The sequence below is a fragment of the Ferruginibacter sp. genome, assembly GCF_028288465.1.
Taxonomy (GTDB): domain Bacteria; phylum Bacteroidota; class Bacteroidia; order Chitinophagales; family Chitinophagaceae; genus Ferruginibacter.
Genome location: NZ_JAQBNR010000054.1, coordinates 1 through 40,843 on the forward strand (window position 1 = coordinate 1; position 40,843 = coordinate 40,843).

A 40,843-nucleotide genomic window follows, 5' to 3' on the forward strand; every position below is an offset into this window, starting at 1 on the left:
CAATTGTTACCATTAAATCACCCGGAGGGCTGACTTCCAATGTAGGCCTTACAATCAAAAACACCGCAGCAAAAAGATTTTGTACATTAAGCGGCAGTGATGATAAAAAGAATTGGTTTGTCATTAACGATAGCATCTTGCTGAACCCATCCGCTGAGCGGGATTCTGCAGTCAATACCATCCGCATTGATTTCCCTCCAAGCAGTTATCAGTATTTCAGAATTATTATTTTCAATGACAACAAGGATCCTTTTAATATCCGGGATATAGTTCAGGAAAGCCATCCCGGTTCACCAAAAATTCCGGTTAATAAAATATTGCAAAACCCCGTACCAGCGATTGTTCAAAAAGACAGTGGCAAAATTTCTTATGTCAAAATCATCCAGCAAAAAGCATATCATTTCAATAACATTAGTTTTAAACTAAGTGGGCCTAAATACTTTTACAGGCAGGCCAGTTTATATGTGCCGACCGGTGACAGCGGTTCCTTTTCCAACCCTGGTAAATTAATTCAGTCCTTTACGGTTTCAAACAACAGTACATTACAATTTAAACTGCCGCTTATTAATCCCGGTGTTTTTTATTTGCTAATAAACAACGATGATAACTTACCCTTAATAGTAAACAATATAAACACTGCATCAGACTATGGTTACCTGGTAGCTTATCTTGAAAAGGGAGATGGATATAAACTGATAATGGATAACCCGGCAGCGACAAAACCAGCGTATGATTTAAGCCATCTGAATAGTGCCATTTCATCTGACAGCAACCAGACTTTATCAACCCGAGAAATAATTGCAGCCAATGAAAAAATTATTCCCGCAGTTATCCAAAAAAATAACAAGTGGCTGCTTTGGACGGCCATTGCAGTCATACTACTTTTGTTATTGTTCTTTACAAAAAAAATGATTACAGAAGTTGATAAAACCAAACACAATGATAATTTATAACGTGACCACAAAAATAGATGGATCCATAAAAAACGACTGGGTTGAATGGGCTAAAAATGAACATATACCAGAGATAATAGGAACCGGTTGTTTTACCAATGCAACGCTTGCCCAATTGCTGGAAACAGACGATACCGAAGGCCCGACCTATACCATACAATACCATGCAGAAAACAAGGCCTTGTACAATACCTACATTGAAAAATTTGCACCATTAATGCGACAAAAAGCATTTGATAAATGGGGCAATAAATTCATTGCTTTTCGATCACTTATGCAAGTTGTGCACTAATTGTGCAAAATAAAAATAGCGGGTTTATTTAATTAAAATCGTTTGTATATTAACAGCAAAACCGCACGGGTATTGATTTTTAGAATTACATCCTCTGAAACTCTTTACCAATAAGGATTTGGGCGCTTCGCTAAATTTTAACAATGCAATTGTTTATTTGCAGGAATGCGTAAATCCCTTATTCCTTGCGGTTTTCAGCGATTTAATACAATAAAGTTTTACAGAAAATAATTTTGTTGCAATCAAAAAGCTTCTATATTTGTTGCTGTTAAATAAATTTCAAAAATATAATTATGAACAAAGCAGAATTAATTGCAAAAATTGCTGATGATGCAGGCATTACAAAAACACAAGCCAATGCAACTTTAGACTCTTTTGTAGAAGCAGTTACAAAAACATTAAAAGGAAACGGTAAAGTAACTTTAGTTGGTTTCGGTACTTTTTCAGTATCTAAGAGAGCTGCCCGTAATGGCCGCAATCCTCAAACAGGCGCTGTTATTAAAATCAAAGCTAAAAAAGTAGCTAAGTTTAAAGCAGGTAAAGAATTGTCTGGTAAATTGTAATGTTTGCCCAAACACATTAAAAAGCAAGACGTATAACGGTCTTGCTTTTTTAATCTAATTTCAAAACTAAAAATAAATAGTATATGGGACGCGGAGATATTAAAACAAAAAAAGGCAAGATCACCAAAGGATCTTTCGGTAAGTCAAGACCATCTAAGCCTGCAAAAAAAACTGCAGCACCTAAGACTAAAGAATCCTGATAAAAATGATTTTCATAATGGATACTTGTTGCTTTTCCAGCTACGATTATCCATTATTTTTTTATGGTGCAAGCCGTTCAATTTTCCAATTATAATCGCTTTGCAAAGTGTATTGCAGGCGATCGTGAAGCCGGCTTTCTCTTCCCTGCCAAAACTCTATTAATTGCGGTTTTAAGCGATACCCACCCCAATGAGCCGGCCGTTGCAAAGGCTGCGTTTCAAACTGCCGGCTGTATTTTAAAACGTTGGCTTCAATCACTTCTCTTCCTTCAATGATACTGCTTTGGGGCGATGCCCATGCCCCTACCTGGCTGCCTTGCGGCCTTGAAAAAAAATAAGCATCGCTTTCTTCATTGCTTACTTTTTCAACCCTGCCTTCTACCCTTACCTGCCGCTCCAGTTCTTTCCAAAAAAATACCAGGCAGGCGTTTGGATTAGCGGCGAGATCTTTGCCTTTATTACTTTCGTAATTTGTAAAAAAAACAAACCCATCGTCATCGTACCCCTTTAGTAAAACTATGCGGGCAGATGGTATACCATTTGGTGTTGCCGTGGCCAACGTCATAGCATTCACCTCATCTATTTTACTGGCAGTCGCTTCCTCCCACCATTTATCAAACTGTCTTATAGCATTGGTTTCAGCTCCTTTTTCATCTAACGTTTCCAATATGTACTCCTTTCTTATATCAGCTATCGTACTCATATTTTTTATTTGCAAAATTCTGCTAATTAACGCAAACAAAAAAAGCCCCTTTATGCAAAAGATACTTTTTAATAGGTAAAAATTTATCAGTTAGGCGGTATTATTAAGCGCATTTAAATTTGTCCGCATCACCATTCCCAATACTACTCCTACCAATGCGTATAAAATTATCATTACAACTATGGTAACTACCAGATAAATTACCTTTTTGTCCTCTGGTGTTTTTTTCAATAGCCCCAAACCCAGGTACATCAGATAAAAGCCATATAAACCAAACACCCCTCCCAACCATGCCAGGCTTGGAATAATAGAAAGCAGTGTGCCCGCAAAAGCCGGTGTACAACTATAAGCAACCAACTGCGCAGACTTATCTATATTTTTTTCAGAAGAAAACGAAGGTGCAAGCGCATCCAGTATGTAGGTAGTTAAAATTACAACTATTAAGGCTGAAATGAATCGCAGCAATGCCATCTTGATACCCCACTCCATACCCCGCATTCTAAAAAAACCATAGTCCATGCCTATAAAACTATAACCTATAAATATAGCAACTGCACCAGCCAATGCGAGCGGGAGCACATAAGTTGATAGAACTGAAGGTAGTGTTTCTGGTTGCGTATTGATGGTTTGCCATTCCGTTTTTGGAGTAGCGATCATGTTTTTAATTCGTTCAATAAGCTTCATACCTGGACAATTTAGCGGGTAAATAATGAACTGATTTTAAAAATATACAACTGTTTAAGCATTCTTATTTCCGAAGATTATAAAGTGCTTTCCATTCATCCCGTTCCTGTTCGGCATCAGCCAGCAGACTTTCCAGTTCTGCCACACGGGACGATTGCTGTTGCAGTGCCAGATTGCGGTTGCTTAAATCCTGTACCTGCATTTGCAAGTCGCTTAATTTTGACTGCAACTGTACAAATTGCCGCTTCTGTTCCTCCAGCTGATATTTTAAATCATCTTTACCTGACTTTGATTGCAGCCTGCTTCCGGAATCATCCATTACTATTTCGCTGATTAAATTTTTTATTGTTGCAGTCGCAGTAAGTTCTTCATCCAGCCTGCTCTTTACTTCGCTATTTTCACTCAGTTGCAGTTTCTGTTCAAGGATAGTTTTCTGGCGTGTGGCTGCAATCAGTTCGCACTCAGCTAACCTTTCCTTCAGGCTTTCATTTTCTGCCGCGAGGTGTTTTATTTTGTTTATTAAACTATAGTTATCTATTCCTTTCACCGGGTGTTACCAAAGCTTTCAATAGTTAATTATTAATTTCTATCCTGTTAAGTTAACCATATTCTGCAAACGTATTGGTAATACTGTCCTGATTTTTGAACCGTTATACCAATAGTTGGCTGGTAGTTTTAACAATTTCAATATGCGTAAAATAAAAAAGCTTCCGGCATTGCTGCGGAAGCTCTTATAACAATTAAATATTTTTACCCTTTCACCAGTGTACCTACCCTTTCTCCACTCACCACTCTCAGCAGGTTGCCTTCTTTATTCATATCAAAAACTATAATAGGCAATTGGTTTTCCATGCATAATGTAAAAGCCGTCATGTCCATCACCTTTAAATTTTTACTAATGCACTCATTAAAAGTAATATTCTGAAACTTAGTAGCTGTTGCGTCCTTTTCCGGATCTGCGGTGTAAATACCATCAACACGGGTACCTTTTAAAATAACTTCGGCCTTAATTTCGATCGCCCTTAATGAACCGGCTGTATCTGTGGTAAAATAAGGATTGCCTGTACCTGCACCGAAAATTACCACCCGGCCCTTTTCAAGATGTCGCATCGCCCTGCGGCGGATATAAGGTTCGGCTACCTGCTCCATTTTAATAGCACTTTGCAAACGCGTATATACGCCCGCCTTTTCAAGGCCGCTTTGTAAGGCCATACCATTAATCATGGTAGCCAGCATGCCCATATAATCGCCCTGTGCCCTTTCTATGCCTGTTTCAGCCTCGTTCATGCCGCGATAGATGTTACCGCCTCCAATAACAATGGCCACTTGTACACCCAACTCTACAATACTTTTAATGTCCCTTGCATACCTGGCGATCACATCGCTGTCAAGGCCAAAATTTTTATCGCCCATCAAAGATTCACCGGACAATTTTAGTAGAATTCGTTTGTACTTTGGAAGCATAAAGCGTTTTTTTTTGCGCTGCGAAGATAACTGTTTTATGGGCTCGTGATAAAATTTAAAGATGATGAGCATAAAAAAAGCGAAACTTTCGCTTCGCTTTTTTAAAAAATATGCCGGATAATTATCCTAATGCTACTCTCTTAAATTCAGTAATTTTTAAATCAGCATTTACGCCTTTCAGGTAATCAGCAACAGATTTACTGTTGTCTTTTACAAATGCCTGGGCTAATAAAGTATTGTCTTTAAAAAATTTATTTACTTTTCCTACGGCAATTTTTTCAGCCATTTCTGCAGGCTTGCCTTCGGCTTTAATTTGCTCAATAGCAATTTCTCTTTCTCTTGCAATTGTTTCCGGTGCAATAGAGGTTTCATCAATCGCCAGTGGATTCATTGCAGCAATTTGCATTGCCACATCTTTTCCGGCTTCAGCAGCTTCTTTATTAAAACCTACCAATACACCCATACGGTTAGCCCCATGAATGTAAGATGCAACATAAGCCGCATCAACTCTTTCGAATTTGATTGCTATTTTTTCACCGATGGCAGCCAATTTATCATTGATGAGTTCAGATACTTTTGCGCCATTGATTGCTACTTCATTTAACTCTTCTACACTCTTAACATTGCTGGCAATTGCAGCATCCATAATGCTTTGAGCAAAGGCTACAAATTCAGCATTTTTGCTTACAAAATCAGTTTCGCAACTGATGCAAACAATGATACCTGTTGCATTATCAGCACTTGTTTTTGCCAATACCACACCTTCTTTAGCTTCCCTGTCGCTGCGTTTTGCAGCAACTTTTTGTCCCTGTTTGCGTAACCAGTCAATGGCAGCTTCAAAATCACCATTGCTTTCGGTTAATGCTTTACGGCAATCCAGCATGCCGGCTCCTGTTGTCTGGCGCAGCTTATTGATTTCTGCTGCGGTAATTGTTGCACTCATAATAGTATTTTTAACTACAAAAATTCACCTGCTTTTACACAAATGAATTTTGCAGGATTGTAAGATTTTTATTTAAAGAACTAAGATCTCAATTGATTAATTTCAGAGTACCATTGCTGTTACACAAACACTCTGTCATAAATCTTATCTAGGTCCGCTTCCACCAGCTGCTGGTCTTCTGCCGCCTGCTCCAGGTCCGGGTACACGACGTTTAGTTGGTGCAGCACCTCTTGCTCTTTTATTTCTTTCGTCAGCGCTGTCTACTTTTTGTTCAAAACGGGCTGCTTTAGCTTCTGCAGTTTCGTCGCTGTCGTTGCTGTTGTCGTCGTCATCTTTTTCAGCCAAACGCTCTGCCAAACCTTCTGCAATTGCCGCTGTAATGTAGTTAACAATAATAGCGATTGATTTGGTTGCATCGTCATTTGCAGGAATAGCAAATTCAACTTTATTAGGATCACAGTTGGTATCAACCATACCGAAAGTAGTGATGTTTAAACGTCTTGCTTCTGCAAGGGCGATGTGCTCATGGCCAATATCTACCAGGAATAAAGCGGCTGGTACACGACTGATTTGTGCAATACCACCTAAAACTTTTTCCATCTTATCCTTATCACGGGTAAGTGTTAAACGTTCTTTCTTGGTAAGATTGTCGATGCTTCCGTCATTCAGCATTTTTTCGATGCTCTGCATTTTCTTTACGCTCTTACGAACCGTATTGAAATTGGTAAGCATACCACCCAACCAGCGTTCTGTTACATAAGGCATGTTGATGCGTTTTGCGCAATCAGAAACGATTTCTTTTGCCTGCTTTTTGGTAGCGACAAACATGATCTTTTTACCACTCTTTGCAATTGACTTTAAGGCAGCAGCAGTTTCCTGTAAACCTTCTACTGTTTTGTTAAGGTCAATAATGTGGATACCTTTTTTTTCAGCAAAAATGTAAGGCAACATTTTGGGATTCCACTTCTTTTTTAAGTGACCAAAGTGAACACCTGCTTCGAGAAGTTGCTGTTGTAAGGAAGTATTTTCCATCTTAATATTTTGAAAATTTGAAAATTTGAAAATTTGAAACCGTGAAACCATTTTTCCCTTGCAGGAGATAACAGTTTAACGCTTGCTGAACTGGAAGCTCTTTCTTGCCTTTTTGCGACCTGGTTTTTTACGTTCAACAGAACGTGGATCACGTTTAAGCATACCAGCTGCTTTCAATACCGGGCGATAGTCTAAACTAACTTCCAGCAATGCACGGGCAATACCCAATTTAGCTGCTTCGGCCTGGCCCTTGATGCCACCACCCTGTGCGTTGATAACGATGTCAAATTTATCAGCTGATTCAACAGCTTTCAGCGGAGACTCAACCTGGTTTTGCAGGTAAACCAAAGAAAAATAGTTTTTATAGTCTTTACCATTGATTGTTATTTTACCATCTCCCTTGCTTAAGAAAACACGGGTTACAGCTTCTTTACGACGGCCAACTGCGTTTTTTTGCTTTTCCATTTATTTTTATCTTTTAGCAGGCAATTTTGCCAGCTTGTTGGTGATTTAGAATTTTAATTCGGCTGGTTTCTGAGCTGCGTGCTGATGCTCTGCACCTGCGTATACAAATAACTTTTTGTACATCTTGCGACCCAAACGATTTTTAGGCAACATCCCTTTGATTGCTCTTTCGATGATCACTTCTGGTCTGCGCTTCAACAGATCTTTCGCTACTTCTTCCTTGCGGCCACCAGGGTAACCACTAAAGTTGTCATATACTTTTTCATCCATTTTATTGCCGGTCAGTTTAACCTTTTCGCAGTTAATTACAATTACATAATCTCCGCAATCAACGTGTGGAGTGTAATAAGCTTTGTTCTTACCACGAAGAACGGCTGCAATTTTAGAACACATGCGGCCAACGGTTTGATTAGTACCATCTATTACATACCAGTTGTGTGTAACGGTAGCCTCGTTCGCATGTTTGGTGGTGAAATGTAGTTTACTCATTTGTATTTATTTTTTAAGTGATGCCTTCGCTATCCCGAAGGGCTTTTTTTAATGGACGGCGAAGGTAGGATGCAATATTTTAATTTCCTACTAATTATGGATGTATTTTTTATCGAAGCTTTATAACTAACTGATTTACAATAAATATTTTGACCAGTTATTTTAATCATGATAAAGAATGAGGCTAGCTACTGCTGAATTTTGGTAACAGGTATGATCCTCCAGCCTCAGGAAGACATTTTTGACCGGCATCTTACAGGTTAGATGTATCAAAATATGTAGACATATTTTATATAGCTTATAACCCGTAACGGTTTAGTTTCAAAATCAAATGAAAGGTATTTAACCATTGCAAGCGTTGACCGTTAATGCATTTTTTATTTCAGTTACAGGAGGAACTGGTAACCGCTTCCGGCCTTTTGCCGGCGATAAAAAAAGTGGTTACCAATATAAAAGTGTTGCTGTCCGATTTGAAAATTTCATACAACACTTTAAAAAAGCTTAATCATAAAATATGCATCTCAATAAAATTATAAAAGCCAGCTCAAAATTGAGCTGGCTGTAAAATTGTAATGTCTTTAAATTATTGTTTGGTTACAGTGTACGTATTCCGGATAAAGTTTACAACGATTTTGTAATTACCAGCAACTGTTGGCCCTGGCGTATTAGATCCGGGAACTGCATTATCTGCCAGTAAAGCACCTCCGGTAACCGAAGTACCGCCAAACTTGTGGTCCCAGTTACCATTCAATGGCAAGAACAGGTAAGCGCCGCTACCGGTTAAAGGTACTGTAAGTTCAAAGGTTGCATTATCTGTTTGTGTAAATTGCTGTGATGGAGTAGGAACCGGATTAGACCAGGCTCCGGCGGTGGCATCTCCCACTATATATAAATTGTCGGGAACGGCTACGCCGGTATAAGGTGTAACAGTATAGGTGTTTGTTTGAAAGTTCACAATTATCTTGTAAAGTCCGGTTGTTGCAGGAGCGGGGGTATTACTACCGGGAACCGCACCATCTGCCAGCAATGCACCGCCTGTTCCGCTTGTACCACCGAATTTATGATCCCAGTTTCCCGCAACAGGAACAAATACATATCCGTTACCGGCAGTAAGATTAACTATAATGCCATATGAAACAGCATCCAGCCGGGTAAATTGCTGCTTAGGTGCTAAACCAGGAGTATTATTCCAGGCTAATGCGGTAGCATCGCCGACAATATACAAATTAGCAGGAACTGCACCAGCATAAGGTGTAACTGTGTAAGTACCTGTCTGGAAGTTTACCACTATTTGATAAGTACCGCTGGTAGCCGGTGATGGAGTGTTTGAACCCGGAACTGCGTTATCAGCCAGTAAAGTACCGCCGGTAGCGCTGGTGCCACCAAATTTATGATCCCAGTTTCCCGCAACCGGTACAAATACATATCCTTTGCCAGCAGTAAGGTTCACTATAATACCATAAGAAACAGCATCCAGCCTTGTAAATTGTTGCGTTGGTGACAACCCTGCGTCATTGTTCCAGCCCAGTGCTGTAGCATCGCCGACAATATAAAAATTTTCAGGAATGGGAGTAAATGTGGTAATGTTGATTACGACAGGATCTGAATAAACCAATGGGTTATCGTAGTTGGTACCCAAATAGCTAACCACCCTGAATTCAACATTTTTAGTAGACCCTCCAATTGCACCTGCAGCAATTGCTGCCGAATTCAAATCAGTTACTGTAAAGTCTGAAGTTAATGAACTGCCGTATTTTATAAGTTGTGGACTGGTAAAGTTACCGCCCACTGTATCCAGCTGAATTGCATAGTTAATAATATTAGCTCCATATGGACTTGACTTCCAGTTAAACGAAACCGCTTTACTGGTAGCATTGCTAACCAGCAATACCAATGAGCTTGATGAGGATGGAGTTAATTTTAAAGGAACCAGGTACGAGGTAATAGTTACTTTAATTACGTTAGACTTGAGCTGTTCATTATTATTGCCATAAGAAGAAGTAACCCTTATATCAAAACTAAACGCCTTGCCTGCAGCAAATCCAAAATTTGCCAAAATATTATTGAGCTGCTGACCTGTAAAAGAAATACCAGGTTGGCCACTTACAATACTGACTGTTTCTTTAGCAAAATTGCGGCCTGCAGAATCTATTTCAAGAATAAATTTTTGGGTAGCCGAATCAGTTGCATATTTCGGATTCGTCCAGGAAAAAGTGACAACAACTTTACTTGAATCGTTGGCCGTAGGAGCAATGGTTGTGGCAGAGCTGGTAAGTACCGGCGCCGCGCCATTGGCATAAAAAGGCAATGGGTCTACCTTCTTGCAGGATGAATACATTATTAACATACCCGTTGCAAGCAGCAGAAGTTTAAAAATATTTTTCATAATAAAATTATTTTAGAAATTATAAGCCTTGTTGGCTGGTTAGTTTTACAATTTGGTAACAGCATATTTTCCCCGCTGAAAATCAACAGAGATTTTATAGCTGCCTGCTGCCGCTGGTCCTGCAAATCCGGGGTCTGAATCCTTCTTTTCAAAATCGCCGGCATCCCATGTCCCACCTGTTTTCATGTGATATTGCGTATCCCATTTACCTTGTTCCTGTATCAGTTTATAAGCGCCCCCACCTTTCATGGTTACAGTAAGTTCATATAGTGTAGCTGAAACCATCTTAAATTTCTGGCTCATATCATAGGGTGCAAGCAAAGGATTTGCATACCCTGAAGCAGTTGCATCACCGGTAAGCCATAATGTACCATTTGTTGGAGTCTCCACTACAGGCGGGATAGCATAAGGAGTAACCTTGTATTTTAAAACATTGGAGTATAACCCTGCGGAGTTGTTGCCCAAAAAAGATTTTACCCTTAATTCTATGTTGTGTGAAACTCCCGGAGTCAGTACCAGCTGGTTCAACAGGTATCCGTTAAATTCTGATACTAAAAATGATTTACTTAAATCTTTACTTACCGAAACTGTTTGTTTGGAAGCGCTGGTGAAGTTGGCACCAGTAGTGTCTATTTCAACCTGGTAGCTTACATCCTGCGAACTAACGCCGGTGTTAAACATATAATTCGGATTTGTCCAGCTTAAATTCAGCGCTGCATTATCCTTGTTTGCAAAAGAAAGCGGAAGTGTACTTGCAGTAACCGAACTGCTTAATACAGGACTTGTACCGCCTTCAAAATAAACTTTATTTTCATCTTTTTTGCAGGCAGTAAACACCACAGCCAGCATAGAAAAGAGAAAGAATGATTTTACTATTTTTTTCATTTTTTTTGATTTTAGCAGTGAGTGATTAATACCCCGGATTTTGGGTGAGGTTAGAATTAGCTGATAAGACAGTAGCAGGTATTGGGAACAAATTATATTTTGCATCCACCGCGGTACCGGAAGCAACGCCACCTTTCCATGGCCATAAATAAGTACCGGAAGTCAGTAACCCGAACCTGATTAAATCGGTACGGCGATGACCTTCCCAATACAATTCACGTCCCCGCTCATCCAATATTAACTGGGTGGTTAAATCACCTGTGGTCAGTTGACCTGCTGCTGTTCCTCCGTAAGCCCTGGCCCTCAATAAATTCAGATAAGTCAATGCGGCTGTTTTATCGCCACCTGCACCGCCGCGAAGGGTTGCTTCTGCGTAGATCAGGTACATTTCAGGTAAACGGAAAACAGGAAAATCGATGTCTGCAAAATAACCTGTAGGGTCATTCACTTTGGCACCATCTGATCTTTTATTTACAAACTTAACAACATGTGGCCCCTGGTCAAAATTGCTGATATCGGCTATAGCCAGCTGGGCTGAACCGGTGCCATATTTTGAAGTGGTAAACATGGCCCTTGTATCAGAAGCACCTGTTTTATCAGCAAACAAATTTACCAGGCCGGATGTAGCTCTGTAGCCATACCATCCTCCACCTGTAACTCCATAATCAGAAGTAGCTTCATCACCTGATGCGGCGTGTGCTATAAAGGTTGTGTTACCATAACCCTGTGTATGTAAACCATCAATAGGCACCGCAAAAATGAATTCATTTTTTTGCTTGTCATTGTCAGCCATAAATAATTTTGCATAGCTGGATTGTAATGCATATCCGCCGCCAATTACTTTGGATGCATAAAAAATTGCACTGTCATAATGGGGCGTACCAGTATACACTTCTGCATTTAAGTAAACACGGGCAAGTAAAGCCCATGCAGCGCCCTGATCAACTCTGCCGTATTCAATGGTTTTAACAGGAGCCAGGTCAGCATCAATTGCTTTTAATTCACCTGTAATATATTTGAACAAATCAGCTCTTTTTATTTCCGCTGGCAATGGTCCGCCAACAACATCTGCTTCTGTTACAAAAGTAGAGTTGCCAAACAAGTCCATCATCAGCCAGTAATTAAACGCTCTTAAAAATCTAACTTCCGCCCTGGTGCTTTTAATGCTGGTAGCGTCTGCGCCGGTAATGCCATTGGCAGCCACCGCTTCATCGGTGGAGTAGCGCAGGTATTCATTTGCCAAAGTAATATTGTACATCGGCCTGGCGTACATTCCTTTTAAAAACGGGTCAGCGCTGGTGAATGATAAATTGTGATAATCGTGTATGGTCTGGTCATTCCAGGCTACTACGGCTTCATCAGTTGGTAGTTCCTCGCAGTTGAAATATGGACGTATAAAAGCGATTTGTGAACCTTCATCCAGGTTACCGCTGATATCCGGTTGACCGGCAGGTCCCTGGTTACCGCCGGAAGCAAGTCCTCCATAAATTTTAGCCAGTACACTTTTATATCCTGCTGGTGTGGAATAAACTTTATCCGGTGTAAGATCATTTGTTGGATTTAAGTCCAACTTTTTTGCGCAGGATGTTACAGCCGCAACCGCAACAAACACAACAACTATTTTTTTAAATGTTTTACTTATCATAAAAAATATTTTTATCAAATTAGAAATCAAGATTGCAACCCAATGAGAAAATACGTGGCCGTGGATAGATATTATTATCTACTCCATGAGGATCAGAATTTTCCGGATCAAGTCCTGAATACTTTGTAATTACAAACACATTCTGAACGCTGGCGTTTACCCTTAAAGAAACTTTGTTGCCGAATACCTTACCGGCATTAAAACCAATATTGATATTATCCAACCGTAAATACGAAGCATTCTCAATATAATAATCAGTCAGGTACTGGTTATTTATAAAACCTGTTGACAGGTAATTTGTTCCTGCATTGCCTATGAAGTTGATAGGATTTTTTATAGAACGCAGCACCCCGCTGTTGGAGTTGAAGTTGTTATACAGGTAGTTGCCAAAAGCGCCGTGTGCGGCCAGGCCAAGCACCCATTTGTTGTACATTAATTGTGTGCTAAGCCCTAACAAGAAATCTGGTGCCGGCTTTTTATAATAATACTGATCTTTTGCATCTACAGCACCATCCCTGTTTCTGTCCTCATATAATCCTTCAATCAATTTGCTGGTTTTGCTATCGTACACCTGCTGGTAAACATTAAAGGTAAAAGGTGCATATCCTACGTCAAATATGCCAATCTGGTTACCGGTACCACCACTGATACCACTCTGGGGTATTGCTTTTGACGGACCCAGGTTGGTAATTTTATCTTCGTTATAAGCCACGTTAAATCCAAAATCCCAGGTAACGTTTTTTGTTTTTACAGGTGTAGTATTTAATACAAACTCAACGCCTTTGCTTTCCAGGTTACCAATATTGGTTACGATAGAAATATCAAAATTGCGGCCTGCAGCCTGTGGTACAGCACCTAATAAATCTTTTGTTTTCTTTTGATAAACTTCCACTGACCCTGAAATACGGTTGTTTAAAAATCCGAAATCAAGACCGAGGTTGGAAGTAGTTGTTGTTTCCCATTTAATATTGGGATCGTATGCACCCGGACGGAGGTAGCTGATAAATGCATTTCCAAATTGGTATTGTGCAGAAGAATTACTTACTGAATAAACTGGCAGGTATGGATACAATGGATTAAAGCTGCCACCTGTTCCGCTGATATCCTGCTGACCGGTTACACCCCAGCTTCCACGCAATTTTAATTCACTTAATAAACGGGTATTTTTAAAGAAATCTTCTTTCAGTTTCCAGGCAGCTGATACAGCAGGGAAATAACCTACACGGGTAGCAGGTGAAAATTTTGAACTTGCATCCCTGCGGACTGAAGCTGTTAAATAGTACTTATTGTCATAAGAATAATTCATGCGGCCCAAATAAGATTCCAGCCTGTACTCTGGTTTGTCAGTAGCAAACGTTGGAACACTGTTGGCAATTACTACTCCATTTTGTCCGTAGCTGGCATAATTAGATACGTTGGTTAAAAAATCCTGGTAACCATGCAATGCCAGCACGTCTATTTTGCTTTTAATGCTTTTGATATCTTTTGTATAGAACAGGGAAACTTCGGCCAGTTTATTTTGCTTGCCTTGTTTGTAGTAAGCATACCGGCCAGCTGTTTTATAGTCGGTCGCCATGATAGAATCCCGGTTGTCGTGTCCGCTGCCATTCGCATTATCCAAACCCAAGTTGGCCTGCAAATGCAGATCAGGAAAGAAATGTAATTTATAATCAAGCTGCACATTACCAATAATTCTGTTGGCAGTAGACGTGTTATGTCTTAACTCCAGCAAAGCAAGCGGGTTACGTGTTGACAAATCAATTGGTAATGTTGTACCTGGCTGCAACCACTCATAATAGCCACCCCATTTGCCATTGTGTGTAGCATCGTAAACTGGTTGAGTAGGATCAAATGCTGCCGCAGAACCTACAGCTCCCTGGTCTGCAAAACGGTTACTGGTAGAAGAGTATTTAACATTCAGGTTGATAGAAAGATGATCATCCAAAAATTTAGGTGATAAATTTAAAGCAGTAGAATAACGGTTAAAATGATCTGTTTTTAAAATTCCGTCCTGGTTCAAATAACCTCCCGAAATGCGGAAAGGGATATTACCAATTGCTCCACTTGCACTCAGGTTATTATCATTTCCGATTGCTGTTTGAAAAATCTGATCCTGCCAGTCAGTATTGGCGCTGCCTAATAAACTTTTATAGGTATTATTTCCGGAAGTCATTGCATCCGTGTTGATAATAGTCCTGATTTGATCAGCAGTTAATACACTTACTTTTTTAGCTACTGCACCTGCAGACAATTGCGTATTAAAATTGAATTTGATTTTTCCTTTTAAGCCTTTCTTAGTAGTAATAAGAATTACACCATTTGATGCCCTTGAACCGTACAATGAAGTTGCAGATGCATCTTTCAAAACACTCATTGATTCAATGTCATTCGGGTTAATAGTATTAAGTAAATTAGCTGAACCAGGTAAGTTATTGTTATCCACCGGTACCCCATCAATTACAATCAAAGGATCATTGCTTGCACTGATAGAAGATCCGCCGCGGATGCGGATAGTACTTCCACCACCGGCAGCACCACCTCCTGTTGTAATTTGCAAACCGGCTACTTTTCCCTGCAACAATTGTTCGGAGGAAGCAATAGCACCTTTTTGAAAATCTTTGGAAGAAATAGAAGTGATTGCACTTGTCAAATCACTTTTTTTACGTGTGCCGTAAGCTACCACAACAAGGTCACTTAACTGCTGACTTGAAGTAACGAGGCTTACATTCATTGTTGCGCCATTTACCGCTATTTCCTGGCGGCCAAAACCAACTGAGGTAAAAACAAGCGTTGAACCGTAGGCCACGGTTAATTTGTAAGTACCGTCAGCGGCGGTTTGTGTGGAACGCTGTGTACCCTTCACTGTTACGGTTGCGCCGCCAACAGGGCTGCCGTCTTTTGAATCAGTAATTTTTCCGGTAACAACACTTTGTGCCATAGCCGCTGCGGAAAGCAGCAATACGGCAAGCGTCATTGAAAAAAACCTGAAACATGTTTTCATGCTCTTTTTCATATGCATAATTTTTCTTTTTGATGGCAGAAGAAATGCAGGCAAAATGTTGTGGAGGGGAAGATGAACTCATCCGGGGAAGGGTGAACAGATATTCTCAGTTGCAAACAGTTTGTGGTATTTCATAAAGCAGCCATTCGTTAATAAAGCTGGTTAAATTTTTGTATGTGTATTTTTTACACAATAGTAATGTGTATTTTTTACATTATTACAATGTGTATATATTACACAAATCTAGACCGTTTTGTGTGAATTAACGCTGCTTTTAGAAAAAAAATTATTACAGAGTTGGTGCTGATAGTAAACCTGAGAAGAAATTACGTGGGCGGCCGGGCTAAAAGTCTATACCCACCCATTTCTTCTGTTTCTTTTCGTATTTCTCAAAATTAAATTTATACAACTTTCCCGGACGGTGTGGTGCATCTTGTTCCATTTCATTCAGATCAATCAGCAAGTCCATAGTAAAAAATTTCTTTCTGAAATTCCTTCTGTCCATTTTTACATCCAGTATCGCTTCATATAAATTTTGCAGGTCTCTCAGCGAAAACTTTTTGGGTAATAAATTAAAACCCAACGGGTGTTCCTGTACCCTTTTTTGCAACTGTTTTAAACAGGTATCAAATATTTGCTGGTGATCAAAAGCGAGGTCTTTCACCGTTTGTACATCGTGCCAGTGCAGTTCATTATCTAAAATATTTATTTTATGATGCTGCACATTAATTAAAGAGCAGTAAGTAACTGTAACTACCCGGCCGGCCGGATGCCTGTCAACAGCTCCAAACGTATGCACCTGCTCCAGGTATACATCACTTAAACCGGTCCGTTGTTTTAATATTCTGTAAGCTGCATCATCCAAATCTTCTTTTGGAAATACAAGGTCGCCTAGTAATGACCATTTACCCGAATACTTTTTTAAATCACTTCTTATCAGCAATACTTTGAGTTTGTTTTCATCAAAGCCAAAAATTACACAGTCAACAGACAGGGCGATGCGATTGGTATTTTCCAGTTCTGATTGAATAGCATGTATTGATTTACTCTTTTTTTCCAGTGCTTTTTTTTCTGCGGCCGACATTCGTTCTTTTTTAAAATCTGTTGATGGTAGTTTGTTTATTTTTTAATAAAGTGAATATAATGGCTTTTCCCATTTTGTTCAAGCTGTATAAAATAATTTCCGGAATTTATCCCCTTTAACTGGTATGGCAAAATTAATTGATACTGTCCCTGGTTTTGTGTACCGCTGAACAGGCGTTGTATTCGCTGCCCGAGCGCCGTAATCAATGAAAGGGTGACCTTGCCACTGCCTGGTACAAGGTAATCAATCACCACCTCGCCTGCTGCAGGATCCGGTGAAATTTTAAGGCCGAATCCATCTTTTAGATTGGTAATGGTATTATTCCTCGAGGCGGTAGTAAACTGTGCATTGCTAAAATTACCGGCACCAATACCGGTACAATTGGCACTAACTCTCCAGTCGTACGTTGTGGCTGGTGATAAATTTTCAATAGCAATACTGCCTGTGGTGCTGTTCGATAAAACGTTTATCCAGCTGCTGCTGATGATGGCTTTATAATCTACCGAATAAAAAATGCCTGGTAAAGCTGTCCAGTTGAGATGAGCTGCTGTAAGTGTTACATCTGAAACCGCCAACGCTGTTGGAGGTGCTGGTGTTGCTTTTACAGTTACAGTAACTGCCGCCCGGCCACTTTCTCCGCAGTTGTTTCGCTCACTCACATAATAAGTAGTGTTACCAGCAAGCTCTGTAGAAGGAACAATTGCAACAGAACTGCCAACGCCACCTGTAGCAACAGTATACCATAACAAATCAGTACCTGTTGCTGATAAAACAGCGGCGTTTTCATGCTGACAATAGGCAACTGCTTCAACAACTGCGGGAATAGCAGGAAGTGCTGTTGTATTTACCGTGATAGATGCTCTCGGACTTTCACATCCGTTGATACTCTGACTTACATAATAGCTGACGGTTCCTGCAACGGAAGTGGATGGTACCGGGGCGGTTGCAACTCCGGTGCCGCCGGCCGCATTGTCATACCATAATAAACTGGTGCCGGTAGCTGCCAAAGAACCGGCGATTGCGTTTTGACAATAAGTGAGAGATGAAAGAACCGATGGCATTGCAGGTGTTGCTTTTACAGTTGCAGTGATGCCGGCTCTTTCGCTTTCGCAACCGTTAACAGCCTGGGTAACATAGTAAATCGTATTGCCTGTGGTAGCAGTTGCCGGAACCGGCGCTGCTGTATTGCCCGTACCGCCAATGGCTGTAGCATACCATAATAAACTGGTGCCGGTGGCAGTTAAGGCCGCCGCCGTAGTATTCTGGCAAAACACAGCCGGTGTTGCAACAACCGGCGTAGCCGGAACGGGAGAAATGTTTACTGTTATTGCTGCCCTTGCACTTTCTCCACAGCTCAGGGTTTGTGTAACATAAAAAATTGTTGTGCCAGCCGCGACGGTTGATGGAACGGGTGCTGTTGCAGAACCGGTGCCGCCTGTTGCCGTAGTGTACCACAGCAAGCCTGTGCCGGTTGCTGTAAGTGCAACAGGTGTAACTCCCTTGCAATAGTTAACCGGTGTAGTAATAACAGGTACTGGTGTTGTTGCTGATATATTAACAGTAACAGGCAGGCGTGAGCTTTCACAGCCGTTTGTTTGAGTTACGTAATAATTAGTACTGCCAGTGGTTAATGTAACTGGTATCGGAGCGTTGGCAGTTCCTGTACCACCGGTGGCAGTAGTGTACCATAACAAATTTGTGCCAGTAGCAGTAAGTGATGCAGCAACTGCATTCTGGCAATAATTTACCGGGCTTGTTGCAGTAGGCGCAACCGTTGCGCAAGTGGGAACGCTTACATACACATGGTATTCACCGGGCTGCAATGTGATTGATTGTGTTGCGGCTGTAAGATTAAAAGCATTGCCAGTGATACCATTCAGTCCCGTGCCTGTTCCGTTGCTTAAATAATTATTCCAGTCGCCGGCAGATTGAAAAGAGATGGTCCTGGTTTGCGGTAATACATCCAGGTTGGCTATTATGGTAACCTTAATACCTGCAGCCAAAGGATCTGCAATCTGTAATTTTCTGAACAAGCCGTTGTTGTCATTAAAATCATATGTAAAACTGGGGTTATTAAAAACAGCAGGATTATTCAATCTTAATTTTATCAGTTGCGCATAGGCATTCCATAATTTCAGCCTGTCCGCATCTGCCATATATTCCCAATGTGGCGGTTTATTGGCTACGTTGGAACCACCAAAACCCAATGAAATGTCATACCCTCTTTCGCCAAACTGCCAAAACATTTTTGGCCCCGGCACAGTGAAGAAAACAGCCGCTGCTGCTGCCTGCCTGTCTAAAGCCGTGGCAACAGTTTTTACATTATAACCGCCTGCAATATTACCATATTGCTCATTTTTATACATCAGCCTTTCTTCATCATGGCTTTCCATATATCCCATTTCAGATGGTGTGGTAAAGGCTCCCTGCGTACTATTATATACAATTTTAGAAAAATCAGCATTGCTGGCATAGCCCATCGTATTCTGGTTGTAAGTGGCATTGTTATTCCCCCACAACATAAATCCTTTCGTTGCATATTCCTGTTCTTCCTGCCTTTGCTGCCCTAAAAATTCCAGTATCATGTACGTACCGGGAAATTTCGGCACTATATAATCATAATAGCGGTTTAAATTGGCAACCCTGGTAGCATCATAGTTTTCAACCGTGGTGGTGCTGGATTGTGTTTGAGTAAATCCCTTTGCCAGGTCAAGACGAAAACCATCCACTTTATATTCTTTCAGCCAATATTCCATCGACCTTTCAACAAGATATTGCGTGGCGGCAGAAGTGTGGTTGAGGTCATTAAATACACTATACGGATGCGGCGCATTTTGGTTAAACCAGGGACTGTTTGCGGCTGGTATTCCAGCGGTAGCATCCCAATATAACCGGCCCTGCGGATTACTGAATGCGTCCATATGATTATATACAGCATCCAGGATTATAGCAATACCATTTTGGTGACACAGATCAATAAATTCCTTAAACTTATTTTTTGTTCCATAAGCTTTATCAAGCGCACAATAAAAAGTTGGGTTATATCCCCAGCTTTCGTTTCCGGTGAACTCGTTTACCGGCATCAATTCGATGGCATTTATTCCCAGCCGTTTAAAATAACCGATGGTATCAATCAGCATCTGGTAATTGCGGGCATCACCAAAATCACGTACCAATAATTCGTAGGTGATGAGGTTTCGTTTATCCGGCTTTGTGAAGTTGGTTACCTGCCAGTTGTAGGCAGGCGCACATGTTTGCAGCACACTTATTATTCCATTTTTTCCTGCTGAAACGTTGATATTCACCGGGTATGGCTTTAACGCTGGGTAAGTTGCTGCCGGAATATATTGGTCGTTGGCAGGATCCAGTATTTTTTCACTATACGGATCAGCAACATAAATTGCATTGTCGACAACATATTCAAAAGCATATTCCTGGCCGGAAGTAAGCCCATCAATAGTGAGCCAGTAATAGTTGCCATCCGGCGTTTTATTCATTTGAAAAGCAGCTTGCGGCATCCAGTTGCTGCCGGAAAAATCACCAATTACCATTGCATCGCTTTTATTGGGCGCATACAAAACCAATGTTACTGAAGTACAGTTAGCGGCGTAATTGATACCCTCCACAACGCCTGCAGGCAACGGCGCCACAACGGTAATCGGGGCTATATAAAAATGGATCGTATCATAATAACTAATGCCTCCTAAAACAAGTTCTGATATGATTTGCTGGTTACCTGTTGTTGTTACCAATGCATTGCCGGTAATGTTAGCAACCCCGCTCAAAGGGCCCGTAATTTTTGTTCCGTTATAGTATAAATTTAAAATGCCTGTAGTAGTGGAAGCTGTGGCCGCAACAGCAACAGCTTGGTTTATAGTTGCTGTAATGGGTTCGTGAGAAATTGTGTTGGTCGGTACAATCAGCGGTGTAGTAAATTGGATGTGATTGCTGCCTGCTGTATAAATGGGCACATACATATCCGAACCATCCGCATTTTTTTGCACCAGGTTTCCGGCAGCGTCCCTGAAAAGCAGGGCTATCTTCAGGATCGTTTCTCCGGCAGGTACTCCGCCAGCGCCTGAATTGAAATAAGCTCTCGGGTTGGTGATTGTAAACGACCATTTATTACCGTCGAGAGAAGCTGCTGTTGGCGCCGTTGTAGATGCCCATGTGGTTGGTACATATTTCCAGTCGCCCGGCGTTGTACTCAAATTAGTAATAAGACCTAAATGCATATATACAGTCCCCGTATATCCTTTCAATGCCTGGTTGCCTTTTGTTGCGTCAACAGTGATTGTTATGGTAGAATTATCGGTTGGAAATTGAGGGGACCAGGTTAGTAGCTGTGCATTGGCGGTAAAAACAAAAAAAAGGAGGATCAGCAGCTGTAGAGTTTTTTTCATGTGGCGCATTTAATGTGTAAATTAAACACATTATCGACAGTGACAAAATAAAAATGCGGCTTCTGTTTTATTTATTTTACTTTTTTAAAAAGAGATTTGCCCCTGTTGTAGCATACAATACCGGATGGATAGAAAAACGACTGTATTAATTTATGTGTAATTATTAGTGATTGAATTATATAATTTTACAGCAGCAACAATTATATGTACGACAACAGCCAAACGAAAAATTTACAGTCCAAAACCAGTGATTGGTTATTGGCTGCCAGGGAAAAGAGCGACCCGGTTACCACGGGCAAGGTTGACAGCCTTAGGGAAATACTTCGCTTTCATGAATACCGGTACTATGTACAAAACGATCCGCTTATCAGCGATGAAGAGTATGATATTTTATACAAACTGCTGGAAAAATTTGAAAAGGTCCATCCCGAACTGGTCACTCAGGACTCTCCTACACAAAGAGTAGGCAAAGGATTGGTGAGCAGTTTTCCAAAAGTGCAGCACCTGGTGCCAATGCTATCTTTAGAAAATTCATACAATGCCGATGATTTGCTTGACTGGGACAGGAAGGCGAAAGAACTCTCAGGCCTTTCTGTAATTGAATATTGCGTAGAACCTAAGTTTGATGGCGCCAGTATTTCACTGATATACGACAATGACCAGCTGTATCGTTCTGCTACCCGGGGCGATGGTGTGGTCGGTGATGAAATTACCATCAATACGCGGCAAATAAAATCTCTGCCGCTCAGCGCCAAATTCAGCAATTATGGTATTGAGCAAATTGAGATACGGGGTGAAGTACTGATCAATAAAAATAATTTTAAAAAATTCAACGATAAATTAATTGAAGAAGGCATTCCGCCATTTGCCAATCCCCGCAACTCTGCCGCCGGGTCGCTGCGTATAAAAGATACCGCGGAAGTTGGGCGAAGAAACCTGGAAGCTTTTTTATACCATGTAAGCTATATAACTGCTACGGACACGCGCCAGCCAACTACTCACTCCGGCATGCTTGAAATGCTTTGGAACCTGGGATTCAGAAGTCCTAAAAAAGAAATGTTGGTGGTAAAGGGAATAGATAAGGTGATTCAGCACGTTGAAGATTTTGAAAACAAACGCGACACGTTGCCTTATGAAATTGATGGAATGGTGGTGAAAGTGAATGACCTGCAATTACAGGAGCGGCTGGGGATGACATCCCACCATCCCCGCTGGGCAATTGCTTTTAAGTTTAAGGCGCGGCAGGCAACCAGCAAGTTACTCGGCGTTAACTTCCAGGTGGGCCGGACCGGCGCTGTTACCCCTGTTGCAAGAATTGCCGCAGCAGCAGTTGGCGGTGTTACCGTAACAAGCATCTCTATCCATAATGAAGAATACATTAAGGAAAAGCAGTTGATGCTGGGTGATACTATCCTCATAGAACGCAGCGGCGATGTAATACCACAAATTGTAAAATCATTTACCGAATTGCGCAACGGTACAGAAGAAGCCATACAATTTCCAACAAGCTGCCCCGTTTGCAGTCACCAGTTATTTAAGCCGGAAGGTGAAGCCGTTTGGCGCTGCATCAATATCAATTGTCCCGCACAGGTGGTGGAAAGAATTATTCATTTTGTAAGTAAAGATGCAATGGATATTAAAAGTTTTGGAGAGGCCAATGTGCGCAAATTCTTTGAGCTTGGTTTATTAAAAGATGTTCCGGGTATATATGAACTGGATTACGAAGCCATTGGTCAATTACCAGGCTTTGGAAAAAAATCGCTCGACAATTTGCAGGCCGCCATCACGAGTTCAAAATCGCAGCCGCTGCACCGGTTAATATATGGTTTGGGTATCCGGTATGTTGGCGAAACCACGGCTAAAACACTGGCTAACCTGGTGAATGATTTAATGGAGTTTACAGAGTATAGCGAAGAACAATTGCAGCAGGCCGAAGACATCGGAGTTAAAGTAGCAGGAAGCATTTACCGATTTTTTCACGATGCGGAAAATCTGCACATGCTTCGAAAGCTGGAACAGTTGGGCATTTCACTAAAAAATCAAAAGAAACAGGTAATTGTAACCGATACGCCGCTGGCCGGACAAACCTTCTTGTTTACTGGTACGCTTACCAGGCTTAAAAGAAGCGACGCGGAAGAAAAGGTGGAAGAAAACGGCGGAAAATTAGTCAGTGGTGTCAGCAGCAAATTAAATTATTTGGTTGTGGGCGATGATGCTGGCAGCAAACTGGAAAAAGCAAAAAAAATTCAAACCATTAAAATAATTAGTGAAGAAGAATTTATAAAAATGCTGCCCCTGGAAAAATAATTTTTCATTTTTATAGCAGCTTGTTTTTGCACAACAATTCAGCAGTGTTTGTTTTTACAACCAGTAAAAAAAACTAAAAATTTGCTGTATGATAAAAAACTCCCCGGTGAAAAATGGAACGTTTTACAGTTTAACGGTTATAAGACATTGCGAAAAAAATATGCTGTTTCTTCTCATGGCCGTGCAGCAAGTTATAGCGCGGACATACATACTGATGGTCAACTGCTGAATGGTTCGCTCACTTCCGGCTACCACACGTTAAACCTTCACCTGCCCGCTGGCAGCGGCACTATCTATCTCCACAGGGAAATTGCCAGGCTGTTTTGTAAAAAGCCTTCTTACAAACACAGCTACGTCATTCATCTTAACCATAATAAAAAAGATAATCACTACACCAACCTGCAATGGGCAACAGCTGATGAAGTGGGAAGACATCAGCAAAACAACCCGCAAAAAATTGCTTGTAAAAAAAAACAGGCTGGCAAAACCGAAGGACTTAAACTAAACGTCTCAAAAGTAAAGCTGATAAAAGAAGCCATCAGCAACCCCAAAAGAAAATTAACTTATAAGATGATAGCCGCGAAATTTAACGTTAGTGAAATGACATTGTACAGAATTAAAAGCGGCGAAAACTGGGCAGGCGTAAAATAATTTTTATCTGAAAAAACATACTAAACACAACACCACCTTACTTATTTATTGCCCTACATTTGTGACAAAAAAATAACAATGCTGCAATCCGCAACCATCCGTTTTTTAAAAGACCTCCAGGATAATAACAACAAGCCCTGGTTTGATGCCCACCGGCAGGTATACGAAAATGCAAAATCCGATCTGCAGAAATTGGTTGGCCAATTAATTCCGGCAATCGCAAGTTTCGATGAACCTATTGGCAACCTGCAGGTGAAAGATTGTACGTTTCGCATCAACCGCGATGTTCGCTTTAGTAAAAACAAAAGCCCTTATAAAAATAATATGGCCGCTTACTTTAGCCGCGGTGGTAAAAAGGCGAGTGTGGCCGGATATTATTTTCATTGCGAGCCAGGCAAGAGTTATGCTGCCGGCGGATTTTACTCGCCCATGCCCGCGGAACTTGCTAAAATACGCCAGGAAATTGATTACAATTTTGATGAATGGAAAAAGATCCTTGACAACAAAACATTCAAAAAATATTTCCCCAATGGTGTGGATGGTATTGAATCGCTGCAAAGGCCTCCAAAGGGCTATGATGAAACAAACCCCGCCATTCACTACTTAAAGATGAAACACTTTATTGTAAGCAAGCCCTTTACAGATTCAGAACTGCAAAGTAAAACACTGGTGAAAGATGTGGCCAAAGTTTTTGAAACCATGAAATCAATGCTTGATTTCTTAAACCTTGCGGTTGAATAAATTAATTGTATCCACCACCGTATTTAAACTTGCCAATGCTGATTTTATCGCTTTATAACAGGGCAAGGCAACCCTTTGTTTTTATTGAATTTAAAAACTATCCCAATGGTATGCGACTGGTAAAAATCTTTTTTATCAGGATTTGCTACCTGGCTGAAACCATCCAAATAATCTGTAAAAGTATACCTGAAATTTGTTTCCGCAGTTAGGGATATATTGGACGTTAAAAAATATTCTACTCCAATACCCGCTGGCACAACTAAAATAGTACGTGGTGGTGTTCTGTTCATGTCCGCGGCAAGTCCAGTCGTTACCCGAGGTTCATTTACAAAAAACGATTTGTTTAAGTTACTGCTGCGGTCAATATTTAAGAAGCTTACTCCTACCCCGCCAAAAACATAAGGCGAAAAACGGTTGCCAATTTCATTGCCGTTATTACCAAACATATTCCATACCATCAGTTCAGAAATTTCTGTAACAGGTGAAGTAAAGCGCAGGTTGCGTTGCTGGCGGTATGCGGGGCTGCTGTACCTTGCATCGGAGCCCAGCAAACGCCCGGTAGCAATATTGGTACGTAAAATAAATGATGGATTTAAAATACGGGAAATGTAAAAACCCAGCGTTGGTTTCAGCGTTTTGTACGATCCAAAAGTTTCTGGCGTAAGATCACCCTGGTAAACAAATGTGCCTGCGTTAACACCTACCTGCCAGTTACTCAAATTTAGCTGGGCGTGACAAATGGAAATGCTTCCCATCAACGCTGCAATAGTAAAAAATCCTGCTTTGTTTGGTTTACTCATGGCGATAATTTTTTAGATTGAATAAAAAATTCCCATGCAGTTAGAAAAATCTGGTAGAATAAATGTGCAGGTAAAAACTAATCCATGAAAGAGGTAACAGCGCTTTTAAAAGTATTGATGCAGAGATAATAATGTGCTAAGCTATGGAATATTGCGGGCGAAAATCACAAAGAAATCATAAAGTAAAATAATTACAGTGGTATAATCAAGCATATAAATTCATAACATTTATTTCCTGGTATTGAATAATGGATAAACCAGGCTGCAAAGCAATCATAAACGTTTCGTCATTTTGGTACTGACCGTGTTCGGGATTTTTTTCTTTCGATAATAACAGTGTTTCGCCGATTACCTGGTGGATAGTAAAGAAGCTTGTTGTATAGACAATGGCTATTTTATGTAACGTCTGATTGGTAATGTCTGATTCAATCACTTCAAACTGCCAGCTATCAAAATGGATGCTTTGGCCTAAGGCATCTTGTAATGAAGGGATTTTACCTTTTAAATTTTCTACAAAACTACCTACAGCAAAACCCGATTTATAGTGTAATGAATTTGCACGACCATCTTTTTCTTTAAGTTGCGAGAAGCAGTTGATAGTGTTATCCAAATTATAAGCCTGTGATTTTAATTTATATTCTTCGTAAGAAAAATGCCAAACATTTTTTTCAAAATCCGTTGCTGCGCCGGCATCAATTGTTTGCCTGTATGCAAGTTTTATAAAAGCTTTTGTCATAATTATTCAATTTGGTTGTGTTATAAAAAGGAAAGGTGAAACTTCTCTTGTAAGGATATTTAAATTTAAACGGGGAATATTATAAGGCAACTCCGATAGTATGTGTTGCAGTATACCCTGCAGAAATGCTGCCGGCGAGTGACATTGTTTGATTGGCCAAATCTGTTGCGGAATTACCAAACACACTATCATTGGCGTTTCTTGTTGTATTTATTGTGCCGTTATAACCGGCTGTAACATGTATGGCATCTGAAATAGTTTCAGGCATTGTAAGTTGGCCGATTTTTAGCAGCGTACTACCATTGTATACTTCAAAATGAAAATGGGTAGCTCTTGACGCATACCAGCCCGGATAAATAGTAATAAACGCAAGCTGGCCATTTGCATCTGTTGTTTGGTATCCTCTTAACCAGGTTGAGCCAACGTAACTCTGCGTACCCAACACTCCCGGCTGGTTGCCGTAGCCTGAGTAATAACCTTTGGCGTTGCAGTGCCAGATATCAATACGGTAGCCGCTTAACAATGCACAACTGTTATTTGTATTGACCAATGTAAAAGTAATTTTAAGTGCAACACCCGTTTGTCCTCCAGTAATATCAGAGCGGTTAAGCGGATTGTTTATTTCTCCGCCAGGATAAGGATAAGGGCCATCTGTTTCTGTTGGTGCAACAACACATGAACCTGATGTACCAGCTGTTGCAGACGAACTGGTTGCATCTGTAATAACATCTGCCTTTTTACAAGCATCCATAACCAAAGCTGTACTGAATAAGCCCACAGCGTTTTTTAAAAAATTTTTACGTTGCATCGTTTAATTGATTTTGTTATGAAGTATTGAATGGAATGGCATTGAAAAAGCCTGGATAAGGCCGGTACAAGCCACTTTTTTACTGATGCAGGAAAATAAAAATGCGTTGGCCGAAAGGAATTCTATACCGGTTAAATAGACTGATGTGCCGGTAAAAGAACAGGAAATCTTAAAAATCGATTTGCAAAATAAGATGAAGAATTAAAGAACGGATACATCTAACAAAATAGTGGCCAGTGATAAAAATCACCGGCCTTGCTTACCTCTGAAACCACAAGAAAAATCTTTAGTCAATTATTTATAAGGATATATTTTTTGAATTCTTTTAAACAGCACACCAAGGTAAAATGCCTTTGTGGATGGGTTTTCATTAAGATAGGAGGAAATGGAAATGTGCAAGCAGATTGTAAAAATAATATATTTTCTGGATAAATATAATTTTTTTTATTTAGATATATTGATCGTTGCTATTTATTTATTTGTATGCGCATTTAACGCTCATTTGCCGACTGGACTGTATTTGAAGGTTATATCAGCAGACATATTTTATGTTATATTTTTATTTGAATGAGAGATAATACCTGCTGTGTTGTATTGCTGTTTATAAAAAACAAAAAAATCACCTGCTGGCTGTTATGGGGAAGTTAGATGTGCAGTAATTATTATAGTTAGTTTTGTACCAGCCCCATGGCACTAAACAATCTCGGAAATGCTCAGCAAAATCTTAAACTACTTTGAATTAATTCCATTCGACTTAAAATTATACAGTATGAATCCAGAAAAAAGCGGCATTGCGGAAAAAGCAGTTAAACATATTATGCAGCAAGACCTGTTTAGCCAATGGCTCGGTATCGAAGTATTAGAAGCCAGGGAAGGTTTTAGCAAAATAAAAATGGTAGTTCGCAAAGAGATGATCAATGGCCTTGGCATTGTACATGGCGGCATCGCCTTTTCCCTGGCCGATACTTGCTTTGCCCTGGCCTGCAACAGCCGCAATACATTATCGGTAGCGTTGGATACAGCTATTAATTTTATAAAACCTGTACATGTTGCCGATGTGCTGACAGCTGAAGCAACCGAAATTCACAATGGAAAAAATACCGGGCTTTACCAGGTAACTGTTACCAACCAGCAACAGCACACAGTTGCGCTTTTTAAAGGAACCTGCTTTCGTACCAATAAACAGTTAACTCAACTGTGAGTTTATAAAAAGTCGACGCACAATCATTAAGTACTTAACCCTCCGCAAAAAAACCGACCTTTGCAACAATAATGGAAAAGTCAAATTTTATAGATTATATCAGAATTTTTTGCCGCAGTGGCCATGGAGGGCCCGGTAGCAGGCATTTTATGCGTACCAAATACAACGCCATGGCTGGTCCGGATGGCGGCGATGGCGGCAGGGGCGCACATATTATTTTAAGGGGAAGCTCCCAATTGTGGACATTGCTTCACCTGCGCTATTACAAAAATGTGCTGGCAGAAGATGGAGAAAGTGGTAGCAAAAACAACAGTACCGGCCGTTTTGGTAAAGATATTATTATTGAAGTGCCATTAGGCACCATTGCCCGTGATGAAGCAACAGGCCAAAAAGAAGTAGAAATATTGGAAGATGGCCAGGAAGTGATTTGGGTAAAAGGAGGTCGTGGCGGATTGGGAAATGCCAATTTTAAAACTGCCACCAACCAGGCACCTGAATATGCGCAGCCGGGTGAAGAAGGAACTGAAGGGTGGAAATTGCTGGAGTTAAAAGTATTGGCTGATGTAGGCCTGGTGGGTTTTCCCAATGCTGGTAAATCAACGCTGTTATCTGTAATTACCGCCGCAAAACCAAAAATAGCTGACTATGCTTTTACCACGTTGGTACCGCAACTGGGCATGGTAGAATACCGCGATGGCAAAAGTTTTTGTATTGCCGATTTACCGGGCATCATTGAAGGTGCGGCAGAAGGAAAAGGCCTTGGGCACCGGTTTTTGCGTCATATAGAACGCAACTCTATCCTGTTGTTTTTAATACCGGCTGATTGTGCTGATCATAAAAAAGAATTTGAAATACTGGTTAACGAACTGGAACAATACAATCCGGAAATGCTGCAGAAAGATTTTGTAATTGCCATCAGCAAAAGTGATATGCTGGATGCAGAATTGAAAGCTGACATTGCAAAAGAACTTCCTCAAAAAATCCCGCATATTTTTATTTCATCCGTAACAGGCCAGGGATTGCCAGAATTAAAAGATCTGCTTTGGTCAGTCATGAATCAACAGGTACAAAAATAAAAGGCACTGAACAGCGTACTAAAATACCTGAAAGATTTTTACACCAAAGAATTCAACTGGTGGTATTTTTTTCTGATAGCATTAATGCTGGGATGCCTTATTTATCTTAACTACTGGCACAACCTGGAAAAAAAGTATGCTGCTGCACCTACCAGCCGGCTGGGCAGATTTACAGGCTACTACCTGCTGTATTTCATTCCTTTTGCATGCGCCTTTTTTTTACAACTGTTATTTTTTAAAGATTGCAGTTACTATAAAGATGCCTGGTTCTGGATCATTCTTTTTTTAGCTCCTGCGTTATTTTCCTTCCGGGTAAATTTTAACTGGCACCAGCAATGGCTTATAAACACCTGGTCAGGCCCTATCCGCTTATTTTACCTGCATTGCCTTAACTGGGTTGTACGCGTTTTTGTTTTACTGATACCGGTATTTTTTATATGGTTCATAAAGGATAAAAATATCCAACCTTTTTATGGTACCAAAGCGCTTGACAGCCTGCGCCCTTATCTGCTGATGTTACTGGTAATGATTCCTTTGCTGGTAGTGGCAGGTACACAAAAAGATTTTTTACAGGTTTATCCCAAGGCAAAACTGATTGATAAAATACCCATGCAAAACTGGATGGACAAGGGCCGGTATATTGTATTTGAATTGTGTTACGGTTTTGATTTTGTAAGCATAGAATTTTTCTTTCGCGGATTTTTAATACTTGCCCTGATGCGTATTTGTGGTATGCATTGTATCATTCCCGTGGCCTGCTTTTACTGCGCCATCCATTTAGGTAAACCCATGGGCGAAGCCATCAGCAGCTTTTTTGGTGGTAGTTTTTTAGGAATTGTGGTGTATAATACCGGAAGTATATGGGGCGGCTTAATCGTGCATTTAGGTATCGCCTGGATGATGGAAGCCGTTGGTTGGATTGGGGTCATTCTTGGTAAAGTGAAGCCGATATAACCCTGCATATTTAGCTGCATCTACAATTCATGGGCACAATGATTACAAACTTTTTGCGTTGATTTATTTTGGTTCAGTGTTTATACTTTGCCCGGGAAGCCAATGTAGAATTAAAAAATGCAGTATAAGAGTGCGACGCAACGATGTGCCACAGGGCTTTTCAGCCCGGTCAACAATTTTTTTTGTGTTTCGTCGCTAAATTTTGTTATTCTATCGTAAAAAGTATAGTCAATTTATTTTTTACAAATAATAACATTAATTTTAAAATCTTGCGATGAGAAAATTTATACCTCTTTTTTTACTTCCACTGGTTTGCATTGTTTTATGGGGTTGCCCGTACGATTCACCTTACGGTATTGATGCCGCTGCGCAGGAAAATATTGATGAAAGTTTATTAGGCAGCTGGGCTGCGTTTGTTGCGAAGCCTGCATATGATCAGCAGCATCTGGAAGACCCAGTAAAAATTATTTTTTCCAAAAACACCGACCAGGAATATAACATTGCCATCACCGGGTATATTGATGAATTAAAGCCTTATCATGTTATAACCAATGATACCATTAAGGGAACTGCATTTATTTCCATCGTTTCCAGCAGGCAGTTTTTAAACTGCTTTATAAAAGGCAGAATGTATTTAGCGGAGATAAAACGGCATGACGATAATTTGTCCATTCTTTGTCTTGCTGAAAAATTCACCGTACGCTATTTAAAAAACAGCAAAGACCTGCGGCGGGAAATTGAGTTTCACTCCAAATTTGACGCCTCACCTGCCTATGATGATTTTTTTGTTGCCAGAAATTTAAAAAAAGTAAACTGACACCAGCCACAGTTACCTATTTACCGCTCCATTAACAATTGCTATTTTCCACAACTACCGCAAATTATCGGCAATGATGTAATTTGCTTATTCATTTAACCATTGCTCATGCCAACCAGTAAAATTGCAGGAATAGGAATGTATGTTCCTCAAAACAAAGTAACCAACGAAGATCTGAAACAATTTATGGATACTTCGGATGAGTGGATCCAGGAACGCACCGGCATTAAAGAGCGCAGGTACGCCCACCGCACCAACGAAACCACCACTACCATGGCAGTAGAAGCTGCGACAATTGCGATTGACCGGGCGGGCATTACACCAACTGATATTGACTTTATTATTTTTGCCACTTTAAGCCCCGACTACTATTTTCCGGGTTGTGGTGTGCTTGTACAACGTGCCATGCAAATGAGAGAAATAGGCGCATTGGATATCCGCAACCAATGCAGCGGTTTCGTGTATGCGTTGTCGGTAGCAGACCAGTTTATTAAAACCGGCATGTACAAAAATATACTGGTAATCGGCAGTGAAAAACACTCATTTGGTTTGGATTTCAGCACCCGTGGCAGAAATGTATCCGTGATATTTGGTGATGGTGCAGGCGCTGTGGTGTTGCAGGCAACGGAAAAACCAGGTCAGGGAATTTTAAGTACGCACCTGCACAGCGATGGCCAGAGTGCAGAGCTGCTGGCCATGTACAACCCTGGCACGCATGCCAACCATTGGGTAACCAATGCTGTTGCCACTTACGATGATGCGCCTGCAGGTGAAATGTTTATGAGTAAAGAAATGATTGACAAAGCTGAAAATTTTCCGTTCATGGACGGACCGGCTGTGTTTAAAAAGGCCATTGTAAAATTTCCGGAAGTAATACAGGAAGCACTTGCAAAAAACAATTTAGCTGCCACCGATATTGATTTACTGATACCGCACCAGGCTAACCTGCGCATCAGCCAGTTTGTTCAGCAAAAGCTGGGGCTGAGGGATGACCAGGTGTTTAATAATATTCAGCAGTACGGTAATACAACGGCCGCTTCCATTCCTATAGCTTTATGCGAGGCCTGGGAAAAAGGAAAAGTAAACGACGGCGATCTTGTTTGCCTGGCTGCATTTGGTAGTGGCTTTACCTGGGCCAGTGCTTTGATGCGCTGGTAGACAATTATAATCTGAAATAATTTTTGACTAAACAATTTCAGGAAGTAAGAATTAAAAAGAAGCACCATTGTTAATAATATTGCATGATATTTCTATTACCTGCAACTGTTAGGCCTTTACGTTAATTTTAAGGTTTTACTAAAGTCAATTATTCATGCTGCGTAAAATTATATATTTTATCAACCCTATTTCTGGAACAAAAGACAAGGCGCCTGTTTTAAAAATAATTGAAGAAAGAACAAAGCAACAAAATATACCGTATGAAATTTTACATACCAACGCCCAGGGTAATTACCATTTTTTAAAAGAAAAAATTGAGCAGGAAGGCGTTACTGATATTGTTGTTTGCGGCGGAGATGGTACAGTTAGCCAGGTAGCTGCAACCTTAATGGAGGAGGATGTAAATATTGGCATCATCCCCATGGGATCGGGCAACGGCCTGGCATTGGCGGCAAAAATTCCAAAGGAAATCAATAAAGCCCTTGATGTAATTTTCACCGGTAGAGCCCGTTATATTGATTCCTTTTTTATTAATGATACTTTTAGCTGCATGCTTTGCGGACTTGGGTTTGATGCCCAGGTAGCACACGATTTTGCCCGGCAGTCATCCCGTGGATTAGGTACCTATATTAAAAAAACGCTTGAAAATTTCATTACGGCCAAACCTTATTCCTTTGAAATTGTAAATAAGGGAAAGTCATTTGCTGCCGAAGCTTTTTTTATTAGTATAGCCAACAGCAATCAATTTGGCAACCAGTTTACCATCGCACCAAAAGCCAGTTTAAATGACGGCCTGCTTGATATTGTGGTGGTAAAAAAAATGAGTAAACTACGTATGCTGCTGGCAATTGCAAGGCAGGTAACTGCGGGTAAAATAAACGAACACGATGATAAAACGTTTCATGAAAGAGACGTACTTTATTTTCAAACTCCACAGTTAATCATCCACAATCTTGATAAAGCACCGCTGCATGTAGACGGAGATCCGGCTTATACTGCCCAAAAACTGGTGATAAAAATAATACCTGATGCCTTTAAATTAATACAGCCTGCCGGCTAATTAACTAAGGTAAAATAACGTAACTTCAATTACAGATTATTAACAGCTTAAACCTAAAACCAATGCGTACAGTTGCAAACATATTAATGAGTAAGACGCCGGCATTTAATTTTGTAGATCCCGATGCAAAAGTGATTGAAGCTCTGCACATCATGAACTCAGTTAACCTTAGCTACCTGGTGGTATATAAGAATGATACCTTCTATGGAATTTTTTCTGAAAGGGATTATAGCCGCAATGTAATTTTAAAAGGGTTACACAGCGACAGTTGTGCTGTTAAGGAAGTGATGAGTGTTTCGCTTCCGGTAATTGACATGCAGGATACTGCCGAGCATTGCATGGAATTATTGAATACACATAAAACACGCTACCTGATTGTGTTTGAGCATAATCAATTTAAAGGCGTTGTAACCATCAATGACATTTTAAGAGAAGCGCTCAAAAGCAAGGAAATGGTGTTTGATGAATTAACACTTAACCAGGCAATGGAATGGCAGGATAAGATTTTTTAAAACCTGTTGTAATATTTTTGTTGAAGGAACCTGTTGTAACAAACAGGTTTTTTTATTTAAGCAATTGTATTAATGCTTTCAATACCTGCTGGTTATTGGCTGCATTAAAAGATGCCATTACATCTACCTTTTCAGCTGCGGTTAAATGAAAATTCAGTGCTGCTCCCTGGTCTTCAATTTTAGGCGTATATATAAATTCCAGCCGGTGCAAATTTGTTCTGGTTTGTTCAGGTATAAAACTATAGGCCTGGTTTTGAAAATAATCCTGTAGATTAAACCAGTTATGCTGTAGCATGGTGGCAGGCTTTACCAATAGATCTGTTATAGTACCTGTTTCCAGCGGATGTTGCCAGTTATCTTTTTCCCTGTCACGTATTTGTACTATTAAAACACCACTAGTGTTTTCAGCAAGCCAATCTTTAAAATTATCGATAAAACGCAACGTGGATTCCTGGCCAAAATTATCCCGCAGGCCTGCATCCATCACATCAATTACCGGGTTACAGGGCAACCATACATTTGGTAAAACATAGGGAAACGTAGCGTTCATCCGCATGGCAGTAAGTAGCCGTAAGTTCATAGGGTCCTGTAGCCGAAACAAGGCGGCAAAATCAATGGCATCCGGACTAACGCTGCTATCATTGTCAAAGGCTGCCGGTTTCATCATAAAACTAAGCGGCTGTGTGCCTATCATCATTTTGCGCCCATCTGCGGTAACCACGGAGTTGAATATCATCATCGGAATGTTGGCTGCTTTTTCATCGGCCGCGTAATCTTTTAATTGCCGGTTTAATATTTTACCCGAATTTTCATTGAGCTTTTCTTCAAAGGCATATCCCCTGTCTTTAATATAACTATAGGGACCTACCCTAAATTTTTGCGCCGGGGAAAAAATATCCCTGCTGATCATGGAAGAAAAAACAGGATTTAGTAAATCCTGTGCGATATTATCCCGGTAAACTTCCTGGTGAAGATTTAGATTTTGGCCCTGTAATTTTTGCCTGTATAACTCTCGGTAATATGCTGCAGACAGCATACCGCCGCTGGCGCCACTTATTAAAAAAGTGTGGCGCATTAGACTGCCGCCTGTAATGCTGTCGAGTTGCTGCAGGGTATTCATCACAAATGTGGTACTGCGCAAGCCCCCGCCACTAACGTTTAAAAACAGGATGGCCGGCTTAACCTCCTGTTGCTTTTTTTTCCAGTTATTCAATACCTGGATCATATTGTTTTTATCGGCTGTTATGTTGGCGGGCGAACAAATTTGCTGCAATGACTGACGGCTGTATTGCGGCCGTTGATCTTTATTGGTGTAATTTATACCGTAAGCCTTGTTGCGTGGATCGATGATTTCTTTCTCATATAAAATATTCAGTATGGCAACAAGGGCAATTACAAACAGCAGGCTCCAGCTTTGCAAAAAATAGGTCAATGCGCCTATCACGGCCACCATCAGGGCAAAGAATACAACGATGCTTGCAGCAGCAGGTGGCTGAAAAAATTTTACATCTAAAAAAAAACCGCATACAATCAGAAAAATAAAAGCGAGAATGATGCCCATCATCGCTGCAAAGTGATGGCGCTTAAAAATAGTGTCTAAAAAGTCCTGGTTGTAATGCGTTACAGGCCTGGCTTTGCGAAATTTAAACCGCCCGCTAAGGAAATAACTCACCTTCATGCCAAAACCATCCGTGTGTGGTTTTTTCGACGGATCAAAATTGCTTCTGAAAAATTCAGGATTGGCTACTACCGGGGTAATAGTGCGTAAAATAGTTCTGTCAACTCCAAAAAAGAATGCAAAAGAAAAAGCCACCAGGGCTATAAACCCTCCTAAAAACCCAAGTACAAGGGCAACCTCTTCACCCGTACTTAGCAACTCTTTATAAGTATTAAACTGTATAGATTTCACCAGGTAAAAAGCAAGGAAAAATAAAGGCAACAGGCCATTGTTTATACAATATTTCAAAAAAGGCGTGGATGCAGTAGCCAAAAACTTGAACCGCCGGGTATGCAAAATAAAAGTGGTAATATTCCAGCTCATAAAAAATACACCCATTGCAATACCCACCGCCGCAGAGCTAAGTGCATTTACTTTACCAAGGTATTCGGGAACGAAAAACAAAGCATCTGCCCCAAAATTTTTCATAAAGCCACTGTTGATAGTGCTGGCCATCAGGAACCAAAATATCAACAATACCTGGTACTTTCTAAAATGCAGGATCAGTAACTGTATAGGGAAAGAATAAAAGATATTCCTCAGCAAAAGCTTCATGTATATGGACTTTTTTTAAATGTACTACTTATTAAACACAAGTACATAACATCCGCAACGCCGAATTATTTTGCCAGAATATTTTATTTTCTTTTTAACACAAACAGAATGGATACCACACATATCAGCAGCGACATGGCTACAAACTGGTGCGACACGCCAAGCAATACCAGGCGGCTGGGATAAGTGGCATTTAAAACGGTGCAAATTCCCAGTACAACCTGAAGTATCACAAGCATCAATACCCACGATCGTAATTTGGTAAATAGCAGATGGTTTTTTACCTCCGAAGCAGCAAAATACCAATACGTAATCAGGGCAAAAAGCAGATAAGCCAGGCCCCTGTGAATAAAATGAATGGTAATTTTATTATCCAGCAAATTTTTTGAAAAAGGAGATAATTCATTTAAACCAGCAGGAATGATTTGGCCATTGATATCCGGCCAGGTGGGTGCAGTAACTGCAGCTCTTAAGCCCGCCATAAATGCACCATAAATTAACTGGAAAAACAATACGGTTACAATTGCCAGCATTATACCCTGTAGCCTGGCATTGATCACCTTTTTTGCCGGAGCTTCCAGCAATCCCAGTGCGAACCATAAAGTATAACACAACAAGCCTAACGCTGCTATAAAATGCGTAGCCAGCTCTATATGCCCCACAAAATATTTTTCCGGTACCAGCCCGCTTTTTACCATAAACCAGCCGATAGCACCTTGCACAGCGCCCAATAAAAATAAAATCACCATGGGCAAAATCATTTTTTTATTGAATTTTTTGGTAGCCAGGAAATAGATAAAGCCAATCAAAAAAACCATCCCCATCGTTCTTGCCCACAGGCGGTGAAACCATTCCCAAAAAAATATGCCTTTAAAATCGCTGAGCGAAAAATTCTGATGCACGTATTTAAACTGGTCGGTTACTTTATAGCGATCAAATTCGGCCTGCCAGGCTGCATCACTTAACGGCGGCAATGCACCAGTGATGGGTTTCCATTCCGTAATGGAAAGCCCGGATTCTGTTAAGCGGGTGATACCGCCAATCAGTACCTGTATCACAATCATTGCCACCCCTGTTAATAGCCAAAAAGCTACCTGTTTATTATTCCGTTGTTCTAAAGTTGAATCCATAGCGGTGCAAATTTAGCGTAGCAATGACTGTATTTGCACATTGAATTAGTTTTTGCGTTTTTTGACAGATATTTGTTCCACATGTTGCTTTCTTATTATCAAAAAGATTTAATTGAAGCCGGGCTGGACGAAGCCGGAAGAGGTTGTTATGCAGGGCCGGTGTTTGCCGCTGCCGTTATTTTACCGTTGGATTTTTGCCACCCCCTGTTGAATGACAGCAAACAATTAAAAGAAGAAGAACGCAATCTCCTCCGCCCCATTATTGAAAAAGAAAGCATTGCCTTTGCTGTGGCTTCAGTTGATAATGATGAAATAGATACCATCAATATTTTGCAGGCGTCTTTTAAAGCCATGCATCTTTCGCTTGATAAATTAAACGCTGTGCCACAATTGTTGTTGGTAGACGGTAACCGCTTTAAAGCCTATCAAAATCTTCCTCACCAATGTATTGTTAAGGGTGACGGGCTGTATGCTTCAATAGCTGCGGCAAGCGTTTTGGCTAAAACTTACCGGGATGAGTACATGCAGCAACTGCATCACCAATACCCCCACTACGGCTGGCATGATAACAAGGGATACGGCACTCCTTTTCACAGGGAAGCCATTGCCAGTCATGGCCTCTGTTGCTATCATCGCAAAAGTTTTGACATTTCCCCCATCCCCTTCGCTGAACAATAATTTTCTTTTTATTTCGTCTAATTAAACTTTGTTTAGCAGCGTCAGTCTGTATATAAGCGCCAGTTAAGCTGCTTTATTGATAACCAAAACAAATGCATCAGCAATTACAACGCATAATTTGCAAGTGTACACCAGCGGTCATTTCAAGGTTTTCTTTCAGAAAAAAGATTTTTAGCCCTATATATTTCTTAAACAAAAAAATCACTCAATCAAAAACCAATTATTATGACTATCAAAATTGCAATTACAACAATCGTACTGGCACTTGGTATTACCAGTGCAAACGCACAAACTCACACGGTAGCACACCGTCAGCACCAACGCATACGCCAGGGCGTTAAAAGCGGCGAGTTAACAAAAACAGAAGCCACTAACCTGCGCAACGACCAAAAAGAAATTCGCCAGGAAAAGCAGGAAGCAAAGGCTGACGGCGTGGTTACCAAAGCTGAAGTAAAAGATATCCGGAAAGATCAAAAGCGGGAAAGCCGCAAAATTTTCCGTAAAAAACACAACGAAAGAGAAAGAAATTAAATCATTATAAGCGGGGATTAATCAGCAGGTACTGGCTTTGGCCGGTACCTTTTTTTATCATTACTGGTTGGGGGTTTAGAAGTTCCGACAACTAAGCAGTCCATTCTCCGGCACCCTGTCTTGTAATTACCCAATTATCGGTTACACAATCAACAATGGTAGAAGGGATCATACCACCAGGTCCGCCATCAATCACAATATCGACCAAATGGCCAAATTTTTCATGAATGATTTCCGGGTCTGTGTACTCCTCCACCATTTCGCCAGGCAGCGAGGTGCTTAAAATCGGGTGATCCAGCACATCCAGTATGTCGCGGCATATAACGTTATCGGGTATACGCAAACCTATGGTACTTTTTTTCGTTTGTAAAATTTTAGGCACCTGTTTGCTGGCCGGTAAAATAAAAGTATACGGGCCGGGCAAATAATTCTTCAGCATTCTGTAAAGCGGCGTACCAATACTTTTGGTATAATCGCTTAAGTGGCTAAGATCCCGGCAAATAAAGCTCATTTGCACTTTGGCAGGATCAATATTTTTAATGACACATATCCTATCGATTGCTTTGTGTTGAAAAATATCACACCCCAAACCATAAATGGTATCGGTTGGATAAATAATTACGCCGCCGTCCTTCAGGCATTCTGTTACCTGTTTGATGAGCCTTGGCTGGGGATTCTGCGGATGTATCTGGATTAGCATAATGACTGTTTTATACAATTTAGCAAAGAGATTTGGCTATAGTAAATATTTATTGATAGTCTTCGCTGCAATAAGGCGGCAAAGTTACTTTAAGCCGTCAATACCTTCACAGTTATGTTGCATGCTACAAATATACCAACCAATAAAAATATCCGTTACCAACTGAACAAATGCTGCCGGCTGCCTTGAAGCAAAAACCATTACTTTTGCAGCTTATTATTCATTTTTAAGCAACCAAAATTAAACCCGGATATGTCGTTAATTTCAGTAGGTACCATGGCTTTTGATGCCATTGAAACTCCCTTTGGAAAAGTAGATAAAATTGTAGGTGGTTCAGGCACTTACGTAGCGTATGCTGCAAGTAATTTTGTCACTCCTGTTCAACAAATTTCTATAGTGGGATATGATTTTCCGGCCGAAGAAATGGACCTGTTAAAAACACGCGGAGTACAAATGGAAGGAGTGGAAATTGTTCCTGATAAAAAATCATTTTTCTGGAGTGGTAAATACCATACCGATATGAATACCAGGGACACGCTCATTACTGACTTAAATGTGCTGGCAGATTTTAACCCGGTGGTACCCGAAAGTTACCAGGGTGCCGATTTTTTAATGCTGGGCAATTTGTCTCCGGATATCCAGTTAAGTGTAATTGAACAGTTAAAAGAAAGACCCAAATTGATTGTAATGGATACCATGAATTTTTGGATGGAAATTGCATTGGACGGTCTAAAGAAAGTATTAAAAAGAGTAGACGTACTGATGGTAAATGATGGTGAAGCCCGGCAGCTGAGCGGCGAAGTTTCGCTTGTGAAAGCCGCCAAAATAATCATGGAAATGGGGCCTGCTTTTTTAGTTATTAAAAAGGGAGAACATGGCGCATTATTGTTTCATAAAAACCATATTTTTTCGGCCCCGGGTTTACCGTTGGAAGAAGTATTTGACCCGACCGGTGCAGGAGATACATTTGCCGGTGGTTTTATCGGCCATTTGGCCAAAACAAAAGACATTAGTTTTTCCAATATGAAAACTGCGGTAATAGTGGGAAGTGCGATGGCCAGTTTTTGTGTTGAAAAATTTGGTCCCAACAGGATGAAAGAAATTAACAAAGCAGATATTGACGCAAGGCTGGATGAATTTGTACAGCTGGTAAATTTTGAAATTGACGTAGTGGCATAAGCCGTTAAAATTTATTATAAAAGCCGGTATTCGTAATGCCGGCTTTTTAATTTTTGATACATTTACAGGCAAGCAATCACCGGCCCTAAATTTATTACCCATGCGCAGGAAAATATTTGGAATTTTTTTATTGTTGTTATTTTTTACGGGAGCAAATGCACAGCCCAACACAGCCCGCCCCAAACTAAAAGGATGGCATTTACTCAATTACCAGCAGGATGGTTATGTTGGCACAGGTGTTAAAGAAGCCTATGAATTACTGGCAGGTAAAAAAAGCACGCAGGTGATTATCGCAGTGATAGACAGTGGTATCGATACCCTGCATGAAGACCTGAAGAGT

37 protein-coding genes and 1 pseudogene are annotated in these 40,843 nt (G+C 40.5%); 18 read left to right on the forward strand and 20 right to left on the reverse strand.

The window, feature by feature from the left end:
• The 4 genes from JWR61_RS21260 to JWR61_RS21275 all read left to right on the forward strand — a co-directional run.
• Positions 1–953 (forward strand): hypothetical protein (locus tag JWR61_RS21260; RefSeq protein WP_301929716.1); only part of this gene is annotated, 953 nt, incomplete at its 5' end.
• Complete coding sequence (locus tag JWR61_RS21265) at positions 940–1,245, forward strand: DUF4286 family protein (RefSeq protein WP_301929717.1); 306 nt, start codon at positions 940–942, stop codon at positions 1,243–1,245. The genes JWR61_RS21260 and JWR61_RS21265, both read left to right, overlap by 14 nt.
• Before the next feature lie 293 nt (positions 1,246–1,538).
• Positions 1,539–1,808, forward strand: a complete 270-nt coding sequence (locus tag JWR61_RS21270; protein WP_290340769.1) for an HU family DNA-binding protein — start codon at positions 1,539–1,541, stop codon at positions 1,806–1,808.
• Between the two features lie 83 nt (positions 1,809–1,891).
• Positions 1,892–2,008, forward strand: coding sequence for a 30S ribosomal protein THX (locus JWR61_RS21275; RefSeq protein ID WP_301929718.1), 117 nt, complete (start codon positions 1,892–1,894; stop codon positions 2,006–2,008).
• Between the two features lie 61 nt (positions 2,009–2,069).
• On the opposite strand, the gene pdxH is transcribed toward JWR61_RS21275, so the two are convergent.
• The 14 genes from pdxH to JWR61_RS21345 form a co-directional block, all read right to left on the reverse strand.
• Complete coding sequence (gene pdxH / locus JWR61_RS21280) at positions 2,070–2,711, reverse strand: pyridoxamine 5'-phosphate oxidase (RefSeq protein WP_301929719.1); 642 nt, start codon at positions 2,709–2,711, stop codon at positions 2,070–2,072.
• Between the two features lie 90 nt (positions 2,712–2,801).
• Positions 2,802–3,395, reverse strand: a complete 594-nt coding sequence (locus JWR61_RS21285; protein WP_301929720.1) for a Yip1 family protein — start codon at positions 3,393–3,395, stop codon at positions 2,802–2,804.
• 64 nt (positions 3,396–3,459) lie between these two features.
• A complete protein-coding gene (locus tag JWR61_RS21290) occupies positions 3,460–3,942 on the reverse strand; it encodes a hypothetical protein (protein ID WP_301929721.1) in 483 nt (160 codons plus the stop codon).
• A 203-nt stretch (positions 3,943–4,145) separates the two neighbouring features.
• Positions 4,146–4,859, reverse strand: a complete 714-nt coding sequence (gene pyrH, locus JWR61_RS21295) for a UMP kinase (protein WP_290340781.1) — start codon at positions 4,857–4,859, stop codon at positions 4,146–4,148.
• 121 nt (positions 4,860–4,980) lie between these two features.
• Entirely contained in the window at positions 4,981–5,802 is an 822-nt protein-coding gene (gene tsf, locus JWR61_RS21300; RefSeq protein ID WP_301929722.1) for a translation elongation factor Ts, read from the reverse strand.
• A 144-nt stretch (positions 5,803–5,946) separates the two neighbouring features.
• Entirely contained in the window at positions 5,947–6,834 is an 888-nt protein-coding gene (rpsB, locus tag JWR61_RS21305) for a 30S ribosomal protein S2 (protein ID WP_290340785.1), read from the reverse strand.
• A gap of 75 nt (positions 6,835–6,909) precedes the next feature.
• A complete protein-coding gene (rpsI, locus tag JWR61_RS21310) occupies positions 6,910–7,299 on the reverse strand; it encodes a 30S ribosomal protein S9 (protein ID WP_301929723.1) in 390 nt (129 codons plus the stop codon).
• A 45-nt stretch (positions 7,300–7,344) separates the two neighbouring features.
• Positions 7,345–7,788 carry a 50S ribosomal protein L13 gene (rplM, locus tag JWR61_RS21315; protein ID WP_301929724.1) on the reverse strand — a complete coding sequence of 148 codons (444 nt, stop codon included), beginning with the start codon at positions 7,786–7,788 and terminating at the stop codon, positions 7,345–7,347.
• A 583-nt stretch (positions 7,789–8,371) separates the two neighbouring features.
• Positions 8,372–10,174 (reverse strand): SusE domain-containing protein, encoded by a 1,803-nt coding sequence (locus JWR61_RS21320; protein WP_301929725.1) that lies wholly within the window; start codon positions 10,172–10,174, stop codon positions 8,372–8,374.
• 45 nt (positions 10,175–10,219) lie between these two features.
• Positions 10,220–11,059 carry a SusE domain-containing protein gene (locus tag JWR61_RS21325; protein ID WP_301929726.1) on the reverse strand — a complete coding sequence of 280 codons (840 nt, stop codon included), beginning with the start codon at positions 11,057–11,059 and terminating at the stop codon, positions 10,220–10,222.
• 25 nt (positions 11,060–11,084) lie between these two features.
• Complete coding sequence (locus JWR61_RS21330) at positions 11,085–12,704, reverse strand: RagB/SusD family nutrient uptake outer membrane protein (protein WP_301929727.1); 1,620 nt, start codon at positions 12,702–12,704, stop codon at positions 11,085–11,087.
• Positions 12,705–12,723: 19 nt separating this feature from the next.
• Complete coding sequence (locus JWR61_RS21335) at positions 12,724–15,717, reverse strand: SusC/RagA family TonB-linked outer membrane protein (RefSeq protein ID WP_301929728.1); 2,994 nt, start codon at positions 15,715–15,717, stop codon at positions 12,724–12,726.
• A gap of 331 nt (positions 15,718–16,048) precedes the next feature.
• Positions 16,049–16,789, reverse strand: coding sequence for an NUDIX domain-containing protein (locus JWR61_RS21340; protein WP_290340795.1), 741 nt, complete (start codon positions 16,787–16,789; stop codon positions 16,049–16,051).
• Between the two features lie 35 nt (positions 16,790–16,824).
• A complete protein-coding gene (locus tag JWR61_RS21345) occupies positions 16,825–21,192 on the reverse strand; it encodes an alpha-amylase family glycosyl hydrolase (RefSeq protein WP_301929729.1) in 4,368 nt (1,455 codons plus the stop codon).
• Between the two features lie 204 nt (positions 21,193–21,396).
• Between JWR61_RS21345 and ligA the strand changes: the two genes are divergently transcribed.
• The 3 genes from ligA (at position 21,397) to JWR61_RS21360 (ending at position 24,891) form a co-directional block, all read left to right on the forward strand.
• Positions 21,397–23,499 (forward strand): NAD-dependent DNA ligase LigA, encoded by a 2,103-nt coding sequence (gene ligA / locus JWR61_RS21350; RefSeq protein ID WP_301929730.1) that lies wholly within the window; start codon positions 21,397–21,399, stop codon positions 23,497–23,499.
• An 81-nt stretch (positions 23,500–23,580) separates the two neighbouring features.
• Positions 23,581–24,150, forward strand: a complete 570-nt coding sequence (locus JWR61_RS21355; RefSeq protein WP_301929731.1) for a hypothetical protein — start codon at positions 23,581–23,583, stop codon at positions 24,148–24,150.
• Between the two features lie 78 nt (positions 24,151–24,228).
• Entirely contained in the window at positions 24,229–24,891 is a 663-nt protein-coding gene (locus JWR61_RS21360; protein WP_301929732.1) for a DUF2461 domain-containing protein, read from the forward strand.
• 44 nt (positions 24,892–24,935) lie between these two features.
• Here JWR61_RS21360 and JWR61_RS21365 read toward each other — a convergent pair whose 3' ends face one another.
• From JWR61_RS21365 to JWR61_RS21375, 3 genes are all read right to left on the reverse strand, one after another.
• Positions 24,936–25,691, reverse strand: a complete 756-nt coding sequence (locus JWR61_RS21365; RefSeq protein WP_301929733.1) for a DUF6089 family protein — start codon at positions 25,689–25,691, stop codon at positions 24,936–24,938.
• Between the two features lie 205 nt (positions 25,692–25,896).
• The gene (locus tag JWR61_RS21370; RefSeq protein WP_301929734.1) at positions 25,897–26,427 is read right to left on the reverse strand and encodes a hypothetical protein; all 531 of its coding nucleotides are present in this window, start codon (positions 26,425–26,427) and stop codon (positions 25,897–25,899) included.
• A 79-nt stretch (positions 26,428–26,506) separates the two neighbouring features.
• Positions 26,507–27,235: an intradiol ring-cleavage dioxygenase gene (locus JWR61_RS21375; protein ID WP_301929735.1), complete on the reverse strand. Its 729-nt coding sequence runs from the start codon at positions 27,233–27,235 to the stop codon at positions 26,507–26,509.
• A gap of 769 nt (positions 27,236–28,004) precedes the next feature.
• On the opposite strand from JWR61_RS21375, the gene paaI reads away from it, so the two are divergent.
• From paaI to JWR61_RS21410, 7 genes are all read left to right on the forward strand, one after another.
• Positions 28,005–28,436: a hydroxyphenylacetyl-CoA thioesterase PaaI gene (gene paaI / locus JWR61_RS21380; RefSeq protein WP_301929736.1), complete on the forward strand. Its 432-nt coding sequence runs from the start codon at positions 28,005–28,007 to the stop codon at positions 28,434–28,436.
• A 71-nt stretch (positions 28,437–28,507) separates the two neighbouring features.
• Entirely contained in the window at positions 28,508–29,512 is a 1,005-nt protein-coding gene (gene obgE, locus JWR61_RS21385; RefSeq protein ID WP_290340803.1) for a GTPase ObgE, read from the forward strand.
• Between the two features lie 84 nt (positions 29,513–29,596).
• Positions 29,597–30,466, forward strand: a complete 870-nt coding sequence (locus JWR61_RS21390) for a CPBP family intramembrane glutamic endopeptidase (protein WP_301929737.1) — start codon at positions 29,597–29,599, stop codon at positions 30,464–30,466.
• A gap of 274 nt (positions 30,467–30,740) precedes the next feature.
• Entirely contained in the window at positions 30,741–31,283 is a 543-nt protein-coding gene (locus tag JWR61_RS21395; protein WP_301929738.1) for a hypothetical protein, read from the forward strand.
• Between the two features lie 108 nt (positions 31,284–31,391).
• On the forward strand, positions 31,392–32,441 hold the full coding sequence (locus JWR61_RS21400; RefSeq protein ID WP_301929739.1) for a 3-oxoacyl-ACP synthase III family protein: 1,050 nt from the start codon (positions 31,392–31,394) through the stop codon (positions 32,439–32,441).
• Positions 32,442–32,595: 154 nt separating this feature from the next.
• On the forward strand, positions 32,596–33,501 hold the full coding sequence (locus JWR61_RS21405; RefSeq protein ID WP_301929740.1) for a diacylglycerol kinase family protein: 906 nt from the start codon (positions 32,596–32,598) through the stop codon (positions 33,499–33,501).
• 62 nt (positions 33,502–33,563) lie between these two features.
• A complete protein-coding gene (locus JWR61_RS21410; RefSeq protein ID WP_301929741.1) occupies positions 33,564–34,013 on the forward strand; it encodes a CBS domain-containing protein in 450 nt (149 codons plus the stop codon).
• A gap of 52 nt (positions 34,014–34,065) precedes the next feature.
• On the opposite strand, the gene JWR61_RS21415 is transcribed toward JWR61_RS21410, so the two are convergent.
• Positions 34,066–36,285, reverse strand: a complete 2,220-nt coding sequence (locus JWR61_RS21415; protein WP_301929742.1) for a hypothetical protein — start codon at positions 36,283–36,285, stop codon at positions 34,066–34,068.
• Positions 36,286–36,368: 83 nt separating this feature from the next.
• Positions 36,369–37,415, reverse strand: a complete 1,047-nt coding sequence (locus JWR61_RS21420) for a COX15/CtaA family protein (RefSeq protein ID WP_301929743.1) — start codon at positions 37,413–37,415, stop codon at positions 36,369–36,371.
• A gap of 81 nt (positions 37,416–37,496) precedes the next feature.
• On the opposite strand from JWR61_RS21420, the gene JWR61_RS21425 reads away from it, so the two are divergent.
• Together JWR61_RS21425 and JWR61_RS21430 are read left to right on the forward strand one after the other, a co-directional pair.
• Positions 37,497–38,093 carry a ribonuclease HII gene (locus tag JWR61_RS21425; protein WP_301929744.1) on the forward strand — a complete coding sequence of 199 codons (597 nt, stop codon included), beginning with the start codon at positions 37,497–37,499 and terminating at the stop codon, positions 38,091–38,093.
• Positions 38,094–38,318: 225 nt separating this feature from the next.
• The gene (locus JWR61_RS21430; RefSeq protein WP_301929745.1) at positions 38,319–38,624 is read left to right on the forward strand and encodes a hypothetical protein; all 306 of its coding nucleotides are present in this window, start codon (positions 38,319–38,321) and stop codon (positions 38,622–38,624) included.
• A 91-nt stretch (positions 38,625–38,715) separates the two neighbouring features.
• Here JWR61_RS21430 and JWR61_RS21435 read toward each other — a convergent pair whose 3' ends face one another.
• On the reverse strand, positions 38,716–39,324 hold the full coding sequence (locus JWR61_RS21435; protein ID WP_301929746.1) for an L-threonylcarbamoyladenylate synthase: 609 nt from the start codon (positions 39,322–39,324) through the stop codon (positions 38,716–38,718).
• A 252-nt stretch (positions 39,325–39,576) separates the two neighbouring features.
• Between JWR61_RS21435 and JWR61_RS21440 the strand changes: the two genes are divergently transcribed.
• Entirely contained in the window at positions 39,577–40,503 is a 927-nt protein-coding gene (locus tag JWR61_RS21440; protein WP_301929747.1) for a PfkB family carbohydrate kinase, read from the forward strand.
• Between the two features lie 100 nt (positions 40,504–40,603).
• Positions 40,604–40,843 (forward strand): annotated as a pseudogene (locus JWR61_RS21445) (peptidase S8 and S53 subtilisin kexin sedolisin); the annotation flags it as partial.

Coding starts and splice junctions, on each gene's coding strand:
- JWR61_RS21360 (WP_301929732.1), top strand. CDS start 24,229: ATGCTGCAATCCGCAACCATCCGTTTTTTAAAAGACCTCCAGGATAAT.
- JWR61_RS21400 (WP_301929739.1), top strand. CDS start 31,392: ATGCCAACCAGTAAAATTGCAGGAATAGGAATGTATGTTCCTCAAAAC.
- JWR61_RS21440 (WP_301929747.1), top strand. CDS start 39,577: ATGTCGTTAATTTCAGTAGGTACCATGGCTTTTGATGCCATTGAAACT.
- JWR61_RS21375 (WP_301929735.1), bottom strand. CDS start 27,235: ATGCAACGTAAAAATTTTTTAAAAAACGCTGTGGGCTTATTCAGTACA.
- paaI (WP_301929736.1), top strand. CDS start 28,005: ATGAATCCAGAAAAAAGCGGCATTGCGGAAAAAGCAGTTAAACATATT.
- obgE (WP_290340803.1), top strand. CDS start 28,508: ATGGAAAAGTCAAATTTTATAGATTATATCAGAATTTTTTGCCGCAGT.
- JWR61_RS21425 (WP_301929744.1), top strand. CDS start 37,497: ATGTTGCTTTCTTATTATCAAAAAGATTTAATTGAAGCCGGGCTGGAC.
- tsf (WP_301929722.1), bottom strand. CDS start 5,802: ATGAGTGCAACAATTACCGCAGCAGAAATCAATAAGCTGCGCCAGACA.
- JWR61_RS21370 (WP_301929734.1), bottom strand. CDS start 26,427: ATGACAAAAGCTTTTATAAAACTTGCATACAGGCAAACAATTGATGCC.
- JWR61_RS21325 (WP_301929726.1), bottom strand. CDS start 11,059: ATGAAAAAAATAGTAAAATCATTCTTTCTCTTTTCTATGCTGGCTGTG.
- JWR61_RS21285 (WP_301929720.1), bottom strand. CDS start 3,395: ATGAAGCTTATTGAACGAATTAAAAACATGATCGCTACTCCAAAAACG.
- pdxH (WP_301929719.1), bottom strand. CDS start 2,711: ATGAGTACGATAGCTGATATAAGAAAGGAGTACATATTGGAAACGTTA.
- JWR61_RS21405 (WP_301929740.1), top strand. CDS start 32,596: ATGCTGCGTAAAATTATATATTTTATCAACCCTATTTCTGGAACAAAA.
- JWR61_RS21265 (WP_301929717.1), top strand. CDS start 940: ATGATAATTTATAACGTGACCACAAAAATAGATGGATCCATAAAAAAC.
- JWR61_RS21275 (WP_301929718.1), top strand. CDS start 1,892: ATGGGACGCGGAGATATTAAAACAAAAAAAGGCAAGATCACCAAAGGA.
- rplM (WP_301929724.1), bottom strand. CDS start 7,788: ATGAGTAAACTACATTTCACCACCAAACATGCGAACGAGGCTACCGTT.
- JWR61_RS21430 (WP_301929745.1), top strand. CDS start 38,319: ATGACTATCAAAATTGCAATTACAACAATCGTACTGGCACTTGGTATT.
- JWR61_RS21390 (WP_301929737.1), top strand. CDS start 29,597: ATGCTGGGATGCCTTATTTATCTTAACTACTGGCACAACCTGGAAAAA.
- JWR61_RS21270 (WP_290340769.1), top strand. CDS start 1,539: ATGAACAAAGCAGAATTAATTGCAAAAATTGCTGATGATGCAGGCATT.
- JWR61_RS21410 (WP_301929741.1), top strand. CDS start 33,564: ATGCGTACAGTTGCAAACATATTAATGAGTAAGACGCCGGCATTTAAT.
- JWR61_RS21420 (WP_301929743.1), bottom strand. CDS start 37,415: ATGGATTCAACTTTAGAACAACGGAATAATAAACAGGTAGCTTTTTGG.
- JWR61_RS21435 (WP_301929746.1), bottom strand. CDS start 39,324: ATGCTAATCCAGATACATCCGCAGAATCCCCAGCCAAGGCTCATCAAA.
- pyrH (WP_290340781.1), bottom strand. CDS start 4,859: ATGCTTCCAAAGTACAAACGAATTCTACTAAAATTGTCCGGTGAATCT.
- JWR61_RS21365 (WP_301929733.1), bottom strand. CDS start 25,691: ATGAGTAAACCAAACAAAGCAGGATTTTTTACTATTGCAGCGTTGATG.
- JWR61_RS21335 (WP_301929728.1), bottom strand. CDS start 15,717: ATGAAAAAGAGCATGAAAACATGTTTCAGGTTTTTTTCAATGACGCTT.
- JWR61_RS21395 (WP_301929738.1), top strand. CDS start 30,741: ATGAGAAAATTTATACCTCTTTTTTTACTTCCACTGGTTTGCATTGTT.
- JWR61_RS21320 (WP_301929725.1), bottom strand. CDS start 10,174: ATGAAAAATATTTTTAAACTTCTGCTGCTTGCAACGGGTATGTTAATA.
- JWR61_RS21345 (WP_301929729.1), bottom strand. CDS start 21,192: ATGAAAAAAACTCTACAGCTGCTGATCCTCCTTTTTTTTGTTTTTACC.
- ligA (WP_301929730.1), top strand. CDS start 21,397: ATGTACGACAACAGCCAAACGAAAAATTTACAGTCCAAAACCAGTGAT.
- rpsB (WP_290340785.1), bottom strand. CDS start 6,834: ATGGAAAATACTTCCTTACAACAGCAACTTCTCGAAGCAGGTGTTCAC.
- JWR61_RS21330 (WP_301929727.1), bottom strand. CDS start 12,704: ATGATAAGTAAAACATTTAAAAAAATAGTTGTTGTGTTTGTTGCGGTT.
- JWR61_RS21340 (WP_290340795.1), bottom strand. CDS start 16,789: ATGTCGGCCGCAGAAAAAAAAGCACTGGAAAAAAAGAGTAAATCAATA.
- JWR61_RS21415 (WP_301929742.1), bottom strand. CDS start 36,285: ATGAAGCTTTTGCTGAGGAATATCTTTTATTCTTTCCCTATACAGTTA.
- rpsI (WP_301929723.1), bottom strand. CDS start 7,299: ATGGAAAAGCAAAAAAACGCAGTTGGCCGTCGTAAAGAAGCTGTAACC.